The 56251-nt window shown below is 47.3% G+C and carries 53 protein-coding genes, 2 tRNA genes and 1 other RNA gene (1 of these 56 running past the window's edge); 37 read left to right on the forward strand and 19 right to left on the reverse strand.

Translation table 11 applies throughout. The annotated features are described in order from the left end of the window. Together recA and AKN87_RS00270 are read left to right on the forward strand one after the other, a co-directional pair. On the forward strand, nt 1–945 hold the 3' portion of the coding sequence (gene recA, locus AKN87_RS00265; protein WP_053101487.1) for a recombinase RecA. It extends 96 nt beyond the left edge of the window; the window shows 945 of its 1041 coding nt (coding positions 97–1041); its start codon lies beyond the left edge, outside the window; its stop codon occupies nt 943–945. Between the two features lie 84 nt (nt 946–1029). Continuing rightward, complete coding sequence (locus AKN87_RS00270; RefSeq protein WP_053102131.1) at nt 1030–1491, forward strand: regulatory protein RecX; 462 nt, start codon at nt 1030–1032, stop codon at nt 1489–1491. Between the two features lie 10 nt (nt 1492–1501). Here the strand turns inward: AKN87_RS00270 and AKN87_RS00275 are convergent, their stop codons facing one another. Both AKN87_RS00275 and AKN87_RS00280 read right to left on the reverse strand, forming a co-directional pair. Beyond that, nucleotides 1502–1963 (reverse strand): DUF2489 domain-containing protein, encoded by a 462-nt coding sequence (locus AKN87_RS00275; RefSeq protein WP_053102132.1) that lies wholly within the window; start codon nt 1961–1963, stop codon nt 1502–1504. A gap of 9 nt (nt 1964–1972) precedes the next feature. Beyond that, the gene (locus AKN87_RS00280) at nt 1973–2458 is read right to left on the reverse strand and encodes an LEA type 2 family protein (protein WP_053102133.1); all 486 of its coding nucleotides are present in this window, start codon (nt 2456–2458) and stop codon (nt 1973–1975) included. Between the two features lie 118 nt (nt 2459–2576). On the opposite strand from AKN87_RS00280, the gene AKN87_RS00285 reads away from it, so the two are divergent. The 20 genes from AKN87_RS00285 to lpxC all read left to right on the forward strand — a co-directional run bounded on the left by AKN87_RS00285 (nt 2577) and on the right by lpxC (nt 23799). Then, nucleotides 2577–3884, forward strand: a complete 1308-nt coding sequence (locus tag AKN87_RS00285; RefSeq protein ID WP_053101491.1) for a DEAD/DEAH box helicase — start codon at nt 2577–2579, stop codon at nt 3882–3884. Nucleotides 3885–3932: 48 nt separating this feature from the next. Beyond that, the gene (gene tesB / locus AKN87_RS00290; RefSeq protein ID WP_053101492.1) at nt 3933–4820 is read left to right on the forward strand and encodes an acyl-CoA thioesterase II; all 888 of its coding nucleotides are present in this window, start codon (nt 3933–3935) and stop codon (nt 4818–4820) included. A gap of 21 nt (nt 4821–4841) precedes the next feature. Beyond that, entirely contained in the window at nt 4842–5438 is a 597-nt protein-coding gene (locus AKN87_RS00295; protein WP_053102134.1) for an HAD family hydrolase, read from the forward strand. 41 nt (nt 5439–5479) lie between these two features. After that, nucleotides 5480–5829, forward strand: an RNA gene (rnpB, locus tag AKN87_RS12020) — RNase P RNA component class A. 241 nt (nt 5830–6070) lie between these two features. Beyond that, a complete protein-coding gene (mraZ, locus tag AKN87_RS00300) occupies nt 6071–6526 on the forward strand; it encodes a division/cell wall cluster transcriptional repressor MraZ (RefSeq protein ID WP_053101494.1) in 456 nt (151 codons plus the stop codon). A gap of 2 nt (nt 6527–6528) precedes the next feature. Then, the gene (rsmH, locus tag AKN87_RS00305; RefSeq protein ID WP_096334870.1) at nt 6529–7467 is read left to right on the forward strand and encodes a 16S rRNA (cytosine(1402)-N(4))-methyltransferase RsmH; all 939 of its coding nucleotides are present in this window, start codon (nt 6529–6531) and stop codon (nt 7465–7467) included. Continuing rightward, nucleotides 7464–7796: a cell division protein FtsL gene (gene ftsL, locus AKN87_RS00310; protein WP_053101496.1), complete on the forward strand. Its 333-nt coding sequence runs from the start codon at nt 7464–7466 to the stop codon at nt 7794–7796. Before rsmH ends, ftsL begins: the two co-directional genes overlap by 4 nt. Further along, the gene (locus AKN87_RS00315; protein WP_053101497.1) at nt 7796–9511 is read left to right on the forward strand and encodes a peptidoglycan D,D-transpeptidase FtsI family protein; all 1716 of its coding nucleotides are present in this window, start codon (nt 7796–7798) and stop codon (nt 9509–9511) included. The genes ftsL and AKN87_RS00315 overlap by 1 nt, the downstream gene beginning before the upstream one ends. Beyond that, a complete protein-coding gene (locus AKN87_RS00320) occupies nt 9511–10980 on the forward strand; it encodes a UDP-N-acetylmuramoyl-L-alanyl-D-glutamate--2,6-diaminopimelate ligase (RefSeq protein ID WP_053102136.1) in 1470 nt (489 codons plus the stop codon). Before AKN87_RS00315 ends, AKN87_RS00320 begins: the two co-directional genes overlap by 1 nt. Beyond that, complete coding sequence (locus AKN87_RS00325; RefSeq protein ID WP_053102137.1) at nt 10973–12355, forward strand: UDP-N-acetylmuramoyl-tripeptide--D-alanyl-D-alanine ligase; 1383 nt, start codon at nt 10973–10975, stop codon at nt 12353–12355. The genes AKN87_RS00320 and AKN87_RS00325 overlap by 8 nt, the downstream gene beginning before the upstream one ends. Further along, nucleotides 12355–13437, forward strand: a complete 1083-nt coding sequence (gene mraY, locus AKN87_RS00330; protein WP_053101500.1) for a phospho-N-acetylmuramoyl-pentapeptide-transferase — start codon at nt 12355–12357, stop codon at nt 13435–13437. Before AKN87_RS00325 ends, mraY begins: the two co-directional genes overlap by 1 nt. 8 nt (nt 13438–13445) lie before the next feature. Next, nucleotides 13446–14792, forward strand: a complete 1347-nt coding sequence (gene murD / locus AKN87_RS00335; protein WP_053102138.1) for a UDP-N-acetylmuramoyl-L-alanine--D-glutamate ligase — start codon at nt 13446–13448, stop codon at nt 14790–14792. A 50-nt stretch (nt 14793–14842) separates the two neighbouring features. After that, nucleotides 14843–15997 carry a putative lipid II flippase FtsW gene (ftsW, locus tag AKN87_RS00340; RefSeq protein ID WP_080995567.1) on the forward strand — a complete coding sequence of 385 codons (1155 nt, stop codon included), beginning with the start codon at nt 14843–14845 and terminating at the stop codon, nt 15995–15997. Further along, entirely contained in the window at nt 15990–17060 is a 1071-nt protein-coding gene (murG, locus tag AKN87_RS00345; RefSeq protein ID WP_053102140.1) for an undecaprenyldiphospho-muramoylpentapeptide beta-N-acetylglucosaminyltransferase, read from the forward strand. The genes ftsW and murG overlap by 8 nt, the downstream gene beginning before the upstream one ends. Then, the gene (murC, locus tag AKN87_RS00350; RefSeq protein WP_053102141.1) at nt 17053–18501 is read left to right on the forward strand and encodes a UDP-N-acetylmuramate--L-alanine ligase; all 1449 of its coding nucleotides are present in this window, start codon (nt 17053–17055) and stop codon (nt 18499–18501) included. The genes murG and murC overlap by 8 nt, the downstream gene beginning before the upstream one ends. 1 nt (nt 18502) lies before the next feature. Beyond that, nucleotides 18503–19429: a D-alanine--D-alanine ligase gene (locus AKN87_RS00355; protein WP_053102142.1), complete on the forward strand. Its 927-nt coding sequence runs from the start codon at nt 18503–18505 to the stop codon at nt 19427–19429. Between the two features lie 2 nt (nt 19430–19431). Beyond that, entirely contained in the window at nt 19432–20250 is an 819-nt protein-coding gene (locus AKN87_RS00360) for a cell division protein FtsQ/DivIB (RefSeq protein WP_053102143.1), read from the forward strand. A 53-nt stretch (nt 20251–20303) separates the two neighbouring features. Next, complete coding sequence (gene ftsA / locus AKN87_RS00365) at nt 20304–21527, forward strand: cell division protein FtsA (protein ID WP_053103584.1); 1224 nt, start codon at nt 20304–20306, stop codon at nt 21525–21527. Nucleotides 21528–21573: 46 nt separating this feature from the next. Further along, nucleotides 21574–22779 carry a cell division protein FtsZ gene (gene ftsZ, locus AKN87_RS00370; protein ID WP_053101506.1) on the forward strand — a complete coding sequence of 402 codons (1206 nt, stop codon included), beginning with the start codon at nt 21574–21576 and terminating at the stop codon, nt 22777–22779. A 105-nt stretch (nt 22780–22884) separates the two neighbouring features. Further along, nucleotides 22885–23799, forward strand: a complete 915-nt coding sequence (gene lpxC / locus AKN87_RS00375) for a UDP-3-O-acyl-N-acetylglucosamine deacetylase (RefSeq protein ID WP_053101507.1) — start codon at nt 22885–22887, stop codon at nt 23797–23799. A 43-nt stretch (nt 23800–23842) separates the two neighbouring features. Here the strand turns inward: lpxC and AKN87_RS00380 are convergent, their stop codons facing one another. After that, on the reverse strand, nt 23843–24310 hold the full coding sequence (locus tag AKN87_RS00380) for a DciA family protein (protein ID WP_053102144.1): 468 nt from the start codon (nt 24308–24310) through the stop codon (nt 23843–23845). 222 nt (nt 24311–24532) lie between these two features. Between AKN87_RS00380 and secA the strand changes: the two genes are divergently transcribed. The 3 genes from secA (at nt 24533) to AKN87_RS00395 (ending at nt 29626) form a co-directional block, all read left to right on the forward strand. Next, nucleotides 24533–27268 carry a preprotein translocase subunit SecA gene (gene secA, locus AKN87_RS00385; RefSeq protein WP_053102145.1) on the forward strand — a complete coding sequence of 912 codons (2736 nt, stop codon included), beginning with the start codon at nt 24533–24535 and terminating at the stop codon, nt 27266–27268. 118 nt (nt 27269–27386) lie between these two features. Beyond that, nucleotides 27387–28604 carry a bifunctional glutamate N-acetyltransferase/amino-acid acetyltransferase ArgJ gene (gene argJ / locus AKN87_RS00390; RefSeq protein WP_053102146.1) on the forward strand — a complete coding sequence of 406 codons (1218 nt, stop codon included), beginning with the start codon at nt 27387–27389 and terminating at the stop codon, nt 28602–28604. Nucleotides 28605–28675: 71 nt separating this feature from the next. Then, nucleotides 28676–29626 (forward strand): Nudix family hydrolase, encoded by a 951-nt coding sequence (locus AKN87_RS00395; protein WP_053102147.1) that lies wholly within the window; start codon nt 28676–28678, stop codon nt 29624–29626. On the opposite strand, the gene AKN87_RS00400 is transcribed toward AKN87_RS00395, so the two are convergent. Then, complete coding sequence (locus AKN87_RS00400) at nt 29621–30205, reverse strand: cob(I)yrinic acid a,c-diamide adenosyltransferase (RefSeq protein ID WP_053101512.1); 585 nt, start codon at nt 30203–30205, stop codon at nt 29621–29623. The two genes, AKN87_RS00395 and AKN87_RS00400, sit on opposite strands and share 6 nt — an antisense overlap. Nucleotides 30206–30236: 31 nt before the next feature. After that, on the reverse strand, nt 30237–31154 hold the full coding sequence (locus AKN87_RS00405; RefSeq protein WP_064496057.1) for a 2-dehydropantoate 2-reductase: 918 nt from the start codon (nt 31152–31154) through the stop codon (nt 30237–30239). A gap of 135 nt (nt 31155–31289) precedes the next feature. Between AKN87_RS00405 and AKN87_RS00410 the strand changes: the two genes are divergently transcribed. Beyond that, a complete protein-coding gene (locus AKN87_RS00410) occupies nt 31290–31769 on the forward strand; it encodes a YajQ family cyclic di-GMP-binding protein (RefSeq protein WP_053101514.1) in 480 nt (159 codons plus the stop codon). Between the two features lie 327 nt (nt 31770–32096). Here AKN87_RS00410 and AKN87_RS00415 read toward each other — a convergent pair whose 3' ends face one another. Next, nucleotides 32097–33368 carry a GIY-YIG nuclease family protein gene (locus AKN87_RS00415; RefSeq protein WP_053102148.1) on the reverse strand — a complete coding sequence of 424 codons (1272 nt, stop codon included), beginning with the start codon at nt 33366–33368 and terminating at the stop codon, nt 32097–32099. Nucleotides 33369–33632: 264 nt separating this feature from the next. Then, nucleotides 33633–33719 (reverse strand) — tRNA-Leu (locus tag AKN87_RS00420). Between the two features lie 173 nt (nt 33720–33892). Here AKN87_RS00420 and rnr point away from each other — a divergent pair. The 8 genes from rnr (at nt 33893) to AKN87_RS00460 (ending at nt 41905) form a co-directional block, all read left to right on the forward strand. After that, a complete protein-coding gene (gene rnr, locus AKN87_RS00425) occupies nt 33893–36415 on the forward strand; it encodes a ribonuclease R (RefSeq protein WP_053102149.1) in 2523 nt (840 codons plus the stop codon). Between the two features lie 7 nt (nt 36416–36422). After that, nucleotides 36423–37166 carry a 23S rRNA (guanosine(2251)-2'-O)-methyltransferase RlmB gene (gene rlmB, locus AKN87_RS00430; protein WP_053101515.1) on the forward strand — a complete coding sequence of 248 codons (744 nt, stop codon included), beginning with the start codon at nt 36423–36425 and terminating at the stop codon, nt 37164–37166. Between the two features lie 147 nt (nt 37167–37313). Continuing rightward, nucleotides 37314–37739 carry a 30S ribosomal protein S6 gene (gene rpsF, locus AKN87_RS00435; RefSeq protein ID WP_053101516.1) on the forward strand — a complete coding sequence of 142 codons (426 nt, stop codon included), beginning with the start codon at nt 37314–37316 and terminating at the stop codon, nt 37737–37739. Nucleotides 37740–37767: 28 nt separating this feature from the next. Further along, nucleotides 37768–37998, forward strand: coding sequence for a 30S ribosomal protein S18 (rpsR, locus tag AKN87_RS00440; RefSeq protein ID WP_053101517.1), 231 nt, complete (start codon nt 37768–37770; stop codon nt 37996–37998). 28 nt (nt 37999–38026) lie between these two features. Then, a complete protein-coding gene (locus tag AKN87_RS00445; protein ID WP_053102150.1) occupies nt 38027–38887 on the forward strand; it encodes a YybS family protein in 861 nt (286 codons plus the stop codon). A gap of 45 nt (nt 38888–38932) precedes the next feature. Next, nucleotides 38933–39379, forward strand: a complete 447-nt coding sequence (gene rplI / locus AKN87_RS00450) for a 50S ribosomal protein L9 (protein ID WP_053101519.1) — start codon at nt 38933–38935, stop codon at nt 39377–39379. Between the two features lie 152 nt (nt 39380–39531). Then, the gene (gene dnaB, locus AKN87_RS00455) at nt 39532–40920 is read left to right on the forward strand and encodes a replicative DNA helicase (RefSeq protein ID WP_053101520.1); all 1389 of its coding nucleotides are present in this window, start codon (nt 39532–39534) and stop codon (nt 40918–40920) included. A 124-nt stretch (nt 40921–41044) separates the two neighbouring features. Further along, a complete protein-coding gene (locus AKN87_RS00460; protein ID WP_053101521.1) occupies nt 41045–41905 on the forward strand; it encodes a DMT family transporter in 861 nt (286 codons plus the stop codon). 6 nt (nt 41906–41911) lie between these two features. On the opposite strand, the gene AKN87_RS00465 is transcribed toward AKN87_RS00460, so the two are convergent. The 7 genes from AKN87_RS00465 to AKN87_RS00495 all read right to left on the reverse strand — a co-directional run bounded on the left by AKN87_RS00465 (nt 41912) and on the right by AKN87_RS00495 (nt 51117). Beyond that, nucleotides 41912–44278: a response regulator gene (locus AKN87_RS00465; RefSeq protein WP_053102151.1), complete on the reverse strand. Its 2367-nt coding sequence runs from the start codon at nt 44276–44278 to the stop codon at nt 41912–41914. A 126-nt stretch (nt 44279–44404) separates the two neighbouring features. Then, nucleotides 44405–45691, reverse strand: a complete 1287-nt coding sequence (gene purD, locus AKN87_RS00470) for a phosphoribosylamine--glycine ligase (protein WP_053102152.1) — start codon at nt 45689–45691, stop codon at nt 44405–44407. Between the two features lie 16 nt (nt 45692–45707). Then, nucleotides 45708–47315, reverse strand: coding sequence for a bifunctional phosphoribosylaminoimidazolecarboxamide formyltransferase/IMP cyclohydrolase (gene purH / locus AKN87_RS00475; protein ID WP_053102153.1), 1608 nt, complete (start codon nt 47313–47315; stop codon nt 45708–45710). A 62-nt stretch (nt 47316–47377) separates the two neighbouring features. Continuing rightward, on the reverse strand, nt 47378–47689 hold the full coding sequence (fis, locus tag AKN87_RS00480; protein WP_053101525.1) for a DNA-binding transcriptional regulator Fis: 312 nt from the start codon (nt 47687–47689) through the stop codon (nt 47378–47380). After that, nucleotides 47686–48684 (reverse strand): tRNA dihydrouridine synthase DusB, encoded by a 999-nt coding sequence (gene dusB, locus AKN87_RS00485; RefSeq protein ID WP_053101526.1) that lies wholly within the window; start codon nt 48682–48684, stop codon nt 47686–47688. Before dusB ends, fis begins: the two co-directional genes overlap by 4 nt. Before the next feature lie 329 nt (nt 48685–49013). Then, nucleotides 49014–49892 (reverse strand): 50S ribosomal protein L11 methyltransferase, encoded by an 879-nt coding sequence (gene prmA / locus AKN87_RS00490; protein ID WP_053102154.1) that lies wholly within the window; start codon nt 49890–49892, stop codon nt 49014–49016. 4 nt (nt 49893–49896) lie between these two features. Then, nucleotides 49897–51117: a 1-acyl-sn-glycerol-3-phosphate acyltransferase gene (locus AKN87_RS00495; protein ID WP_080995458.1), complete on the reverse strand. Its 1221-nt coding sequence runs from the start codon at nt 51115–51117 to the stop codon at nt 49897–49899. 223 nt (nt 51118–51340) lie between these two features. Here AKN87_RS00495 and AKN87_RS00500 point away from each other — a divergent pair, with 223 nt between their 5' ends. Then, nucleotides 51341–51616, forward strand: a complete 276-nt coding sequence (locus AKN87_RS00500) for a putative signal transducing protein (protein ID WP_053102155.1) — start codon at nt 51341–51343, stop codon at nt 51614–51616. A 31-nt stretch (nt 51617–51647) separates the two neighbouring features. Continuing rightward, nucleotides 51648–52274 carry an SOS response-associated peptidase gene (locus AKN87_RS00505; RefSeq protein WP_053102156.1) on the forward strand — a complete coding sequence of 209 codons (627 nt, stop codon included), beginning with the start codon at nt 51648–51650 and terminating at the stop codon, nt 52272–52274. Between the two features lie 10 nt (nt 52275–52284). Here AKN87_RS00505 and AKN87_RS00510 read toward each other — a convergent pair whose 3' ends face one another. From AKN87_RS00510 to AKN87_RS00530, 5 genes are all read right to left on the reverse strand, one after another. Beyond that, nucleotides 52285–52557 (reverse strand): HPr family phosphocarrier protein, encoded by a 273-nt coding sequence (locus tag AKN87_RS00510; protein WP_053102157.1) that lies wholly within the window; start codon nt 52555–52557, stop codon nt 52285–52287. A 5-nt stretch (nt 52558–52562) separates the two neighbouring features. Continuing rightward, a complete protein-coding gene (gene rapZ, locus AKN87_RS00515; RefSeq protein WP_053102158.1) occupies nt 52563–53429 on the reverse strand; it encodes an RNase adapter RapZ in 867 nt (288 codons plus the stop codon). A 2-nt stretch (nt 53430–53431) separates the two neighbouring features. Beyond that, nucleotides 53432–53902: a PTS IIA-like nitrogen regulatory protein PtsN gene (gene ptsN / locus AKN87_RS00520; RefSeq protein WP_053101532.1), complete on the reverse strand. Its 471-nt coding sequence runs from the start codon at nt 53900–53902 to the stop codon at nt 53432–53434. A gap of 6 nt (nt 53903–53908) precedes the next feature. Next, the gene (gene hpf, locus AKN87_RS00525) at nt 53909–54217 is read right to left on the reverse strand and encodes a ribosome hibernation-promoting factor, HPF/YfiA family (RefSeq protein WP_053101533.1); all 309 of its coding nucleotides are present in this window, start codon (nt 54215–54217) and stop codon (nt 53909–53911) included. A 113-nt stretch (nt 54218–54330) separates the two neighbouring features. Continuing rightward, entirely contained in the window at nt 54331–55806 is a 1476-nt protein-coding gene (locus tag AKN87_RS00530; protein WP_053102159.1) for an RNA polymerase factor sigma-54, read from the reverse strand. A 237-nt stretch (nt 55807–56043) separates the two neighbouring features. Here AKN87_RS00530 and AKN87_RS00535 point away from each other — a divergent pair. Next, a tRNA-Met gene (locus AKN87_RS00535) sits at nt 56044–56120 on the forward strand. Nucleotides 56121–56251: the final 131 nt, after the last annotated feature.

Consider the following 56251-nt stretch of genomic DNA (forward strand, 5'->3'; position numbering starts at 1 on the left):
CGTCAAGCAATTCCTGCGATCTCAACGGGTTCATTAGGGCTGGATATCGCTTTAGGCATTGGTGGTTTACCTAAGGGCCGTATTGTTGAAATTTATGGGCCTGAGTCCTCTGGTAAAACCACGCTCACACTATCGGTCATTGCTGAAGCCCAAAAACAAGGGGCAACCTGTGCCTTCGTTGATGCTGAGCATGCGCTAGATCCTGAGTATGCAGGCAAGTTGGGAGTCAATGTTGATGATCTGTTAGTTTCCCAGCCAGATACTGGTGAGCAAGCACTGGAAATCACCGACATGTTAGTGCGTTCTAACGCCGTTGATGTGATTGTGGTGGACTCAGTTGCCGCGCTAGTACCTAAAGCCGAAATTGAAGGCGAAATGGGGGATACCCACGTCGGACTGCAAGCGCGCTTAATGAGTCAAGCTTTACGTAAAATCACCGGTAACATCAAAAATGCCAATTGCTTGGTGATCTTTATTAACCAAATTCGGATGAAAATCGGGGTTATGTTTGGTAACCCTGAAACCACTACCGGCGGTAATGCACTGAAATTCTACTCTTCGGTGCGTTTAGATATTCGCCGGATTGGCGCAGTTAAAGAGGGTGATGAAATCACCGGTAGCGAAACACGGGTAAAAGTGGTGAAAAACAAGGTGGCGCCACCATTCCGTCAGGCTGAATTCCAGATTATGTATGGTCGTGGAATTTATCGTACCGGCGAAATTATTGATTTGGGTGTACAGCTAGGGTTGCTCGATAAAGCCGGTGCTTGGTATAGCCATCAAGGCACAAAAATTGGTCAAGGTAAGGCCAACTCGGCTCGTTATTTAGAAGAAAACCCAGAGCTATGCGCCAGTTTAGAAAAACAAATTCGTGAGCAACTATTATCGGTAGTGCCACCGGCAGCAGCGACAGAAGAAGAACCAGAACAGTCACCTGAAGAATAGCTAATTAGAGTCCCCTTTAAGCCTTGCTTAGCGTGCTGCTAGCAAGGCTTTTTTGTAGAAGAAAATAGGCATAAGGAGCTAGGCATGGTAGATGAGCAAGCTGTCAGTCAAGCACGTTTTGCAGCGATGAACTTATTGGCAAGAAGAGAGCATAGTGCGGCAGAGCTAGGGCAAAAGCTTGCTCAGCGCGAATTTGCCCCTGCAGTGATTCAGGCTGTAATTGAGCGCTTACAAGCCCAAGGCCTGCAGAGTGATGAGCGTTTTGTTGAAAGTTTTATCCGTGGTCGTGCTTATTCTGGTAAAGGACCGCTTCGACTCCGTGAGGAGTTGCAACATAAAGGCATTTCGCAGGAGCTGATTGCTGAAGGGTTGACCAACTTTGAGGGCGATTGGTCGGCTGTGCTGGAACAGGTGTGGCAGAAAAAATTTGGCCAGTTGCCCCAAGATCAGAAAGAAAAAGCTAAACAATTGCGCTTTCTAGCCTATCGTGGCTTTGCAGCGGCAGCGATTTTTAGTTTGTTTGATCGTTTGGCGGAGCAAGCCTAGTATGCCGAGTCTAAGAAGGGCGCGTTAGACTCTTGAGTAACGCCTCAACGGCAAGGTTCAGTGCGTGTTGGTGTGTGCTTTCTAGTTGACTAAATAGCTGTTCGTACTGTTTTTTCTCGGTTTTAGGTAAGGCTTTCCAAGCATCATGGGTTGGGATGTGCTGGGTGGCTTCGTAGATTTGATGTAGCACGTGAAATTCAGGCTGTTGTGAGTACAGCGGATCGAAGTTATCGAGCAACACTTTAAGCCGAATAGCGCCTTCAATCGTTGGCAACTGATGGGCTTGGTAAGATTTGGCAATAATCACTAAATCATTTTTAATTGACTGTAAGCGCGCTTCAGTTACCTGTTTGGTTGTCGCTTGGTTGTGCCATACCCGCTTCCACAGTATCAGGGCGTAGGCACTTAAGGTGGCAATAATCAGGAGCGCGATAATTAGCCAAAAAATCAAAGAGGTGGAGTGATTAAGCATAAATAACCATTAAAAACTATCGGGAGTCAGGGTGCCGTTACGTTGCACGTTAAACGATTGGCGGAAAAGTCTACCAGTACTTACTTCAGCTTGCAGTGAATACTGCACCGGCTCTGTGGGTTGTTTGATGGCGCTAATTAAAGTTTTTAGGTGTCGCCACAGGTTAGTAAACACAGGCAACTCGAGGTAGGCGTACTGGTGTGCGGGTACGTTCAGGTTAATATTGCGCTGATCGGTAGCCAGAGGAATGTCATTTAAGTTCAATTGATAGTTGATTTGTCGCAGAGATAACGGGCTGTCGTTGGGATTATCAATTCGAAAACGTAATAAAAACTCTTGCTCTAAGAGTTTGGCGCGTACTACTTCGGCGTCGACTAATTGGATCTCGGGAGATTGCAGGGCGGCCGATCGGCTTGCGCAGCCGGTGGCGCTAAGCGTTACAATAAGCGCCATTAACGTCAGTAGGAAGGTACGCGTTGCGGTCAATGCCATCATGAATATTTCCCTGTAACTACGTTGATTAATCTTTGCGCAAGGTAGCTAGGTCACATTAAATAAGCAACAGCCGCTAGCGAAAAGTTTTGGCTGGCTTCACTTTTTAGGAAAAACTTTCATGAATGGCTTTCAATCTTTAGGTATTACTAATCCTTGGTTAGAGCGCTTGGCTGAACTACAGCTTGCACAGCCGACTCAAGTTCAACAGCGCGGGATTCCTGCGCTACTTAAAGGGCAAGATATACTGGCGCTAGCGCCCACTGGCAGTGGTAAAACCTTAGCCTATCTATTACCGCTATTGCAGCGCTGGCAAACTACTGCGAGCAGACGCGAGAGTAATAAAACCAAGGTGCTGATTATGGTGCCGACCCGTGAGTTAGCTGAGCAGGTCTATCAAACTTTAATGAGTCTAAGCTTTGGTCATCCATTATCTGCACTGACTGCTTATGGCGGTGTCAGCATCAACCCGCAAATGTTGGCATTACGCAAAGGGCTCGACTTTCTGATTGGCACGCCTGGACGTTTACTGGACTTAATGCACAAGCGCGCATTGCAGTTAGATGGTGTGCAAACCTTGGTGCTTGATGAAGCGGATCGGATGCTAGATCTTGGTTTTAGCGACGAGGTGAATGCAATTTTGCGGGCGTTGCCTAGACGCAAGCAAGTGTTATGTTTTTCTGCTACCCGCTCGATACGTTTGAATGCTTTAGTTGAGCAGCTATTGCAGCAGCCGCTGACGATTGAGTTGGCCAGTGCGGCGCTTGAGCAAGCGCATATTACCCAGCAAATGCTGGTGGTTGATAAAAAGCAAAAAACTGAATTGCTGCTACAGCTATTGGCTCGACCCGCGCATCAGCGCCAGCAAGCGCTAATTTTTGTGCGCACCCAGCGCATGGCGAATCAGTTACTGGGCGTCTTGCAGGCGCAGGGTTATCATGCCGCGGCCTTACACGGTGAGCGTACTCAGGCACAGCGTTTGGAGGCCTTGCGCCAGTTTCAGGCAGGTGCCGTGCAGTATTTAATTGCCACCGATGTGGCTGCTCGTGGGTTAGATATAGCCGCCTTACCCTTGGTGGTGAATTTTGAGCTGCCAGATCAGGCGGAAGATTATGTGCACCGTATCGGGCGCACAGGTCGCGCCGGATTAATGGGCGTGGCGATTAGTCTGGTGGCGGCTGATGAGGTAGAGAAGCTGCTGGCAATTGAGCGGTTGCAGGGGCGGTTATTTAAGCGCGAAGAAGTGCTTGGCTTTGTCCCTGAGCATCGGGTGCCCGATACCCATTTAAGCCAAGGTGTTTTGAGTAAACAACGGAAAAAGCCCAGTGTGGCTAAGCCAGCAGCGCCGGATATAGTGAAACCCAAGGTTAATAAAGTTCGTCAAGCCCCAAGTTTTTTAACAAAAAAACCGAAACAGGGTAAAATCTAGGCTTTTGCTTGTTAATTGGTTTGGATTTTGAATACGAGAGGAGTTTCCATGAGTGCGGTACTTGATAGCTTAGTTTCTTTGTTGGATATGGAGACCATTGAAGAAAACCTGTTTCGCGGCGCCAGTCAAGATTTGGGCTTTCGCCAACTGTTTGGCGGGCAAGTGCTAGGACAGTCGTTATCGGCAGCGACTAAAACGGTGCAGGTTAGTCGTCAAGCGCACTCGATGCATGGCTACTTTTTACGTCCAGGTGACGCCACTAAACCAGTGGTTTATGAGGTGGAGCGTGTGCGCGATGGTGGTAGCTTTAGTACCCGTCGCGTAACAGCCATTCAAAATGGTAAAACTATTTTTACCTGTAGTGTTTCTTTTCATGATGCCGAAGAAGGTTTTACCCATCAGCCAGTAATGCCTAAGGTGCCAATGCCAGAAGAGTTGGCGCCAGAAACCATTATTGCCGAATACCTAGCTGGTGAGTTGCCTGATGATAAACGCGAAAAAATGCTGCGACCCAAGCCGATTGAGACGCGTCCGGTACAGATTTTAGATCCCTTGGATCCTGCGGCTGGCGAGCCGGTTAAGCAGGTCTGGTTTAAAGCCTGCGCGCCACTGCCGGATAATCCGACTTTGCATAAATACCTGATGGCTTATGCTTCCGACTTTGGTTTGTTAACTACTTCCTTGATTCCCCATGGAGTATCAATTTGGCAGCCCTTTATGCAGGTGGCGAGCTTAGATCACTCGATTTGGTTTCATAATCAAGTGCGCATGGATGATTGGTTATTATACTCCATGGAAAGTCCATGGGCTGGTCATGGTCGTGGTTACTCAAGAGCGCATATTTTTAATCGTGAGGGGGTATTGGTTGCCTCAACTGCGCAAGAAGGCTTGATTCGTATGCGTGAAGATTGGAAAGATCGTAAGAGTATGAGTTAAACAGAGAGGCTAAAAGAGACAATGTCTGAGTTATTACGTGCTCATCAGTATTGGGTGTTTGATATGGATGGTACATTAACGGTTGATGCCCATGACTTTGAGTATGTGCGCCAGCAATTGGGCTTGCCTTCTGGCTCAGATATTTTGGCCGAGTTAGCTAAGCTACCGGCCACTGAAGCGCAGTCTAAGCATCAATGGCTGCAAGCATATGAAGCTGAAGTGGCAGCTAACTCAGTGGCTTCGCCGGGCGTACAAGTGTTATTGCAGCATCTGGTTGAGCAACAAGCACAGATCGCTGTGGTAACGCGTAATACAAAGGCACTAGCACACATAACTTTGGCTGCCATTGGTGTTGAGCACCTATTAGCAGACACAATGATTTTTGGTCGCGAGTGTGCGCCTCCTAAGCCAGATCCTTATTTATTGCATCAGTTAGCCAGGCAGTGGTCGGTGCCTGTCCAGCGTTTAGTGATGGTCGGCGACTTTCATTTTGATCTGCGTTTTGCCAGGGCCGCCAATGCGCGTTCAGTGCTGGTGAATACACCGGATAATTTATGGCCAGAATTAACAGATCATTATTATCCTACCTTGAAGCATTTATTAGCAGCTATCCGCTAAAGAGCTTGCTAACCGGCTGAGCAATCTTTATTCTGTCGCGCTGAGTTGGCTGGACAGTCGCCGCTTAAGGTAACTTAAGGGGAGGAAAGTCCGGGCTCCATAGGGCAAAGTGCCAGGTAACGCCTGGGAGGTGAAAGCCTACGGAGAGTGCCGCAGAAAATAACCGCCTAAGCGCTATGCGCCGGTAAGGGTGAAAAGGTGCGGTAAGAGCGCACCGCATGACTGGTAACAGTTCATGGCTAGGTAAACCCCACTGGGAGCAAGACCAAATAGGAATCCAATAGGTGTGGCCCGCACTGGATTCGGGTAGGTTGCTTGAGGTGATTAGCGATAATCATCCTAGATGAATGACTGTCCACGACAGAACCCGGCTTATAGGCCAACTCATACTTTCTTATCTGATCATTATTTTTCTCAATAGGCTATGGCAAGCAGTCTCAGACTGTGTAGTTGCTGTAGATGATGCCGTGTTTTTTCGGTATCCCTATCAATTCTACAAATAACTTTAAGTTGCCCATTTAACCGCATTTTACTTGACGCTAGGCAGTTGCATTTCTATAGTGTGCAGAAGTGGCTAAAAGTGGTAGAAAGTGGTTTTTAAGGTGATAAAATAGATTGAATAGGGCGTTTCTGTGTTTAGAGGCACTACCTCCAGTAACTTAGATAGCAAAGGCAGGCTGACGATACCGAGTCGATATCGTGATGAGCTTGAGTTGCGGTGTGCTGGAAAAATGGTGGTCTCGATTGATTTTACCGACCCTTGTTTAAGCCTTTACCCATTATCTGAGTGGGAGAAAATCGAAGCTAAGTTGCTTCAGTTACCTTCCTTGAGGGCTGACACTCGACGTTTATCACGTTTGCTAATAGGCAGCGCAGTGGATGTTGAGCTCGATGCTAATTGCCGTATTTTGATCCCCAGTCGATTACGAGAACACGCACAGATCACTAAAGAAGTGACCTTAGTAGGCCAGCTCAACCGCTTTCAGTTATGGAGCGCTGAGTGCTGGGATGCTGTTTGGACTGAAGATTTACAGTCACTGGGTGGTGAAAATGATCTATCCAGTGAGTTATTAGAGTTGGTTTTATAAGCATGAGCGACACCTTTAAACATATCACCGTACTGCTGAACGAAGCAGTGGCAGCGCTTGCTATTAAGCCAGAGGGGATTTATATCGACGGCACTTTTGGTCGTGGCGGCCATAGTCGATTACTGTTGCAGCAGGTCGCTGCAACTGGGCGCTTGATCGGATTTGATAAAGATCCACAAGCGATTCAAACCGGCCTAACCCTTGCTCAAGAAGACCCCCGCTTTACTATTGTGCAGCGCAGTTTTGCTGATTTAGCACAGGAGATCGAATCGCAACAGTTAACGGCTCAAGTCGATGGGATTCTACTCGACTTAGGCGTGTCTTCACCGCAATTAGATGATGCTAGTCGTGGTTTTAGCTTTATGCACGATGGCCCATTAGATATGCGGATGAATCCAGCATCAGGTATCAGTGCTGCAGATTGGATCGCCGAAGTTAGTCAAGAGCAGCTGGCACAGGTATTTAAAACCTACGGCGAAGAGCGTTTTGCTAAGCGTCTAGCTAAAGCAGTGGTTGAGCGCCGTGAGCAACAAGCCTTTACTACCACGGCTGATCTGGCGGCAGTTATTTCTGCTGCACATCCGGCTTGGGAGAAAGGCCGACATCCAGCGACTAAAGCCTTTCAGGCGATTCGAATCTTTATCAATAATGAGTTAGGCGACTTAGAGCAAGGCTTAGAAGCGGCGGTTAAGGTATTAAAGCCTGGTGGCAAACTGGTGGTTATTAGTTTTCACTCACTTGAAGATCGCATTGTTAAGCAGTTTATTCGGCGTATGGAAAAGGGTGAGCAAGATAATTTGCCGCGAGATTTGCCGGTAATCACCCAGCGTTTTGAGCCTATTTTGAAAGCCTGTGGTAAGCCACAGTATGCCAGCGCCGAAGAAGTATTAGCCAATCCTCGCTCGCGGAGCGCGGTGATGCGTGTTGCGGAAAAGCAATGATTAAGCCGAGCCCTCAGTCTAGTCGCGGACCGGCAAATGGCGGTGCCTTATTTACTCGGCGTTTGCCGTTGTTGGCTTTACCGATCTTATTAACCTTTTTATTTGTGATGGGAACTGCGGTCAGTATTGCGCAGAAATCCCATGAGAGTCGTAAATTAGTCAAAGCTTTATATGACGAAATGAAAATCAAGGATGAAGCCCAGGCAGAATGGGGGCGGTTAGTGTTAGAGCAAACAACTTGGACTGCACATAATCGGATTGAGGCTTTAGCTATAACTGATTTAAAGATGCGTACGCCAGAGCCTGGCGAAGTGATTATGGTGAAATAATGAACACCATTAAGACGTTACCTTATTACAAGCGCATGTACTTTGTTTTAGCTTGTATTTTTTTAGTGTTTTTAGGCTTGGCTGTACGTTTAGTTTATTTGCAAGTAGTTGAGCATGATTTTTTACAAGATCATGGTGATCGTCGTAGTTTACGCAACAGCGAGATGGTGGCGCATCGTGGAGTAGTGACTGATCGTCATGGTGAGCCGTTGGCAGTGAGTTCTCCTGTAGTGACTATTTGGGCTGACCCTCGTTTGCTGGTACAGGTGCCAGAGCGCTGGAATGAGTTGGCAAAAGCACTAAAACAAGACCCAGCAACTTTAGCTAATAAAATTAAAGCTAACTCAACTAAAGGCTTTATTTACTTGGCACGACGTTTGACCCCAGAGCAGGGTGAGGCAGTATTAAAGCTAAAAGTCTCTGGCGTGTCGGGTAAAGATGAGTCCCAGCGCTTTTATCCGGCCGGTGAAGTGGCAGCGCATATTATCGGTTTTACTAATATTGACGAGGTCGGACAAGAGGGCGTTGAGCTGGCTTTTGATGACATGTTGTCAGGGATTCCTGGCAAACGCCAATATCTACAAAACCGCAATGGACAGATAATTAAAGATTTAGGCGTGGTGCAAAATCCGCGTCCAGGTAGTCCATTGGCATTATCCATTGATTTGCGCTTGCAATACTTAGCCCATCGCGAACTGCGTAAAACTTTAGAAGAGTTTAAAGCTAAAGCAGGCTCAGTGGTGATTTTGGATGTAAAAACTGGCGAAATTTTGGCTATGGTTAATCATCCAACCTATAACCCTAATAACCGTTCTCGGCTTGAGCCGCAAATGCTACGCAATCGAGCCATGATTGACACCTTTGAGCCAGGTTCCACAGTGAAGCCGTTTTCGATTGCTGCTGCTTTAGAAAGTGGGCGCTGGACTACGCGCTCTACGGTGGATGCGCGTCCAGGCAGTATGCGCATTGGCCGCTTTACGATTCGCGACGTATCACGGGCTGGGGTGTTTGATCTGGCAACAATCTTAATGAAGTCTAGTAACGTGGGTGTGAGTAAAATTGCACTCAATATTGGCGGTGAGGCCCTGTATGAAATGATGCAAGGAGTGGGCTTTGGGCAAGATACTGGACTCAGTTTCCCAGGTGAGCAAATAGGTAGTCTGCATCCACGGCGCAAGTGGCCTGATGTTGAAACCGCTACGTTATCTTATGGATATGGATTATCCATTACTGCCTTGCAGTTAGCTGGCGCCTATGCGGTGCTAGGCAATAATGGGGTCAAGCTGCCGTTGTCATTGGTTAAACGTGATGCCAAAAATATGCCGAGAGGTACGCGGGTAATGTCAGAAAAAACTGCCCGTGAAGTGCAGGACATGTTACGCCAGGTTGTCGAGGTCCCTAACTCGGGGGGGAACCGCGCTAAGGTGCCGGGCTATGTAGTAGGCGGTAAAAGTGGTACCGCGAAGAAAATTTCCGGTCGTGGGGGATATACCCAAAACTCGTATCGTTCTTTTTTTGCTGGTATTGCGCCACTGTCTGATCCACAGATTTCAGTAGTAATTGTGGTCGATGAGCCTGATCCAGCTATTTCTTATTATGGTGGGCGGGTTGCTGCGCCATTATTTGCCAACGTCGCCTCCGGCGCATTACGCCTGCTGAATATTGTACCCGATGATTTGCCAAATACGGCCAGTACCGCTAAGGGGCAACACTAATGCCAATGTTACTGAAACAGTTGCTGCCACAAGCGGGTAGTGACTTACTCATTCGAGAGTTAACACTTGATAGCCGTAAAGTTTTGCCTGGAGACTTATTTCTTGCTGTTCCAGGCTTATTAAGTGATGGGCGAGACTATATCGCCCAAGCGATTAAGCAAGGTGCAGCAGCAGTGGCTTATGAAGCGCTAGATGCACCAAAGATGCAAGACAGTGAAGCGCAGTTAATTGCGGTAGAGAACTTGCAGCCACAACTGTCAGCCTTAGCTGCTACCTTTTATGGTGAGCCAAGCCGTAGTCTAGAAATGGTTGGGGTAACTGGGACTAACGGTAAAAGTACCGTCACTCAGTTACTTGCTCAAGCCACGACTAAGTTAGGTCAGCCCTGTGCGGTGATTGGCACCTTGGGTGTTGGTTTTTTTGGTGACTTGCAAGAATCCACGCACACCACGCCAGACCCTATTGCAGTACAAGCGGGCTTAGCTAAATTAAAAGCACAGGGCGCCCGTGCGGTAGCGATGGAGGTGTCTTCCCATGCATTGGATCAGGGGCGAGTAACTGCTGTTGAATTTGATGTGGCAGTGTTTACTAATCTGACGCGAGATCACTTGGACTACCACGGTGATATGCAAAGTTATGCCGCTGCTAAGGCACAGCTCTTTCATTGGCGGAGTTTGCAGGCCGCAGTAATTAATCAAGACGATGCGTTAGGTCGTCAGTTATTAGCTGAAGTTAAGACTGCTAAGTGCTACAGCTACAGTTGTGAAGACCCTAGCGCGACGGTATTTGCTAAAAATGTGCGCTTTAGCCATTTAGGAATTCAGGCCGAGATTGTAACGCCCCATGGTGAGGGTGTGCTGCGTAGCCCGCTATTGGGTGCATTTAACCTCAGTAATTTATTGGCGGTGATTGCTACCTTGTTGGTTCAAGGCCGCTCATTGTCAGAGATTTTACAGGTGTTGCCTTTATTGCAAGCACCACTTGGGCGGATGCAGCGTTTTGGCGGCGAGCAGCAACCGTTAGTGGTGGTGGATTATGCCCACACGCCCGATGCCCTAGCTCAGGTTCTTAAAGCATTACGGGTGCATGTTAGTCCGCCGCATCAATTGATCTGTGTGGTGGGCTGTGGCGGCAATCGGGATACCGGTAAGCGGCCACTGATGGCACAGACCGCAGCAAAGCTAGCCGATCAAGTTATCATTACCGATGACAATCCACGTTTAGAAGATCCCGCGGTGATTAGACAGCAAATGTTGGCTGGTATAACTGAACTTACTAAGGCACAAGAGGTCTCTCCGCGGGCAAGTGCGATAGCCGCTGCAGTCCAACAGGCCGCTTCAGGTGATGTGGTGTTGATTGCGGGAAAGGGACATGAAAATTATCAGGATATTAACGGCATTAAGCATCCATATTCTGATTTAGAGCAAGCGCAATTACAGCTTGCTGAGTGGGAAGTTAAACATGTTTAAGGGGTATACCTTAGGAAGTCTGGCTACTGTGCTGGGCATTGTACCCGTGGGACCGGTTGAAACACCTGTATTACGGCTGACAACGGATAGTCGCGCGGTGCAGCCAGGCGATGTTTTTGTCGCGTTAAAAGGTGAGCGCTTTGATGCACACCAGTTTTTGCCGGCAGTTGCCAAGCAAGGCGCAATTGCTGCAGTGGTGGAGCAGGTGGATCCTAGTGTTGATTTACCTCAGCTGCAGGTGGCAAATACGCGTCAGGCACTGGCTAAGCTGGCGCAAAATAATCGCCAGCAGTTTCATGGGTTGACCGCTGCGGTAACCGGCTCCAGCGGTAAAACGACAGTTAAAGAGTTGTTGGCCAGTATTTTACGGGCAGCATTGGGTGCCGATGCTGTGTTGGCCACGCGCGGTAACTTAAATAATGAGCTGGGCGTGCCCTTTACCTTATTGGAGTTGAATCAAACTCACCACGCTGCAGTGATTGAGCTAGGCGCTTCACATCTAGGTGAAATTAATTACACCGTACAGTTAGCGGCACCTAGCGTTGCAATCATTACCAATGCTGGCAATGCCCATATTGGCGAATTTGGTGGTTTGGACAATATTGTGCAGGCCAAAGGCGAGATTATTGATGGCTGTGATTCAGTACAGCAGGTGGTGCTGAACTTAGATGATGCTGCCTATGCTAAGTGGCAACAGCGCGCAGGCCAACGGCAGGTGTCGAGCTTTTCATTGCAAGATACAGCAGCGGACTGGTATGCCGCAGATATTGTGCTGGATCCAGTACAGGGCAGCCGTTTTCAATTGTGTTATCAAGGGCAGTCACTCGGTGAGATTCAGCTGCAGTTGCTAGGCCAACATAATATTGCCAATGCATTAGCTGCGGCTGCGGCTGCCAAGGCCCTGGGCATTGAGCAGGCGAGTATTGTGGCGGGACTACAAAGTATTCGTGCAGTGGCAGGGCGCATGCAGCGACATCAGCTAGCTGGTATTACGCTGATTGATGACAGCTATAACGCCAACCCCGTGTCAATGTGTGCGGCGATTGATTTATTAAGCCAAGCGGCGGGCGAGCGAATTTTAGTGTTAGGTGATATGGGCGAGCTCGGCGAGTGGTCGCAAGAGGGGCATGCGGCAGTTGGACGACATGCCAGTGGCCGAGTTGATGCGTTGTATGCCGTCGGTCAGGAAATACAGGCAGCAGTTAATGCCTATCAAGGGCCTAATGCTTACTTTTTTGCCTCGCAGGCAGAATTATTAGCCCACTTACTGCCGCAGTTAAGCGGTGAAAAAACAATTTTAGTCAAGGGTTCGCGAAGCGCTGCAATGGATCACGTGGTTCAAGCCTGTTTAGCGAATGTACAGGAGATCCATTAATGCTGTTGCTATTGGCAAACTATTTAGAGCAATTCTATTCAGGATTTGCGGTGGTGCAGTACCTTACTTTGCGCGCCATTTTTGGGGTGTTAACGGCATTGGTGCTGTCGCTTTGGCTCGGCCCTTGGATGATTCGCACCTTGCGTGGGCTGCAAATTGGTCAATCGGTTCGCACCGATGGCCCACAAAGCCATTTATCTAAATCGGGCACTCCAACCATGGGTGGGGCGTTGATTTTAGCGGCGATTGCAGTCAGCACCTTGCTCTGGGCTAATCTCAGTAATCTTTATGTCTGGGTAGTGCTGCTGGTGACCTTACTATTTGGCGCCATTGGTTGGGTCGATGACTACCGTAAGGTGGTAGAGAAAAGCTCGCGCGGCTTACCTGGACGCTGGAAATATTTTTGGCAGTCGGTATTTGGTTTAGCAGCCGCAGTGGTGTTGTTTATCAACGCCAAATCAAGCGCCGAAACCACCTTGATTTTTCCTTTCCTAAAAGATGTCGCGTTGCCGCTTGGCATTGGCTTTATTGTGCTGACCTATTTTGTGATTGTTGGCTCAAGTAATGCGGTGAACTTGACAGATGGCTTAGATGGGCTAGCTATTTTGCCTACTGTTTTGGTGGGTGGTGCATTGGGCGTCTTCGCTTACCTTTCGGGTAACGTCAATCATGCTGAATACTTATTGATTCCTTATATTCCTAATGCCGGTGAGTTGGTTGTGTTTTGTGCGGCATTAGTCGGCGCTGGTTTAGGCTTTTTATGGTTTAACACATACCCCGCGCAGGTCTTTATGGGCGATGTTGGTGCTTTAGCACTAGGAGCAGCTTTAGGTACGTTAGCGGTCATTGTGCGTCAAGAAATCGTGCTGTTTATTATGGGTGGGGTGTTCGTGGTCGAAACCCTTTCAGTGGTCATTCAGGTCGGTTCTTACAAGTTACGTGGTAAGCGGGTATTTCGTATGGCGCCGATTCATCACCATTTTGAATTGAAAGGCTGGCCAGAGCCGCGGGTTATTGTGCGCTTTTGGATTATCACCTTAATTCTAGTTCTTGTGGGCCTGTCCACACTGAAGTTACGTTAGAGGCGACTATGCCAAGTGCAGGGTTACAGATTGTTATTGGATTGGGCAAAAGCGGATTAGCGCTGGTGCAGTTTCTGCTGGCCAAAGGTTTTAATGTGGCAGTGGCCGATACCCGTGCTCATCCGCCTGGTGCAGAAGTATTAGCCGCTGAGCATCCAGAAGTAGCGACGCATTATGGTGAGTTAAATGAAGCCTTTTTAGCCGCGGCTGAAGTGATTTATGTTAGCCCTGGATTGGCCGTGAGTCATCCTGTATTACAGCGACTGCAGCAACAAGGGATTCGCATCGCGGGTGATATTGATGTGTTTGCCCAATATGCTAAGGCTCCCGTTATTGCTATTACCGGCTCTAATGCTAAAAGTAGTGTGACAACCCTTGTTGGGCAAATGGCTCAAGAAGCGGGTAAACGTGTGGCGGTAGGCGGTAATTTGGGCGTGCCGGTGGTTGAGCTACTGGATCCTGAGGCAGAATTGTATGTGTTGGAGCTATCGAGCTTTCAGCTAGAAACCACAGAGCTGCTAGCGCCCTATGTTGCGACTTGCTTAAATATTAGCGAAGACCATATGGACCGCTATCCTGAGGGGATTGCGAGCTACATTGCGGCTAAACAACGTATTTTTGAGCGTGCGCGCTATGCTGTAGTTAATCGAGATGATGCGCAGGCCTTTGCTCCCGAGCACCCGATAGAAGTGAGCTACTCCTTTACATTAGAAGCGCCAGCGAGTATCAACGAGTTTGGGGTGCGAGCAACCGCAGCAGGCACCTTTATCGCTTTGGGCGAGCAGAACTTATTGCCAGTCAGTGCGTTAAAACTAAAAGGGCGGCACAACCTAGCCAATGCGTTGGCGGCTTTAGCGTTAGCCTCAACAATTGAGCTGCCTTTAGCAAGCACGCTGCAGACTGCGCAAAACTTTGCTGGATTGCCGCATCGTTGCCAGTGGCTAGCTGAGCACGAGCAAGTGACTTGGTATAACGACTCCAAAGGCACCAATGTGGGGGCTACTTTAGCGGCGCTGGCCGGATTGGCGGATACGGTACCGGGGAAAATAGTTTTAATTGCTGGTGGTGATGGTAAGGGCGCAGATTTTTCGCCGTTAAAAAAACCAGTTAAACAAGAGTGCCGTGCGGTGATTTTGCTTGGCAAAGATGCACTACTAATCGAGCAGCAATTAGCGGGTGCTGTGCCTTGTTATCATGTAGCCAGTTTGCCAGAAGCGGTGCAGTTAGCGGCTAAGTTGGCTCAAGCAGATGATCTAGTGCTGCTATCGCCAGCCTGTGCCAGCTTAGACATGTTTACTAGTTTTGAGCATCGCGGTGAAGTGTTCGAGCAGGCGCTAAGGGAGTTAATCGGGTGAACTTAGACTTTTTACGCAAACCGTCGCCGTTACGTAACCAAGCTCGACAAATGGACTTGGATTTTTTGTTTTTACTGGGCTGCTTGGCACTACTGGGATTAGGGCTAGTCATGATTGCCTCGGCTTCTACCGAGGTTAGCTATAAAGAAAATGGGCATACCTATTACTTTATTACCCGGCAGATGATTTATTTTCTGATCGGTGTGGCCGCTTTTTTATTTGCCGTGCAAACCCCTTTAAGTTTTTGGCGCCGTCACGTTGTGATCGTGGCTTTTTTAACTTTAATTGGCTTGGTATTGGTGTTTGTGCCTGGCATTGGTAAAGAGGTGAACGGGGCAAAACGCTGGCTCAACTTTGGGTTGTTTAATATTCAGCCTTCGGAGTTAGCAAAAATTGCCGCCATTATGTTGTTGGCCTCTTATATGGCCAATAACAATAAAGCCTTGCAAGAAAAATACAGCGCAATGCTGGTGCCAGGGGCAGTGTTGGTGATTTTTGCTTTGCCCATTTATCTGGAGCCAGACTTCGGTAGCATGGCGGTGCTCGTGGTGACGTTAGGTTTAATGCTATTTCTTGGCGGCATGCGCTTAAGCTTGGTCATAGGAGCCGGTGTTTTAGTGCTGGCCGCGGGCGTTTATTTAGTTGGAACAGAAAGCTATCGTTTGGATCGGATTCAAAACTTCACCAATCCATGGGCTGATCCTTATGGTAAAGGCTATCAGTTGTCCCAGGCTTTGATTGCGTACGGCCGTGGTGATGTGTTTGGCTTGGGTTTAGGTAATAGTATCCAAAAACAACACTTTTTACCCGAGGCCCATACTGACTTTATTTTTTCGGTGCTGGCTGAGGAGCTAGGCTTAATTGGCACCTTGCTGACCATTGCGCTATTTGGCTTTGTGGTGGCGCGGGCTTTTTTAATTGGCGTCTGGAGCGAGAAAGCACGGCCCAATGATAAGTTTCCTGCTTATATTGCCTATGGCATTGCCAGTATGTGGGCGTGTCAGATAGCGATTAATATTGGGGTTAATATTGGTGTTTTACCTACTAAGGGACTGACATTACCGTTTTTAAGTTATGGCGGTAGCTCTTTGATTGCCTGTTGTCTCTGTATCGGATTATTGCTGCGGATTGAGTGGGAGCATCGAACCGATTTGCGTTATCAAGATATTCAAGTTATACCGACCAAGGAGCCAGCGCATGGCTAAGCCTAGTGTATTAATTATGGCAGCAGGGACAGGCGGGCATGTATTTCCAGCATTGGCTTGCGCTCGCCAATTCCAGCAACAAGGCTATGACGTGCATTGGTTAGGTACACCGACTGGCATTGAGCATGAGTTAACTCAGCATGCTGGAATCAGTATGCATTGTATTCAGATGTCAGGGCTACGAGGTAAAGGCTTAGCTCGTCTGCTTGGCATGCCTTGGCAGCTGTTTAAGGCTATACTGCAGGCGCGGCGGGTCATTAAGAAAGTTCAGCCTGTGTGCGTGGTCGGTTTTGGTGGTTACGTGACCGTACCCGGTGGTGTGGCTGCCAAGCTAGGTGGCGTGCCTTTAGTCATCCATGAGCAAAATGCGATTGCCGGTACGGCTAATAAGTCATTGCTACCCTTTGCTCAGTTGGTCTGCGAGGGGTTTCCTAACACCTTTAAAGCACAACCTAAAGTTTGCTTTACTGGGAACCCCGTACGTGAAGACTTACTGATGCTTAAACGGCAGCTAAGCGCTGGAACAGGCGTTAACTTATTGGTATTAGGCGGCAGTCTAGGTGCCGAGCCACTCAATAAGCTATTACCTGAAGCTGTGCAGTTGCTGGCGGATCCAGCCCAATTAACGATTCGTCATCAGGCCGGTAAACAGCATGCTGCTATTACTCAGCAGCGTTACCAAGCCTTAGGTTTAACGGCAGAGGTACAGCCTTTTATTGGCGATATGGCCGCGGCCTATGCCTGGGCCGACTTAGTTATTTGCCGTGCGGGCGCACTGACCGTCAGTGAGTTAGCCGCGGTGGGCGTGGGGGCTTTCTTAATTCCACTTCCCCATGCAATTGATGATCATCAGAGTAAAAATGCCGCTTTTTTAGCTGAGCAAGGTGCCGCTAAATTATTGCCGCAACGTTCAACGACTGCAGAAGGGTTAGCCGCGCAGTTAACTGAGGTTTTAATGAATAAACACCATTTATTAGAAATGGGACAAATTGCAGCGAGTTTAGCTAAACCCACTGCCACCCAAGAGGTTGTTCGTAAGTGCTTGGAGGTCGCCCATGGCTGATTTGCAACGGTTAACTCCAGCTGAGATGCGTCGTATGCGTAGAATTCGTCGGATCCACTTTGTGGGAATTGGTGGCACGGGGATGTGTGGCATCGCGGAAGTGTTACGTAATCTCGGTTATGAGGTTTCAGGCTCTGATCTTAAAGCCTCCGCGGTAACTGATCGTTTAGCCGCCTTAGGGGTTAAAATTTCGATTGGTCACCGGGCTGATAACATTGAAGGTGCTGATGTTTTAGTGGTATCCAGCGCAATCAATGTGGAAAATCCAGAAGTAGCGCGGGCGCTTGATAACCGCATTCCCGTGGTGCCACGGGCTGAAATGCTGGCTGAGCTAATGCGCTATCGGCACGGAATTGCGGTGGCTGGCACCCATGGTAAGACAACCACCACGAGTTTACTGGCATCGGTATTTGCGGCGGCTGGGCAGGATCCAACCTTTGTGATAGGTGGACGATTAAATGCCGCTGGCAGTAATGCACAGCTCGGTGCAGGTTGTTACTTAATTGCTGAAGCCGATGAAAGTGATGCCAGCTTTTTACACTTGCAGCCGATGGTGTCTGTGGTAACCAATATTGACGCTGACCATATGAGTACGTATGGCGGCGACTTTAATAAACTGAAAAAAACCTTTATTGATTTCTTACATAACTTGCCATTTTATGGTTTGGCAGTGTTGTGCATTGATGATCCATCAGTGCGTGAAATCATGGCTAAAGTTAAGCGCCCAACCATTACTTATGGGTTTTCCGAAGATGCTGACTTACGCGCGATTAACATTGAACAGCGCGGCATGAGTACGCGCTTTACCGTATTGCGCAAAGATCGTGCGCCGCTGGATGTCACGGTTAATATGCCAGGTAAGCATAATGTCTTAAACTCGTTGGCGACCATTGCCATTGCCACCGATGAGGGCATCAGTGATGAGGCGATTATTCAAGGCTTATCGCAATTCGAAGGGGTTGGCCGGCGTTTTCAAGTCTATGGTGACTTACCAGTAGACGATGGCAGTGTGATGCTAGTTGATGACTACGGGCATCATCCCCGGGAAGTTGCGGCAGTTATTAAAGCAGTGCAAGAAGGGTGGCCAGGGCGGCGTTTGGTGATGATTTATCAGCCGCATCGCTACAGCCGAACCCGCGACTTATATGAAGACTTTGTTCAGGTGCTGGGCGAAACCAATGTGCTCTTGTTGTTGGAGGTTTATCCTGCCGGCGAAGAACCTATCCCTGGCGCTGATAGCCGTCAGTTGTGCCATAGCATTCGTCAGCGTGGGCAATTAGATCCGGTACACATTGAGCGCGGTACCGATATTGCGCCGATTTTAAAGCCATTACTGCGTCCAGGCGACATTGTTCTTTGCCAAGGGGCTGGCGATATTGGCAGCATTGCGCCTAATTTAGTTAAACATCCTTTATTTGCTGAAAAGACCTTGGAGGCTTGAAATGGCAACGGTTGATGTAAAGTCCTTCGGTCGAGTTGCGGTACTTTATGGTGGCATAAGTGCCGAACGTGAAGTCTCACTGCGCTCAGGCGCGGCCGTGCTGGCAGCGCTGCAAGCAGCCGGCGTGGATGCCTTTGGCATTGATGTACAGGCAGATATTGTGCAAAGAATCAGCGCCGAAAAAATCGATCGTGCCTTTATTGTCTTGCACGGCCGAGGTGGCGAAGACGGCACGATCCAAGGCTTATTAGAGTGGGCGGGAATTCCTTATACAGGGAGTAAGGTGTTGGCCTCGGCACTGGCAATGGACAAACTGCGGACCAAACAAGTATGGAGCAGTTTGGGGATTCCTACTCCGCAACACAGCGTATTATCTAGCGTTGAAGACTGTGCGGCAGCGGCTGAAAAATTGGGTTTTCCGCTGATTGTCAAACCAGCGCAGGAAGGCTCAAGCATTGGCATGGCAAAAGTTAATAACTTGCAAGAACTAGAACAGGCTTGGCAGGCCGCACGGCATTACGACCGCAATGTATTGGTTGAGCAATGGATTACCGGGCCAGAGTTCACTATTGCAATGTTGGATGGTGAAATTTTGCCGCCGATTCGCTTAGGTACTAACCGCGAATTTTATGACTATGAAGCTAAATATTTAGCTGATGATACTCAGTATCAGATTCCTTGTGGTTTAAGCCCTGAGCGCGAACAGGAGCTAAAAGAGTTGACCCGCCAAGCCTGTGAGACCTTGGGTGTTACTGGTTGGGGGCGGGCCGATGTGATGCAAGATGAACAGGGCAATTTTTGGTTATTAGAAGTAAATACTACGCCAGGCATGACCGACCATAGTTTAGTACCGATGGCGGCTAAAGCCCATGGATTGAACTTTAGCCAACTTGTTTTGACTGTACTAGCTAGCAGTATGAAAGGTTAAGTATGAATCATCGGACTAAAGTTACTGCTAATCGGCGTGGCGCCACGCCGTTATATACGAGTGCGGCACCACCGTCGAAAAAGCTATCGTTTAAGTTGTCCTCCACGGTGGTGGATCTTTTAGTTCGAATATTTAAAACACTGGTAGTGGTAGTGGTACTTCTTGCGCTGTATCAGGGCGCACTTATTTTAAAAGAGAAGTACATTGTGCCCATTCAACATGTACGGGTGCATGGCAATTTAGATTATGTTAGCCAAAAAGCAGTAGAAGAGCGGTTAGCGCCTTACTTATCTTCTAACTTCTTTGAGTTGGATTTACAGGCTATCACTGATGTTATTGATGATATGCCTTGGGTCGAGCGAGCGGTAGTGAGTCGCGTCTGGCCAGATACGGTATTAATTGAAATGCAAGAGCAAGTACCGGTGGCCAGATGGGGTGAAAAAGCCTTGATTAACCATAAAGGACAAACCTTTCAGCCATTAGAGATGGAAAGTTATCAAAAGTTACCTTTATTATCAGGGCCTAATCGTTCTACTAAACAAGTAATGGATAATTACGAGCTAATTAATGGATTGTTAAGTAAAATTAATCAGTCCATTAGCCGTATTGAAATGCGTGAACGCGGCAGCTGGTTTATAGTCACTAATACGGGTTTAGAAATTGAATTAGGGCGTGATCAAACGGAAGAGAAAGTTAAGCGCTTTATTTATTTTTATCAAACTGAGTTAAATGATACCAGTGATGATGTGGCGCGGGTTGATTTGCGATATCTAAAAGGCATTGCAGTCACGAAAAAATCAACTAGCGTAAGCGATATATAAGCCTGCGGGCTAAGTGGAGAACAAGTGTGAGTTCAGGTGAGAGCAGCCAAAAAATGATTGTTGGATTAGACATTGGTACTTCAAAGATAACCGCATTGGTTGGAGAAGTGGGTGCTGATGGAGCCGTTCGCATTGTTGGAATGGGTTCTAAGCCTTGCCGTGGTCTGAAAAAAGGCATGATTGTCAATATTGACTCCACTGTCCAAACCATTAAGCAGGTGATCAGTGAAGCCCAGCAAAGTGCAAGCTGCCATATTCACTCAGCCTATGTGGGATTGGCCGGTAACCACGTGCGTGGTCAGGGCTCTGACGGCTCTGTGGCCATTCGTGATGGAGAAGTCAGCGAAGCAGATATTGAGCGCGTATTAGAGGCAGGGCGGGCAGTTGCTTTGCCAGCCAGCCAGCGAATTTTGCACGTGCTGCCCCAAGAGTACATTATTGATAATCAGGAAGGGGTGCGTAACCCACGTGGTATGTCTGGTGTGCGGCTAGAAACTCGGGTGCATGTAGTGACCTGTGCCGAGAATGCGGCACAAAACGTAGAAAAATGTGTTCAGCGCTGTGAAATCGAAGTCGATGGCTTAGTGCTTGAGCAGCTAGCTGCCGCTGAAGCTGTGCTGACTGAAGACGAGAAAGAACTGGGTGTGTGCTTGATTGATATTGGTGCAGGCACCTCAGATATGGCGATTTTCACCGAAGGCGCCATTCGTCATACGCATGTGCTGGCCATTGCGGGCGATCAGGTAACCAGTGATATTGCCATGGCGCTGAGTACACCCACCCAATATGCGGAAGAAATCAAGCAGCGTTATGCGTGTGCTTTAGCTGAACTGGCACAAGCCGATGAAACCATTAAAGTGCCGAGTGTGGGTGATCGCCCACCCCGTGAAATCTCTCGTATCGCGTTGGCTGAGATTATTGAAATGCGTTACGAAGAGTTGTTTGGGCTGATTTATGACGAACTCAAACGTAGCGGTTATGAAAACTTTATTCCAGCGGGCATTGTATTGACCGGTGGTACAGCACGTATGGAAGGTGCGGTTGAGTTGGCTGAGGCAATTTTCCGCATGCCAGTACGCTTAGCTTACCCGTCAGGGGTGAAGGATATGGAAAGCATTGTGCATAACCCAGCCTATGCCACTGCAGTTGGGCTGCTTTTATACGGCGCTAAGGCCCAGGAAGCAGCTATTGAGAATACTAATCACCAGCCAGATCACTCGAAAAAAGAGCCCTCGCTGGTACAAAAGCTGAAAAGCTATTTTGCGAAAACATTTTAAATTTATCAGTGCGCTCAGCGCATTGCACCAGTAGGTAGGAGAAGGCATGTTTGAGTTTGTTGATAACACTCCGGATATTCCAGTCATCAAAGTGGTAGGTGTCGGCGGCGGCGGCGGTAATGCGGTTAATCACATGCTGGCGAACAATATTGAAGGGATTGAGTTCATCTGTGCCAACACGGATGCTCAAGCCCTACAAAGCATTAAAGCGCGCACGATTTTACAGCTTGGCACATCCGTAACTAAAGGACTGGGTGCTGGCGCTAATCCTGAAGTCGGAAAAAAAGCGGCTGAAGAGGATCGTGAGCGGATTATGGAAGTGCTACGTGGTACCGACATGGTCTTTATCACTACCGGTATGGGAGGAGGTACAGGCACAGGTGCAACGCCAATTATTGCCGAAATCGCGCAAGAGCTTGGTATCTTGACGGTAGCCGTAGTAACGCGTCCATTTATGTTTGAAGGCAATAAGCGGATGCAAATTGCCGATGCGGGTATTCAAGAGCTAGCGCAACACGTTGACTCGCTAATTACGATTCCTAACGAAAAGCTACTGACTATCTTAGGTAAAGATGCAACTTTACTCGATGGCTTTGCCAAAGCGGATGATGTATTAGCTAGCGCGGTGCGCGGTATCTCAGACATTATTAAACGCCCTGGTTTAGTCAACGTCGACTTCGCTGATATTCGCACCATTATGGGCGGTATGGGCATGGCGATGATGGGAACCGGTAAAGCCTCAGGTGCTGATCGTGCCCGTGAAGCCACCGAGCAAGCGATTCAAAACCCTTTATTAGAAGACATTAACTTAAAAGGTGCGAAGGGTATTTTAGTTAATATCACTTCTGGTCCTGACTTAAGTTTGGGTGAATACAATGAAGTAGGCCGCATTGTCTCTGAGTTTGCTGCATCTGATGCTAACGTTAAAGTGGGTAGTGCGATTGATCCTGATATGCGTGATGAACTGCATGTGATCGTGGTAGCCACAGGTTTAGATGAGCACCCAGAGAAAAAAGCGGCGATTGTTGAAGTGCCAACAGCTGAGCATCCTATTACTGAGATGCCGGAAGTAAGTGCACAAGCTTATGGTGAGGATTATTACGATTTACCACCAGCGCTACGCAATAAGCGTCGTAGTGCTGCAGGTGCCGCTAGCAGTGTACGTGCGACTCAAGCTCATCCTGCGGCAGAGAAAGAGCAAAGCTTAGACTTGCTAAACATTCCATCATTTTTACGCCGTCAAGCTGACTAAGTAGAAACCCTAATCTTCTGCTTTAGTTGTCCGTAGCGGCATCTTATCTGTTAAGATGCCGCCACTTTAGAACTACTTGCAACGTTAAATTGCCCGGCTTAGGTCATGATTAAACAACGTACATTACAAAATACTATCCGCGCCACTGGTGTCGGCTTGCACTCAGGTGAAAAGGTTTATCTCACATTAAAACCTGCTCCGATCAATACAGGTATCATTTTTCGCCGTATGGATTTAGATCCAGTGGCAGAAATTCCTGCTTTAGCAAAAAATGTGGGTGAGACCACCATGTCTACCACCTTAGTTAATGGTGACGTTAAGGTGGATACAGTTGAACACTTGCTGTCTGCCATGGCTGGACTAGGCATTGATAATGCTTATGTTGAACTGTCGGCGCCGGAAGTTCCAATCATGGACGGAAGCGCAGGACCTTTTGTGTTTTTAATCCAATCAGCTGGTTTGCAAGAGCAAGAAGCACCAAAGCAGTTTATTCGTATTCTGCGTGAGGTCACGGTGGAAGATAATGGCAAACGCGCTACTTTTTTACCCTTTGAAGGATTTAAAGTTAGCTTTGAAATCGACTTTGATCATCCCGTATTCAAAGATAAAACCCAAGTAGCCAGCGTTGATTTCTCTAGCACTTCGTTTGTAAAAGAAGTGAGTCGTGCGCGTACTTTTGGTTTTATGCGTGATATCGAATTCTTACGTTCACAGAACCTAGCCTTAGGTGGCAGTGTTGATAACGCGATTGTGGTGGATGAGTTCGAAGTACTTAACGAAGATGGTCTGCGTTATGAGGATGAGTTCGTTAAACACAAAATTCTTGATGCAATTGGTGATTTGTACTTACTAGGCAAAAGCTTAATTGGTGAGTTTAAAGGCTATAAGTCGGGACACGCGCTGAACAACGTACTGTTGCGTGAACTGTTAGATCAGCCGGATGCTTGGGAAGTCGTTACCTTTGAGGATGCCAGTCAGGCACCGATCTCTTACTCTAAGCCTAGTAGTGTAGCCGGCTAGATGAGATAGAAGCTGCAACCCATTGCCTAATAGAAAAAGCCATTCATGATGAGTGGCTTTTTTCGTTTTGGCCGATTAAACGTAATAAGGTGGCTTTTAGCTCGGGGTTCTCAGCTTGCTTGGCGGCATTGGCTAGCGTTTGTGAGGCGGAGGCGGGAATTGGCTGCGGTTCGGCTACACTAAGTGGCGCTGATTGTTCATACTGCGGCATGACTTTAAACTGAATCACCTCGAGCTTAGCAAAGGCTTCGGTGGCACGTAATTGGGTGAGTAAGCGTTGCTGTTGATAGCGTAAACGAGTAGCCCACATGCTGTTGTACACGGCAATGGTGAGGGTGTGGCCATTAAAGCTTGAGAGTTTGCAAAACTCACGGGCTGCTGGTTGCAAATATTGCTGAAACACGGCCGCTAATGCAGCTTGATCTTGGCTGACCTGCAGTAATTGGGTGATTTGTTGAGAGTTGGTGAGGAGTTTAATGCCATCTTTTGCATAATGTGGCCGACGTTTCATGGGTATGCTCATTAAGCTGACAATCGGGAGGAACGAGGGTTTCTAGTATAAAGCGTTAGCAGGAAATTGCAGCAGCTCCTTGAAAACAGTCAATCAATCCCCATGTATTGTAGGATGCATCAAGTTACTGCCATTCAGGTTAATTCAGGGTAGAATGGTCTTTTTTGCACGGGTGAAATTAGCCTTTCGTGCCGTCATTCCAACTATGGAAGTGTTGTTTATATGTTTGCGCCTTTATTAAGAAAAGTCTTTGGAAGTAAAAACGATCGCGATGTGAAACGCATGCAAAAAGCCGTGCGTTCAGTAAATGCCCTCGAAGAGCAAATGCAGGCTTTATCGGATGAGCAATTACAAGCAAAAACGATTGAGTTCCGCGAGCGCCTCAGTCAAGGTGAAACGCTAAATAAAATCCTTCCAGAAGCCTTTGCTGTCTGCCGTGAGGCGGGCAAGCGGGTGATGGGAATGCGTCACTTCGATGTGCAGTTGATTGGTGGTATGGCGTTGCATGAAGGCAAGATTGCCGAGATGCGTACCGGTGAAGGTAAAACCTTAGTGGCGACGTTGGCCGTTTATCTGAACGCCTTAGCTGGTAAAGGGGTGCACGTAGTCACGGTAAACGATTACCTAGCTCACCGTGATGCTAACTGGATGCGTCCACTATATGAGTTTTTAGGATTATCTGTTGGGGTGGTACTACCTTTTCAGGATCCACAAGAAAAACGCAGTGCTTATGCCTGTGATATTACTTACGGAACTAACAACGAATTTGGTTTCGACTATTTACGCGACAACATGGCGTTTAGCTTAGAAGAAAAATACCAGCGTGAATTGAATTTTGCGGTGATTGATGAAGTTGACTCGATTCTGATTGATGAAGCGCGCACGCCGTTAATTATTTCTGGTCAGTCAGATGATAGCTCTGTGTTGTATCAGCAGGTGAACGAGCTGATTCCTTTGTTGCAGCGTCACTTAGAGGAAGAGCCAGGAGTTGTCACCCAGGAAGGCCATTACTCGTTAGATGAGAAAACCCGTCAGGTCGAGCTTAATGAGGCAGGCCACTTGTTTATTGAAGATGAGCTGGTGAAACGTGGTTTATTGCCTGAAGGTGAAACACTCTATGCTCCGAGCAATTTGGGGTTATTAGCCCACGTTTATGCTGGTTTACGGGCACACACCCTGTTTCATAAAAACGTTGAGTACATTATTCAAAATGGGCAAATTGTTTTAGTGGATGAGCACACTGGGCGTACTATGCAGGGTCGCCGCTTATCTGAGGGTTTACACCAAGCAATTGAAGCCAAAGAAGGGGTGCAGATTCAGCCCGAAAGCCAGACCATGGCTTCCACCACCTTCCAAAACTATTTCCGCCTCTATAACAAATTATCAGGAATGACGGGGACTGCCGATACTGAAGCCTTTGAGTTCCGTCAGATTTACGGCCTCGATGTTTTGGTGATTCCAACGCACCGTCCGATTGCGCGGATTGATTACAACGACTTAGTCTTTTTAACCCAAGAAGAAAAGTATCAGGCTGTTATTGAAGATATTTTGGCTTGCCAAAAACAAGGTCGTCCGGTACTGGTAGGTACCGCTTCAATTGAAAGCTCTGAACTGGTTTCCAGCGTACTGCAGCGCGAAGGTATTGCACATAAAGTACTTAACGCTAAGCACCACGACTCTGAGGCGGAAATTATTGCCCAAGCAGGTCGCCCAGGCGCGGTCACTATTGCCACCAACATGGCGGGTCGAGGCACCGATATTTTGCTCGGCGGTAACTGGGAAGTAGAAGCGGCTGCTCTTGAAAATCCAACTGAAGCGCAAATCGAAGCGATTAAAGCAGAGTGGCAGGTCCGTCATCAGAAAGTAATTGAAGCCGGTGGCTTGCATGTCATTGCAACCGAGCGCCATGAGTCGCGCCGCATTGATAATCAATTACGTGGTCGTGCCGGTCGTCAAGGTGACCCCGGTTCGAGCCGATTTTACTTATCCTTAGAAGATAACTTAATGCGTATCTTTGCTTCGGATCGAGTGAAAAATTTTATGAAAGCCTTAGGCATGAAGCCAGGTGAGGCGATTGAGCACCGGATGGTGACCAATGCCATTGAAAAAGCGCAGCGTAAAGTCGAGGGCCGTAACTTCGATATTCGTAAGCAATTGCTTGAATACGATGATGTGGCTAATGAGCAGCGTAAAGTGATTTATCATATGCGCAATAGCTTATTAGAGGCTGATACCATTAAAGAGACCGTGGCCGAGTTCGCTGATCAGGTGTTAACTGAAGCGGTGGCTGAGCATATTCCGCCACAATCTTTACCTGAGCAGTGGAATATTGCTGGCCTTGAAGAAGCCTTAAAAACTGATTTTGCCCTTGAGTTGCCGATTCAGCAGTGGCTAGACGAAGATAACAGCCTCTATGAAGAGACCTTAGTTGAACGGATTAAGGCTGAGTTAGTGGCGGTTTATCGTGAAAAAGAACAGCTGGCAGGTGAAGAAGCGCTGCGAGGCTTTGAAAAGCAGATTGTATTACGGGTGCTTGATGATCTGTGGAAAGATCACTTAGCCACCATGGATCATTTGCGTCAGGGAATTCACTTACGTGGTTACGCGCAGAAGAACCCAAAACAAGAGTACAAGCGTGAATCTTTTAACTTGTTCCAGAACTTAATTGAGTCGATCAAGCGTGACTCCGTACGTATTTTAAGTCATGTTAAAGTGCGCATGGAAGATCCTGAAGAAGAGCAAGAACGTTTACGCCAGCAGGCTGCTGCGTTAGCAGAGCAGATGGAATATCAGCATCAAGAGTTAGATGAAGCAGGTAATCCAGTGTCGGCTGAAGAAGAGCAAGCGACTGCAGGTTTGCAGCGGGTTGAGCGTGATGGACCGAAAGTTGGGCGCAATGATGCCTGTCCTTGCGGTTCGGGCAAAAAGTATAAACACTGTTGCGGTAAAATTAGTTAATTAAGCCGTAGCTGTTGATTTTTGACGCCGCACCGAAGTTTTCGAGTGCGGCGTTTTTATCTTAAATTAGTCGTATTTTACACGTAGGCGTTATCCAAAACCTTGAAGGAGGTTGGTCATGGCGGTGGGATTAAAACCTTTAGGCACACTGTATCCGGTGCCAGGATTTGAGTTAGGCGTTGCAAGTGCCGGTATTAAAAAAGTAGGACGTCGTGACCTTGTGGTAATGCGTTGCGCGCCAGGTTCAACGGTAGCTGGGGTGTTTACCCAAAATGCTTTTTGCGCCGCTCCAGTACTGCTGGCAAAACAACGTATGCAGCAGCCGGTGCAGTATCTAGTGACTAATACTGGAAATGCTAACGCGGCTACTGGTGAGCTAGGGTTAGCTGCCGCTAATGCTGTCTGTCAGGCATTAGCTAGTCAAGTAGGCTGTAGTCTAGAGCAGGTGTTGCCATTTTCTACTGGGGTAATTGGTGAGCCATTACCAGTCGACAAGATAGAGCAGGCTTTGCCCGCGGCGATTGCTGATTTAACAGAAGATAATTGGGCGCTGGCTGCTGAAGGAATTCTTACCACCGATACGTTGCCTAAAGGGGCGAGTCTGCAAGTTGAGCATGAAGGTGTCACCCTAACGGTAACCGGCATCAGTAAAGGTGCTGGCATGATTCGGCCAAACATGGCGACTATGCTGGGTTATATTGCGACTGATGCAAAGATTGCACAGACAATTTTGCAAAATATGTTGCTGGATGCTACTAATCAATCGTTTAACCGCATCACCATTGATGGTGATACCTCAACCAATGACTCCTGTATTTTGGTGGCCACAGGGCAAGCAGCGATGCCTACTCTGGAAAAGGCGGAAGGCGCGCTTTATCATAAATTGCGTGAGGCTATTTTTAGCGTAGCCAAGCAACTAGCGCAAGCTATTGTGCGTGATGGCGAGGGAGCTACCAAGTTTGTAACGGTACAAGTGAATGGCGGTGCTACAGCGCAAGAAAGCTTAGATGTAGCTTATGCAGTGGCACACTCGCCTTTGATCAAAACAGCGCTCTTTGCCTCAGACCCTAACTGGGGCCGGATTGTGGCAGCTATTGGCTATGCAGGCTTAGCTAATTTGGATACCAGTCTTGTGCAGGTGTATTTGGGCGAAGTACAGATCGTGCAAGACGGTGGACGAGCAGCTAGTTATCTAGAGGAGCAAGGAGCGGCGGTAATGCAGCAGGCAGAAATCGACATTCGTATTGAGCTGGGACGTGGGAGTTGTGATGAAACTATCTGGACCACTGACTTATCCCATGAGTATGTACGAATTAACGCTGAATATCGCTCCTAAGCGTGAGGCAAAGCATTGAACTTAAGGGCAGCTGAGCTGCCCTTTTTGTTGGATCACTATAGGTAAAGGCAATGGCAAAGCCAGAAGTACAGGTCGCAGTCGGGGTTATTCGTAATGCGCAGCAGCAAGTGTTGTTAGCACTTAGGCCAAGTAATAAGCATCAGGGTGGATTATGGGAGTTTCCGGGCGGTAAGTTGGATCCAGGCGAGGAGGCGATCGATGCACTCAAGCGTGAGTTGTATGAAGAATTATCGATCACTGTGACGCAATGTGAGCCGCTGATTAATTTGCGCTATCACTATCCAGATTTGACCGTAGTGTTAGCGGTCTGGCAGGTAACAGGCTTTACAGGTGAGGCTGTGGGGGCAGAAGGTCAGCCGATTCGCTGGGTAGAACCTAGCCAGCTACAGGATTATTCGTTTCCAGCGGCTAATCAACCGATTCTACGAGCATTACAATTACCGAGGCAGTATTGGATTACCCCTGATCTTCCTGTGGCGCAATTGTTAGAAGGGTTGGCAGTGGCGATTGAGCGGGGCGCGGCTTTAATTCAATTGCGAGCACCGAGCTTGGCAATTGCCGATTATCAGGCATTGGCACAGCAGGTGATTGCGCGCTGGCCAACGGTACAGTGGATGCTAAAGCACCCAGAGCAACTCACCATAGCGCCTTCGGCAAACGTAGGTTTTCATTTAACCGCTACTGAATTGCTGCAATTAACCCCAGCACAGCGTGCGAGTTTAGCGGGAGGATGGCTGGCAGCTTCGTGTCATAACTTAATAGAAGTTGAGCAGGCACAGCAGTTGCAGGTAGATTTTATTACCTTATCACCGGTTGCCCCTACGGCTAGTCATCCTGAGCAAGCGGCCCTTGGCTGGTCGCAGGCCACTCATTTAACTGCTCAAGCGAATTGTCCGGTGTATTGGTTAGGCGGTTTAGCGCCGACTCAACAAGCAGAAGTTTTGATCGCTGGCGGCCAAGGGATTGCGGCTATTCGCGGGTTTTGGCCTAACGCTTTATGACTTATTAGGCGCTGGCGCTGCCTGCCATAGCACCTCGCTAATGGTTTGACGTTTAGCGATCACTCGAGCGGCGACAAATAATAAGTCAGAGAGGCGGTTCAGGTAAATTAATAGCTCACTGCGCAAGGGTTCGAGTTGGTGCAGGGTGATTGCGCGCCGTTCAGCACTACGAGCGGCGCTGCGACATAAATGGGCTTGGGCGATAGCAATAGAGCCACCGGGTAAAATAAAATCAGTCAGTGGACCTACTTCGCTATTCCAGTGATCAATCAACTGCTCAATCCGCTGAATTTCATGGCTGTCTAGCGCCTGATACTCAGGCATGGCCAGTTCGCCGCCGAGATCAAATAATCGATGTTGGCATAGACTTAAATCGGCACTGACTCCAGTAAGTGCTGGGTGAGTGCTGTGGGTTGTCGATAATTCCGCCAACAGCAAACCTAAATGGCAGTTAAGTGTATCTACTTCACCGATTGCCTCTATCCGTGCATGGTTTTTCGCCACGCGGCGTCCATCGGCTAGCCCAGTGTCTCCGTTATCGCCCGTACGCGTATATATTTTACTTAAACGATAGCCCATGGTGTACTCCTAAGGGATAAATAGAGTATAGCTAATATGCCAGTTGCTCAATTAAGGCATGATGTAGTGCGTTGAGGTGGGGTGCGGCAAGCTGTTGGCTGCGGGCATAATGGCAGGCAAAGCCAGTAATAAACTCGGCTTCTGTTGGGCGTTGTTGTTGTACATCTTGCAGCATCGAGGAGGTATTGTTGGCGGTTTGCTCAATTACTTGCCAAATCAACTGGTGCAGTTGATTGGGTTGCAGCGGCACCTCAGCTTGTTTAAGCAGTAGGGTTAGTTCAGGAATCAAGGCGTTCACTTGGCTAGCCTGTTGACGTAGCTCACCATTGCGGCACTGATGTAAAACAGTTAACGGATTAATCGCACAGTTAACTGCTAATTTAAGCCACAGGGCGTGCCAAATTTGGGGATTCCATTGATTATGAATCCCGGCTACTTGCCAAAGCTCAAGCCAGTGTGGGGCTGCTTGCCCTAAGTGGTTTAAATCGCCTAGTTGAGTTAAGCCTTGCCCTGCCCAAGTCACTTGAAAGGGGGCGGTTAGATAAGCGCCATCGGTGGTTGAGGCGGCTATTATGCGCTGCTTGGAATAACGCTGAATGATTGCTTGTTGGCTGCCTAAGCCATTTTGCAGCAAAATAATACAGGCATTTTCCGCTAAGCGTGAAGCAATTGAATCAATTGCAGTTAATGCATCGTACGCTTTGCAGGCCACAATTAAGTGGGTGATAGGCGTTTGGCTTGTATCAGCTAGCTCCGCTGTGAGGGCGAGTGACTGGCAAGTGTGCTGGGTGGTTAATTGCACTTGGCCTGGAAATGCTTGCAGTCGTTCAGCTGAGCGTAAAATAAGATGCACCGACTGCTTTACTTGTGCGAGGCGGGCCGCCCATAAGCAGCCCAAGCTGCCGGCCCCTAAAATATGCCAATGGATGGTGGAAACGCCAGTATTCATAATTAAAGCCAGCTAGTGCTTTGCACCCCTAAAGCCAGAGAGTTGGCTATAATGACGCAAACCTGCACCGCTGTCAGCAGCTCGCTGGAGTGGCTCGGTCAGCACAACGCATTAAAGATGGATTGAGGAGGGGCTATGCCTTCGTTTGATATTGTTTCTGAACTAGATAAACACGAACTACAAAACGCAATGGACAATGCTGCTAAAGAGCTTGAGCGCCGTTACGACCTTAAAGATAAAGCACAAATTGAGTTTAAAGATAAAACCGCCACTCTGACTGCAGATGCCGATTTTATGCTGGATCAACTGGTAGAAATTATTAAGCTGGCGCTAACTAAGCGTAAAATTGATATTGACTGCATGGAAGTCAAAGAAGCCTACGCCTCAGGCAAGGTGATGAAACAAGAAGTCACCATGAAAGAGGGGATTGATAAAGAAATGGCTAAAAAAATTGTGGCGCGGATCAAAGAAGCCAAGCTAAAGGTGCAAGCAGCGATTCAGGGTGAGCAGGTGCGGGTTACAGGTAAAAAGCGCGATGATTTACAAGAAGTGATCGCATTTTTACGTGGCGAGTCCTTTGGTTTGCCGCTGCAATTTAATAATTTTAGAGACTAGTTTGATTCTCGGTTCGTAAGTTGTGTTTATTTTTGGCTTAAAGGTTTACCTAGTGCTTTTAGAGAAAATATAAGTTATGGACTTACTTTCTAGCTTGTTAAATATCTAGGCTGTAAATACAGTAAGAGCTCTGACTAATATTGTATGGGAGCGGACGAAAATCCGCTCCAGCAACTGGAGTAAAAGCTTGTATTTATTGTCAGCAGTATATGAAAATAATCCGCTTTCAAAGAGGGCTGTATTATAACTGAGCAGTTAATTATGGCTGTGTGAAGTTGGCTGAGAGATTGCAGGAGCGATTTAATCTATTCGTAATCTCGTTAAACGCTATGCGGGAGTTAGAGGCGTTAGCAGATCTTTAGCATCCAATAAGATTTTGAAAGTATCTTTATCTAAACTAGGCAGTGGAAGTTGTGCAAGAGTTCGTGCTTCTATGAGTGTGCTAGCGCTTCCCATATAGCGCCACTCTTTCACTACATGTAAGATTGCTTGTTCTGCAATTACTGCTCCTCCAGTAAAAGGCCAATCTAAGTTTGGAAGTTTTGCTAAAGATTTTAGCAGTTGCTGATTAAATTCATTCGCGGCATGAGCACCAATACATGCTCCTTGACAGCGTTTTAGCTGTCGATCAAAGCAAGGGTTACCTAGTTGGCCGCTAGTTAGACCTAGAGTTTGTTGACAGAGACCGGTATTCAATAATGTTTTTTTCAGTGCTTGAGTTGCTTCACGCTTAGTGTTAAATAACCCATAAAAACCAAGAAACGTTGCAGAGTTGTTAGTGGGTGTGTGGCTGACTAGATGTAATTTATAGTAATCGGGTGATGCTTCTAATGCCCAGCTAAATAAGCACTTACTGGAGCGCAGTCTTCGGTTAAGCGTAGGTTTTAAAGCTTTAATTAGGCGAGCTTCGGTCAATAGAGCATCCAACTCTCCTTGGCATTTAATTATTTCTATGCGTTTTGCCTGCAAGCTTAAGGTCATTTCTTTGGCTAGTCGATGATCACTAGAGAAGTGGGCGCGTAAACGTTTTTTAACGTTATTGCTTTTACCGATGTAGATGGGGAGTTGATTAATACCATAAATCAGGTAAACACCAAAACTATCGTACATATTGCTCCAGTCTAAATCCTGTAAAGCAGGAGGAATGCTAGATTGCCTAATCATTACCAGTGAGTCTTCAACTAGTTGATTGGGTAGTGTATTTTGTAATTTTTGCCAGCATTGCAGTAGTGCAAGTGCGCGTTGTTCACAGGTTGCATTAGAGAGTAGCTTGGGTGGGACTTGCTCTAGTTTTCTAAATAATTTAGTAAGGCATAACACGCTAAAGCGACAGTTAAGAGCTAGAGGCTTAAAGCTATTTTTGAGAAAGCTAGATACCCAGCGGCCATGTAGAGATACTACAATATGCTCATCTAAGAAAGCTGCTATTTCTGTTAATTGCTCAGGTTTAGAGTAACTCAGTAACCATAACTGGCTAGTAATTTCTCCATTTGCTAAGCGGTAGGCGGCTACTTCTTGTAGCTCGCACTTTTGTGTATGAGGTCCCGAAGTTTTAATACTAATAAAAACTAATGCTTTACGTAGTTTTGCATAAGTCATAAGCTTTCTCTTCAGCAGTTTGAAAAGATTTCATTGTGTTACGGCAGTAAAAAATAGCTTAAAGTTCAGTAATTGGATGAGGTGGTTGCGCTAGGGGCAGCCTTTCGAAAGGAGACTAAAGTCGCGGTTGAAGTCTTTTAAGATACTTTGGGTGATAGAGCTTAACTCAAACAGGTGTACAGATCGATGGTCTGAGCTTAATGCTTTATTTTGCTTGGCTTTAGCTGTGTGAGGGGTGTGTTGCGTGATGTTGCATTGTTGGAATGGTGCCCAGGAGAAGACTCGAACTTCCACGACCGTAAGGTCACTAGCACCTGAAGCTAGCGTGTCTACCAATTTCACCACCTGGGCTTGTTCATTACTTTAAGTTGTAACTTGAACGGCGCACAATATAATTCTGCAACAGCACTTTGTAAACCCTTTTCTGATAAAAAACTGCAGTAAAGCAATTTATTCAGTTAACTAGGGTCTGATTGTGGCTTAATAACAAAAACATAACGCTTAGCAGGGCTAGGCGCTTTTACATGAAAGGTGAATATAATTTGAAAGCCGATTGGCAAACTCTGGATCCAGAGGCCGCGCGTGAAGCGGAAAAATACGAAAACCCTATTCCTAGTCGGGAATTAATTTTACAGCATCTAGCTGATCGTGGTGCGCCGGCAAACCGTGAACAGTTATGCGCTGAGTTTGGTTTAACCAGTGAAGAAGATATTGAAGCCTTGCGCCGTCGCTTACGTGCGATGGAACGTGATGCGCAAGTGGTCTATACCCGTCGTGGTGCCTATGCGCCGGTAGATAAATTAGATTTAGTGTTGGGCCGAGTGAGTGGCCACCGAGATGGCTTTGGCTTTTTAATCCCCGATGAAGAAGGGGAAGATTTATTTTTAAGCCCTACTCAGATGCGCCTCGTATTTGATGGAGATCGAGCGTTAGCCCGAGTAGTGGGTGTTGATCGTAAAGGTCGCCGAGAAGGGGCGATTGCTGAAGTGGTGCAACGAGCGCATAGTACGTTGGTCGGGCGTTATAACGAAGAGAATGGCATTGGCTTTGTAGTGCCAGACAATAGCCGCATGCAGCAAGAAATTCTGATTAGCCCAGGCCGCAGCAATCAAGCAGAGGTTGGGCAATTAGTTGAGGTGGAAATTACACACTGGCCAACCTCTCGATTCCAAGCTCAAGGAAATGTGACTGAGGTATTAGGCGATTACATGGCGCCAGGCATGGAAATTGAAGTGGCTTTGCGCAATTACGATATTCCACATGAGTGGCCGAAGGCGGTGTTGGCAGAAATTCGTAAGTTTAAAGATCAGGTGAGCGCGCGCGATATCGCCAAGCGTGTGGACTTGCGCCATTTGCCGTTAGTGACAATTGATGGTGAGGATGCCCGAGATTTTGATGATGCAGTGTACTGTGAGGCGCGTGCTGATGATGGACGCGCGGCAGGCGGTGGCTGGACTTTATATGTGGCCATTGCTGATGTCTCGCATTACGTTAAGCTTGACTCGGCGCTAGATAAAGAGGCCCAGGAACGAGGTAACTCGGTCTATTTCCCAGAGCAAGTGATCCCTATGCTGCCAGAGGTATTATCTAATGGCTTATGCTCACTGAACCCCTTGGTGGATCGTTTGGCGATTGTCTGTGAGGTGGCTATTTCACGGGCCGGAAAAATGCTGGATTATCAGTTCTATGAAGCGGTGATTCAGTCTCAGGCCCGCTTGACCTATACCGAAGTGAGTCATTTCTTGGAGCGGCCACGTTCTGCTGAGGCAGCGCAGTTTGTGCAACAGCATGCAGTGGCTGTGGAGCCTGTGACGCAGCTGTATGCACTGTATAAAGCATTGATTAAGCAGCGTCAGGTGCGTGGAGCGATTGACTTTGATACTCGCGAAACACGCATCATTTTTGGTGATGATCGGAAAATTCAACAAATCGTCCCGACCGAGCGTAATCATGCTCACCGCTTGATTGAAGAATGCATGCTGTGTGCGAACGTGGCGATGGCTAACTTTTTACAAGATCATAAGCTGCCTGGCTTATATCGGGTGCATGATAGTCCGCCGGAGGAAAAGCTAGAAAAGCTCCGAGGCTTTTTAGGCACCTTGGGTTTAGAGCTTAATAAAGGTAAAGGGGCACCTACACCTAAAGATTACTTAGCGCTGCTTGAGAAAATTCAAGGCCGTGCGGACTTTCAGTTGATCCAAACTGTGATGTTGCGTTCGCTAAGTCAGGCCGATTATCGCCCCGATTGCTTAGGCCACTTTGGCCTAAATTACGAAGCTTATACCCACTTTACTTCGCCGATTCGGCGCTATGCAGATTTAATTAATCACCGTGCAGTGCGTAGTGTGATCCGCTCGCGGCGAGCCAGTGAGCATGTGCAACGGGTCGGTGCCAGCAGCTTAGTTAAAGCCACCATTTACCCGTACGATGATGCTCAGCTAGACGGTATTGGTGAGCATGTTTCCGCCACTGAGCGGCGCGCCGACGAGGCTACGCGGGACGTGATGAACTGGTTAAAATGCGAATACATGCTGGATCGAGTCGGTGACAGCTTTGCCGGGATTGTAACTGCGGTGACAGGCTTTGGCTTATTTGTTGAGCTGCAAGATATTTACGTAGAAGGATTGGTGCATATCACCGCGTTACCGGGTGATTACTATCAGTTTGATCCCTTGTATCACCGATTAACCGGCGAGCGTACGGGGCGCAGCTTTAGATTAGGTGATGCGATTAATGTGCAGGTAGCACGGGTGGATGTTGATGAGCGCAAGATCGACTTTGAAATGACTGAAGTAACCAGCGCCAGTAAAGCAAAAACTCAGCCTAAGCGTAATACATCGGTGGCCTCAGAGCCTGCACAGCCTAGTGCAAAGGTACGCGCTAAACCTGCGAAGCAAAAAATAGTGGTAAAAGATCGTAAGGCGGTGAAGTCGGAAGTGTTAACGCGTAAGCCGAGCACTAAATCTGGAGCTAAAGAGCAATCAGGTAGTCCGGCTAATGACAAGCGAGGCGTGCGTAAGCGTCCGGTTAAAAAACAGAGTAAGTGATGAATTCATGAGTGATTTAGAAAAGATTTACGGCATCCATGCAGTGGAAGCTTTGTTGCGCCATCACCCTAAGCGGGTCAAGCAGCTGCTGATTGCTGAGGGGCGTAATGAGCAAGGCGTACAAGCGATTTTGCAGCTAGCAAGAAATGAGCGAGTCGCAACGCAGCAGTGCAGCCGTCAAGAGATTGATGAGCAAGCAGGAGATGTGGTGCATCAAGGCGTGATGGCGTGGGTAAGCCCAAGTCAGGTATGGAGTGAGCAAATGCTGGAAACCTTGCTTGAACAGCAAGAAACGCCTGCTTTGCTCTTAGTGTTGGACGGGGTAACTGATCCACATAACCTTGGCGCTTGTATTCGTACTGCTGATGCAGCCGGAGTGCTGGCAGTGATTGTGCCTAAAGATAAGTCGGCAACGTTAAATGCTACGGTGCGTAAAGTGGCCTGCGGCGCGGCAGAAGTGATGCCGCTAGTCAGTGTAACTAATCTTGCACGCACCTTAGAAAAGCTGCGCCAACAAGGTTTTTGGGTGGTGGGTACTGCTGGTGAAGCTGAACAAACTCTCTATCAGCAAGACTTAACAGGCAATAAAGTGCTGGTGATGGGCGCTGAAGGTAAGGGTATGCGCCGCTTAACTCGCGAGCACTGCGACTTTTTAGTTAAACTACCAATGGCTGGCAGCGTCAGTAGTCTTAACGTTTCGGTGGCCACTGGGGTGTGTTTATTTGAAGCTCAGCGCCAACGTCATCAATAGCAAGGCTTGCTTGTTAAGTCGACTGCGCGTATAATTTTGCGCCTTGCAACTTGCTAAAAATGCGTTTTTACAGGTGGCAAATTTAACGAGTTTATCTCTCCTTGCCTGACTGGAGGGTCCAGCAGGCTTCATCCGTAAGGAGCAACTATGCGTCATTACGAAATTGTATTTCTGGTCCACCCAGATCAGAGCGAACAAGTCGGTGGCATGGTAGAGCGTTATACCAAGCTGATCGAAGAAGATGGTGGTAAAGTTCACCGTCTAGAAGACTGGGGTCGTCGTCAACTGGCTTACCCAATCGATGACTTACACAAAGCACACTACATTTTATTAAACGTAGAGTGCAGCGCAGCTGCATTAGCCGAGCTAGAAGATAGCTTCCGCTACAATGATGCTGTATTGCGTAACCTAATTATTCGTCGTGACGAAGCCGTTACAGAGCAATCTGAAATGCTAAAAGCTGAAGAAAGCCGTAATGAGCGTCGTGAGCGCCGTGAGCGTCCTGAAACTGCCGACAACGCTGATGATGAAGATGACAGCGAAGACGACAGCGAAGAAGACGCTGACGAGTAATTCCCGAGTCTATTGAGGAGCCACAGTCATGGCACGTTTTTTCCGTCGTCGCAAGTTCTGCCGTTTTACAGCTGAAGGCGTGACCGAGATCGATTACAAAGATCTAAATACTTTAAAAGCTTATGTATCTGAAACTGGCAAGATTGTTCCTAGCCGTATCACTGGTACTAAAGCAAAATATCAGCGTCAACTAGCAACCGCTATTAAGCGCGCGCGTTACTTGGCTCTGCTGCCCTACACCGACAGCCACGGCCGTTGATACTAGGTTAGATTAGGTAAGGATAAACATGCGCGCTTTTGCAGAACTAGTAATGCGAAGTCGCATGCACGCAATTATTATAATTGTGTTGATGATGGCTGCACCTATGTTGTTTTGGTTAGGTGCAGCTGCTGCAAGTTTAGTGTTAATGCGACGCGGTCTCCAGCAAGCTGCTCAAATAGTGTTATGGGGGGCTTTGCCAGGTGTAGTTTGGGCTAGTGTGGGTGACCCACGGGCTATCGCGGTGTATGTCATCAGCTTATTGATGGCCTATGTGTTGCGACAAACGGTATCGCTAGGCGCCGCATTAGGTGCTGGACTGGTAGCGGGAACAGTAGGCGCGGTGTTGCTTGCAGGGGTTTACCCTGAGCCCATTGAGCAGTTAGCGGCTAAGCTTTCTGAGTTTATGCCACAAATGCTGGGTGGGATGTACGAGCAGCTATCAGCGACTGAGCAGCAACATTTAACTAGCTTAATTATTCCGGTATTAACTGGACTCTTTGCTACGGTAATGTTGTGGGTGTCGGTGCTGTCGTTAACGTTAGCGCGTTATTGGCAAGCTGCACTGTACAATCCGGGTGGATTTGCTGCTGAATTTAGGTCATTTCGATTGTCACCTAAGTTTGCCATTCCATTAGTGCTGGCGATGTTTTTTGCTCCCAATATGGGTGTGGCTGCAGCGATGCTGACGCCACTATGTAGTGTGCCATTAGCCTTTGCAGGTGTGGCCTTGATCCATGGCTGGGTAGCAAAACGTGGCTTAAGTAAGTTTGCTTTAGTGACGTTTTACATCGTGCTGTTTTTGTTTATGCAGTTTGTTTATCCCTTGCTGGTAATTTTAGCCTTGGGCGATAGCCTGTTTGATTTTCGTCGGGTGCGTTCACGTTAGCGCCAGGCGAACGGTGAAAGTTGAAACTAAAGAGGTAAGACTCAAATGGAAGTCATCCTGTTAGAAAAAGTTGCTAATTTGGGCGACCTAGGTGACAAAGTAAATGTTAAGGCTGGTTACGGCCGTAACTTCTTGTTACCACAAGGTAAAGCAACCCCAGCTACCGCTGAAAACGTTGCTGCGTTTGAAGCGCGTCGCGCTGAATTAGAAAAAGCAGCTGCTGAAAAGCGTGCTGCTGCTGAAGCTCGTGCAGCTCAGCTCAATGAGTTAGAAGTTACTATCACTGCGAATACCGGTGAGGAAGGTAAACTATTTGGTTCTATCGGTACTCAAGACATCGCTGATGCATTAACTGCGTCAGGTGTTGAAGTAGTGAAGAGCGAAGTTCGTTTACCAAATGGTACTATCCGTCAGACCGGTGAGTACGACGTTACGTTGAACTTGCACACTGATGTTGAAGCAACCATTAAGTTAATCGTTGTTGCAGGCTAATTAGTTCACTAATTGTTTGCAAGATTAACCGCAAAGGGCACATTTTCTTAGAAAGTGTGCCCTTTGTTGTTTCTACAGATTCTTCGTTACACTAGATGATTTAAAAATAGCTGATGATTTTTAAGTCATTTATGACCTTAGGTAGCCTATTTATGCAGCAAGATACGCTTTCTGTCCCATTGGATTTAGAAACCAGTGCTCTGAAAACCCCACCTCACTCAATTGAAGCCGAGCAAGCCGTGCTTGGTGGTTTGATGCAAAATAATAATGCTTGGGAGCGGGTTTTAGACTTGGTTTCAGCCGGTGATTTTTATCGTTACGATCATCGTTTAATTTTTCGTGCGATTGAGCGACTGGCAGAAAAAAATAGCCCCTTTGATATGGTGACTTTGGCTGATGATTTAGAAGTCAGTGGTGAGCTAGAAAAAATTGGTGGCCTAGCTTATTTGGGCGAGCTTGTTACTAATACCCCCTCGGTTGCTAATATTCGTGCCTACTCAGAGATTATTCGTGAGCGGGCCACGCTGCGCGAACTGATTAAGATCAGTGGTGAGATTGCCGATAGTGCCTACTTGCCTAAAGGGCGGGCCGGTAACGAAATTTTGGATGAAGCTGAGCGTAAAATTTTCCAAATTGCTGAGTCGCGGCCCAAAGTGGGTGGGGCTATTGGCGTTAGCGAACTGTTAAGCAGCACGCTGAATACGATTGATACTTTGCGTCAGTCGAAAGGCGGCTTAACTGGACTGACAACCGGTTTTAATGACCTTAATGATAAAACCAGTGGCCTGCAAAAAGGTGATTTAATTATTGTGGCGGGGCGTCCTTCCATGGGTAAAACCACCTTTGCTATGAATCTAGTCGAAAATGCGTTATTAGAAAGCGACAAAGCAGTGATTGTGTACTCGTTAGAAATGCCGGCTGAATCACTGATGATGCGGATGATTTCCTCGTTAGGAAAAATTAACCAAACTAAAGTCCGTACTGGGCAGCTAGAAGGTGATGAGTGGGATCGTTTAGGAGTAGCAGTAAGTAAAATTCAGAATAAAAAGCTGTTTATCGATGATACAGCAGGTATTAGCCCATCAGAAATGCGTGCCCGTACGCGCCGCTTAGCTCGGGAGCATGGTGAGATAGGCTTGATCATGATTGACTATCTGCAGTTGATGCAAATTGCTGGAAGCAGTGGTGATAACCGGACCAATGAAATCTCAGAGATTTCTCGCTCCTTAAAAGCGTTAGCCAAAGAGTTTGATTGCCCAGTGGTGGCGCTGTCCCAGCTTAACCGCGCCTTAGAGCAGCGGCCTAACAAGCGTCCAGTTAACTCAGACTTGCGTGAGTCAGGGGCGATTGAGCAGGATGCTGACGTGATTATGTTTGTTTATCGCGACGAGGTGTACCACCCTGAAACAGAGCATAAAGGGGTGGCAGAGATTATTATCGGTAAGCAACGAAATGGTCCCATTGGTACGGTGCGTCTAGCATTCTTAGGCCAATACACACGTTTCGAATCACTGGCTAATCATTACCCAGATTACGACTAATGAGTTGTAGCCGCTGACTAGTCAGGGCTGAAAGCTAGCAGCGGCTAAGCGATAGCCTGCAATTTAACAAAGTTTCCGCTATTATAGTTAGCTTGCTAACTAATACACTCAACATGGAATTTTCATGAATAACCCTGTAATAGGCATTTTATTTATTTTGTGCGCGGGTGCCTTGCTGGCGACCCATGATGGTTTTTCTAAGTATTTAACGGCCATTTATCCTTTAGCGCTCGTGGTTTGGCTGCGTTATACGGTCCAGACAGTGCTGATGATTATCTTGTTTGGGCCCAAGATGAAGCTCGATTTAGTGCGTACTAAGCGGCCTTGGCTACAACTGCTGCGTGGCCTGTGCTTGCTGGGTATTAGCGGTTTGTTTATTGGTGGTCTGCGCTATATCCCGCTAGCTGAAGCAACTGCGGTAATGTTTTTAGCGCCTTTGATTGTTACGGTGTTATCGGCAATTTTTTTAAAGGAGCAGATTTCGCTCGGGCAGTGGGTGGCTGTCGTGATTGGTTTGTGCGGTGTGCTCTTGGTGGTAAGGCCAGGTGGGGCATTATTTACTTGGGCTATTTTAATGCCGGTCGCGGCTTCGTTTTGTTTTGGTAGTTATCAGCTGATTGCGAGACGTTTGGCTTCTTTTGATCATACGGTCACTAGTAACTTTTTATCGGGGCTAATTGGCACCATTGCTTTAACCGTGATAATGCCTTTTGTTAGCGTCGAAGTGCAGCCCGCAGGTTGGGATCTGTTGTTTTTACTGATTTTAGGAGCCCTTGGCATGGTCGCGCATATGCTGCTAACCATTGCGCTTAAATATGCGTCAGCGGCAACCTTAGCGCCTTTCACTTACGGGCAGATTATTTTTGCCGCGTTGATTGGTGTATTTGCTTTTGATCAGTCGCCGGACTTATTGGCTTGGGGCGGGGTGGCCATTATCATTGGTAGCGGTATTTTAGTGGCTTGGCTGCAGCGCCGTAATGCTTAATAAGTCTTAGTTTGAGTAGTTACGAATTAACTGAGTTAATTGGTTAAAGTCAACAGGCTTAGCTAGGTGCCCATTCATTCCACTGGCAAGCGCTTGCTCTTTATACTCATCTAAAACATGAGCAGTTAAGGCGATGATAGGTAGCATTTTTAAGTTATGTTTGCGCTCATAGGCACGCCATAACTCGGTCGTTTTAAAGCCATCTAGCGTAGGCATTTGGCAATCCATAAGAACTAAGTCATAGGGTTTACTTTTTAATTGACTAAGCGCTTGCTCGCCGCTACTAGCACTATCACATTTTATATTAAGTTTTTTTAGTAACCCAGAGATAACTTTAGTTGAAATAGCATTATCCTCTACCACAAGTACTCGCATAGCTTCACGGCTTGGTAACTTTTGTTGTAGTGTGCTTTTATAAGATTTTTGGTGAGCAAAAGCATCAGCCAATGTTGCCTTTAGAGTGTAATGGCTAATAGGTTTTAATAAAATATAGTTAATTCCTGCATTGCGAGCATCAATAGTGTTGGGTGAGCTATTGCTTAAGAGTATGAGCCTGCACTCATGTGCTAAGTCTTCTTCTTCTTGTATACGAACAGCTAACTCTAGACCTGTTAAGTCTGTTAGTTCTTTTGTAATTAGCAACACATGAATTTTTTGTTGAAGATTGGCCTGAGTCCGTAAAATAGCTAATGCTTCTAATGCAGTCGCACTACTAAATACATTCATACCCCATTCTTGACAGTGTTGTACTAAAATCTGCCTGCAGACTAAATTAGGCTCAACAATTAAAACTGCTTGATCATTAAGTAGGTCTAGCATTGAGTTTTCACTAATTTTATTAGGTACAAAAAGTAATGGAGCGACAAGTGTAAGTGTGGAGCTTTGTCGATCTTGTGTATAGTTTAGACTGCCTTGCATAAGGCGTGTAAGGTAGCTCGCAATCGCTACTCCTAGATGTTTACGGACTGTATCCTGTGTTAACTGAGGAGTCGCTGACGTGGAGAATTGGTTAAGTAAGTCTTGTTCTTTTTTTCCTAGGGGCTCACCGTAGTTTTGTACACTGACACAGAGAGTGTCATCATTTTTAATAGTGACAGTAACAATTATTTCTGCTTGTTGTGTGCGCCGGAATGCACTATTTAGTAAGCTTAAGATCACTTGACGTAAACGCATAGGATCACCATGGGCAAGGCGCGGAACCTGTGGTTGAATAAAACTTACGAGCTCTACTTGTTGTTCATGGGCTTGATTAGTGAAAGCTTCTAGGCAATCGCTGATTAATGCATTTAGTTCAAATTGGGCTAAATGCAGTTCTATTTGATTGGATTGAGCATGAGAGATATCGAGTACGCCATTAATAAGGGACAGTAGTTCATTGCCTGCACGATTAATGCCTGATACATAATCACGTTGTTTTATAGATAAAGGCGTTTCTAAAAGTAGGCCAGTCATGCCAAGTACTCCATTCATTGGAGTTCTCACTTCATGGCTAATTTGTGCTAATAGATCAGACTGTGCTTTTTTATAGGTTTTTTGCATATCATTCTGTTGTAGCCTTTTATAACGCTTAATAATGATGTTTTCTTCATGGGAGGTGAGCGCTAAACTGAGTAGATAGCCTGTAAAGGGAATACTAATCAGTGAAGTTAAAATTAATATATTTAATGTATTGCTAATCGGCGTACTTAACAGAGGCCAGCTGAGTAGTAGGGGCAGGTTCAGCATCAGCAAGCCGCTTGCTAATAAGAAAGCAGGAGGATAAGGTTTACTCACAGCATGAACTATAAATAAAACTGCTGGATACAGTGTAAAACAGGAAAGCAGTAAAAAGCTAAGTGTGCTAATAAGCGAGTGCTCACTCAAAAGCATTAAAATAGCAAGTGATGCAGTCAATATTAAATGGCTTATCAGGTGTTTGCTAGGCTGGTTAAAGCCTCTTTTGTTATGTGTAATATGTACTGTTAATAGTTGAGATAAAGTAAAAATAATAATTGCAGGAAAGTGGAAGTAATAACTGTATCCCTGCAAGGAGTGGTATTGCCAGAAGGAGAAGGTATCGCTTAAACTCAGTAAGAAAATAATCTGCATGAGCTGAATTAGCAGAAGCCACGTATATTGTAGGTTGCGCGTTATAATTAATCTGGTTAAATTGTAAGCAATTAAAATTGCTCCACTACCTAATAGGAATCCTTTAAGCAAAGGGTTGTTAGAGAGTATTTCTTGAAAAGTGACTGAGTTTAAGCGCTCATCGGGCAGCTCGAAACTACTAATACTATTAAATGTAATTAACTCAGGAGTTAGCAGCAGCAAGTACAATGCACTGCAAAGCAATGTGACCCCATAAAAACCAATGGTGTGACGATGATAAGTCATAGCTAAGCTAACCGGAAAAAGGTAAAAGTTTGACTCAGTACATTTGCTGTAACTAATAACAGAGCTTAATGTGCTTTACTAGATAAAAAAAGAGCCATCTAGAGATGGCTCTTGAGGCTCGGAAGCTTATTGTTGCTCACGCTCAATGGCTCGATAGCCAATATCTTTACGATAGAACGAGTCTGGCCAGTGAATTGTTTCCGCCAGCTTATAAGCATTGGCCTGTGCTTCGGCAACCGTCTCACCAAGTGCGGTGGCACAGAGCACCCGACCACCGTTTACGGTCACCTGCTGATCTACTAACTGAGTGCCGGCATGAAACACCTTGCCTGGCAGTTGTGCTGCTTGCTCTAAGCCCGTGATGACATCACCTTTACGGTAATCCGCAGGATAGCCGCCAGCTGCAATCACCACCCCTAGACTTGGGCGCGGATCCCACTGCGCTTCTACCTTATCTAAGGCTTTGGCCAGTGCCGCTTCAATCAAGAGAATAATACTGGACTCAAGGCGCAGTAAAATAGGTTGGGTTTCAGGATCACCGAAGCGACAGTTGTATTCGATAATTTTTGGAGCACCGGATTGATCAATCATCAAGCCCGCATACAAAAAGCCAGTGTAAACGTTGCCTTCAGCAGCCATGCCGCGCACGGTTGGGTAGATGATTTCATCCATTACCCGCTGATGTACGTCAGCCGTCACTACAGGTGCAGGAGAATAAGCACCCATACCGCCAGTGTTAGGGCCGGTATCGCCATCGCCAACTCGTTTGTGGTCTTGGCTAGTAGCCATTGGCAGTACGTTTTCGCCGTCGACCATGACGATAAAACTGGCTTCTTCACCGTCTAAAAAGTCTTCAATTACCACGCGCGAGCCGGCATCACCAAAGGCATTGCCGGAGAGCATATCGGTAATGGCGTCTTCTGCTTCTTGCAGGGTCATGGCGACGATTACGCCTTTACCAGCAGCCAAACCGTCGGCTTTCACTACAATCGGCGCGCCTTTTTTGCGGACATAGGTCAGTGCTTCATCGACTTGGGTGAAGTTAGCATAATCTGCAGTAGGGATATTGTGACGAGCTAAAAAGTCTTTGGTGAACGCTTTGGAGCCTTCCAACTGAGCAGCTTTAGCCGTTGGGCCGTAGATTGGCAGATTGCGTTCGCGGAATAAATCCACCACACCTGCTACCAAGGGGGCTTCCGGGCCAACAATGGTTAAGGCCACTTGGTTAGCTGCAGCAAAGTCAGCCAGCTGTTCAATGGCTAACACATCAATTGCTACGTTTTCGCACTTAGGCTCAGTGGCGGTACCGGCGTTACCGGGAGCTACGAATACTTTAGTCACGCGTTGATCTTGCGCGGCTTTCCAAGCGAGTGCATGTTCGCGCCCGCCATTACCAATAATTAGAATATTCATCAATTAAACTCCAAAATTAATGGCGGAAGTGGCGCATGCCAGTAAAGACCATAGCGATGCCGGCTTCATCAGCAGCAGCAATCACTTCCTCGTCACGCATTGAGCCACCTGGCTGAATGACTGCTCGAATACCTGCTTTAGCGGCATTATCAATGCCATCCCGGAACGGGAAGAACGCATCGGAGGCCATCACAGCGCCTGGCACTTCAAGGCCGGCGTGTTCAGCTTTAATTCCAGCGATACGCGCGGAGTTGACACGGCTCATTTGGCCTGCGCCAACGCCGATGGTTTGGCGGTTTTTAGCATAGACAATGGCGTTAGATTTAACGAACTTGGCCACTTTCCAAGCAAAAATCAGGTCATGGATTTCAGCTTCGCTGGGCGCGCGCTGGGTAACGATTTTTAAGTCGTCGACGGTAATCATGCCGATGTCACGGCTTTGGACTAATAAGCCGCCGTTAACTCGTTTGAAGTCCCAGCCAGCTGCACGTTCTGCTGGCCATTCACCGCACTCAAGCAGACGCACGTTAGCTTTAGCGGCTACCACTGCGCGCGCTGCAGCTGAAATTTTTGGAGCGATAATCACTTCCACAAACTGACGCTCGACAATGGCCTGGGCAGTATCGCCATCTAGTTCGCGGTTAAAGGCAATAATCCCGCCAAAGGCTGACTCGCTATCAGTGGCATAGGCGAGATCATAGGCTTTACGGATACCGCCATCAGCCTCTGGAACAACTGCTACACCGCATGGGTTAGCGTGCTTAACAATGACGCAAGCCGGTTTAGTAAAGCTTTTGACGCACTCTAACGCTGCATCCGTATCGGCAACGTTATTGAAGGACAGCGCTTTACCTTGTAATTGTTTGGCACTAGCGACCGATGCTTCAATGGAGTTGGCTTCAACATAGAAAGCCGCCTGCTGGTGCGGGTTTTCGCCGTAACGCATGTCCTGGGCTTTAATAAACTGGGTATTAAAGGTGTTAGGGAAGTCGCTGCGCTGCTCGGTGCTGAGTTGCTCGGCGCTTTGATCAATGGTGCCAAGGTAGTTGGCAATCATGCCGTCGTAACTGGCAGTGTGCTCAAAGGCCTGTAGGGCTAAGTTAAAGCGCTCGGCGTAGGTTAATCCGCCTTGTTTAAGGCTATCGATAATCCCCGCGTAGTTGGCTGCATTGACCACAATGGCTACGTCCTTGTGGTTTTTAGCTGCACTGCGAACCATGGTTGGGCCGCCAATATCAATATTTTCAATGGCATTGGCTAGATCGCAATCGGGGTTAGCTACGGTGGCAGCAAACGGATAAAGGTTAACGGCAACTAAATCAATTGGGGTAATGCCATGCTCAGCCATAACCGCTGTGTCTTTATCGCGACGCCCTAAAATACCCCCATGAATTTTTGGGTGCAGTGTTTTAACCCGGCCATCCATCATTTCTGGGAAGCCGGTGTAGTCTGCCACTTCAATTGCTGGCACCTGATTATCTTTAAGCAATTTGTAGGTGCCGCCAGTGGAAAGAATTTCTACGCCAAGGGCGCTGAGTTGCTGGGCAAACTCAACGATACCTGTTTTATCAGACACGCTGATCAGGGCGCGACGTACAGGTAGACGAGTGGTTTGGTCTGTCATGGATAGTCCTAATAGTTACGCTGCTTCAGAGCAGTAAAAGAAAAAGATGCACTTAACAAGACTTACAGTAAGTTATGTTGCTTAAGTTTTTTACGCAGCGTGCCGCGGTTTAACCCCAGCACTTCCGAGGCTTTGGTTTGGTTGCCAGCAACATATTCCATTACGGTGGCTAACAGCGGCGCCTCTACTTCGTTGAGTACCAAGTTGTATACATCTGTTACGTCGGCGCCTTCTAAATGCATAAAGTAGTCGCGCATAGTGCTTTCAACGCACTCACGTAAGGTGATGTTATTGGAAACGGTGTGAGGGGCAGTGGAAATTGTATCGGTCACCGAAGTTGTCTCGCTATCAAAGTTCGTGTTGTGTAATGTCATGCCGCTACCTTTAAACCTTGAGCATAAAGCGTTTGAAAGAAGTCTTGCACCTGCGCAGATTGCGCCTGCGGGCACTCCAGCTGATTAAAGTGGGATCTAAAGGCTTTAGCTTCGGGGTAGTCAGCTAAGTACCATTGCACATGTTTACGGGCAATGCGTAATCCTAAGTGCTCACCGTAAAACTGATGCAATTCGGTGAGGTGTTGTAAAACCGTTTGTTCTACCTTAGATAAAGCTAAGGCAGGGGCCAGCTGGCCAGTGCGTAAATAGTGATTAATCTGCTGAAATAACCAAGGTTTACCTTGGGCTGCTCGACCAATCAGTAAGCCATCAGCTTGGGTGTAAGCTAAAACATAGTGTGCTTTTTCTGGGCTATCAATATCACCATTCGCCAATATCGGAATTTTTCGCTGCTGTTTCACTAAGGCAATAGTGTCGTATTCAGCACAGCCTTTGTACAGCTGATTACGGGTACGGCCATGGATGGCTAATGCACTGATCCCCGCGTCTTCGGCGATTTTGGCGATTTGAGGAGCATTTTTATGGTTTTCGTCCCAGCCGGTTCTGATTTTTAATGTGACCGGTACTGTTACGGCGTTGACCACCGCAGTTAAAATATCTGCCACTAATAACTCATCTTGCATTAAGGCAGAGCCGGCGGCTTTATTACACACCTTTTTTGCAGGGCAACCCATATTGATATCAATAATTTGCGCACCGATTGCTACACATTGCTGCGCGGCATGGGCCATCATTGCCGGATCATTGCCGGCAATTTGGACTGCGCGTGGCTCGGGGTCATCAGGGCGAATCAAGCGTAGACTCGATTTTCGACTATCCCACAAAGAGGTATCACTGGTAAGCATTTCGGCCACCACCATTCCTGCTCCCCACTGGCGGCACAGCTGGCGAAAAGGTCGATCGCTGACACCTGCCATAGGCGCTAAAATTAAGCGGCTAGCCAACATATAGGGACCAATATGTAGCTTTGACATTTAATAAGCCTATGTAATCGGGGGAGTAAAGGGGGGTACTGGGTAAAAAGAGACGGCATCATACCCGTTTTGTCGGCTTTTATAAAGTCAGTTTGGCTGAAAAATGAGCAGTTTGTTTAGGCTTAATAAAAGCTTATCTGCTACTACATGGCCTCTTGCTCTATATAAAGCAGTTTTATCGCAGTATGTACTAGGGGGGTGCTAGGCATACCGCTGGCATCTGCCGATTCGGATGGTGTGAGCGCGGCTAAGAGCATTCTTGTGATCGAGCATGGTCGTTTTTAGAGGGAGTCCCCGTCCTTTAGGACAGGGAGGATTGCGATCTATTATTAGACTTTGCGTGTACCTGAAATTAGCACCCAGCCCTCTTGTTCGATGGTGGGATCCAGCTCAAATAGCTCGGCGTACGCCGCGCGCACTTCTGCGGCTTGTTCGGCCAAAATACCAGATAAGGCCAAGCGGCTGCCAGGGCGGGTATAGCTGCTGATCACCGGCGCTAAACTGACTAAAGGGCCGGCTAGAATATTAGCCACGACGGTATCAAAGTGTCGTGTTGGCATGGCTTCTGGCAAGTAGAGTTCAAAGGCGCTATCAGCAATTTGGTTGCGCTTGGCATTATCACGGCTAGCTTCAAGGGCTTGGCTATCAATATCGGTGCCCACTGCTTGTGTGGCGCCGAGCAATAAGCCAGCAATTGCTAAAATTCCAGAGCCACAGCCAAAGTCCAATATTTGTTGGCCGGTTAACGGCTCACCATCTAACCATTGTAAACACAAGGAGGTGGTAGGGTGGGTGCCAGTACCAAAGGCCAGCCCTGGGTCTAATAAAATATTAACTGCGCTTGGGTCAGGGGCTTCATGCCAGCTAGGAACGATCCATAAGCGCTGGCCAAACTGCATCGGATGAAACTCATCCATCCAGCTGCGCTCCCAGTCTTGATCTTCAATTTCTTCAAAGGCTAGGGTTGGGACAGTCTCACCATATAAAGCTAATAAAGCTGTCACTTGTTGCTCGGTAGCCGGTTGTTCGAACAGTGCTAATAAGTGTGTATGTTGCCAGAGAGGGGTAGTGCCAAGATCAGGCTCATAGATGGGTTGATCAGCGCCGTCAATAAAGGTCACTGAAACAGCACCTACTTCGAGCAGGCGATCTTCCCATTTAGTGGCTAATTCAGGGGTAATAGAAAGGCGAACTTGGAGCCAGGACATAGGATTACTCATGCTCAGAGGTGGATTCAGGCGCTGAACTGGCGTCAGCTGTTGTGGCTGCGCTGGCTAGCTGTTGCTGTAACTGATAAAGGTTTTGCACAGGATAAGCGTATTGCTGGATTAAAAAAGGTTGATGCTCTACGGGACAATTGGCTAAGCGTTCAGCCCAAATGCTTTTTGCTTTGGCGATTTCTTCAGTACTAAAGAGTTGCTCAGCGCTTGGTACTATCAGTTGCTGGTCGCGAGCTTGCCACTGGTGCCAAGCGAAATAGTGCACGGGAAATAAACGGTAGTGACTAATGATTTCTTGGTCAATATATTTAGCAAGGGCTTTGGTGTCAGTAAAAGGCTGAGTAATTGGATCACTAAAGTGGATGTGTACACGGCCTTTATAGCCAGTAATGCCAAGGGCGATACTCTGGTCATCTTCACCGGGTTGCTTGGTGTACTCGCCGGTGGTGGCTAAAATGTACAGTTCCCGAGCTTTGGCTAAATCACAAGGATCATATTCATAACTAATAGCGATTGGAATTAAACTCAGTGATTGCACCACCTCGCTAAAGGCTTCATCTTTACGGCTAATGTGCAGCATTTTTAAAATGGCAGAGTCGGTACGGTCGTTACCATCTTTAGCGCGTCCTTCAGCTTGGGCAATCCACACCGATTGTCGGTCTTTGGTGATGGAGTGGTTGATGTAGGCTGAAAGCTGTTGAAAAGCCTCAAGCTTCTCTTTGCGGCCAGTCACTGAGCGGCGCACAATAAAACTTTTATTTAGGCGCATTAAGTCGCTGACAAAGGGGCGCTGCAGCAGGTTATCGCCAATCGCAATCCGTGGCGTATCTAGCTGATATTGAAACATAGCATAGGTCGCTAGAGCTGGATCCATCACAATATCGCGGTGATTTGAAATATATAGGTGGGCGGTATCAGCAGTTAATTGCTCCATGCCGCTGAGGGTGATGCCGTCAGTGACTTGTTCAATACTTTTTTCTATATAGTCCTCAATTAAACGCTGCAGCTGTTCAATAGAGTGAATTACGCGGGATTTCTCTTTTAACTGCCAAGAAATAATAGGCCGAATGAGCCAGCCGGCTACCTTTGCCAATTTTGGGAAGCGGTAGTTAGCAATAGCTTGTAGAAACTCGGGATCATGCAGCAGACGAGTGAGCACCGTAGACAATTCAGAGTTGTCATAGGGGCGAATATCATCAAATTGGCCCATCATTCTCTCTTTCAAAGTTGTGTTAAGCAGCCGATTGACTTGGCTGACTGCCGGTAGCCGGCAGTGTAAAGTTGGAGGATAACAGCATATAAAAAAGTGCTCTATGTTACGCTGTTCAGCAACTATTGTGTACGTCTGACGCATTTTTATGCGTTGCTGCTCAAGTAATAGGCCTCGGTTAAGGCCAAAATTTAGCTATGAGCGAGTGATAAAATGAGGGCTATAAATGCAGTGCGTGTATGAGCCAGTTGACTTATTTCAGGCCGAGTTACTGTTAGGCATGTTGCGTAATGAAGGCATAAGTGCGCATTTAGTGGGGGCTGATTTAGTGGGAGGAATGGGAGAATTACCCGCTTTAGGCTTGCTGCGCTTAATGGTTCCAGATCAGCAGGCTGAAAAGGCGCAACAAATGATTGAACATTATTTATCTGCCACACCTTGTATTGATGACGAGCTGGATGAGCAGTTAGCTAGTAGTCAGCCAGGCAGCTTGTTATGTTAATCCTAGGAAGAATAAGTATTGGGAGTTTACTGTGAGTCAACGCTTTGGCTTATTTCGCTGGGATGAGCAATTGGCGGCGCTGCCAGGTTTTCCTGAGCATCTGCGGGCGCACTGGAACTTAACCCCGAAAAAACAGATTTTGATTGTAAGACAGGCGGCTGAGCAAGTAATAGCTGAGCGTGCGTATTGGGGCTTTACCCCTAGCTGGATGCAAGATTTGTCACGGGCCAGTGCCCATGCACGTTCTGAAACAGTGGCTTCGCAGCCCTTATTTAAGCAGGCATTTGCCAAGCAGCGCTGTGTGATTCCAGCCAATGGTTTTTTTGAGTGGCGCGGTAAAGGCAAGCAAAGCAAGCCTTTTTGGTTGCAGCAACAGGCAGCCGAGCTGATGTACTTTGCTGGGGTCTATACTATATTTCAGGTGCAAGAGGTTAGCTATCCTAGCGTGGCAATGCTGACTCAAGCAGCGGCTTATCTGCGGCGTCCGGTTATTTTAACTGAGCAGCAAGCTCGGGAGTGGATTGATCCACAGGCTGATTTAGCAGAGCTGCAAGCACTGCTGTCGCTGCCGTCGTCAATTACGTTATTTGAGCGCCGTGTGACTCCGCTAGTGACCGATCCTGAGTATGATGGGATTCGTTGTTTGGCTGAAGCTTAGCCGGTAAGCGTTATTGCTCTTCGTAAAAACCTGCCTCGACCAGTTCGGTGAGAGCGGCAATCGCCTCTTGCTGCGCTTCACCTTTAGCGGTAATAACGATTTGTTGTCCTTTAGCAGCTGCCAGTAGCATCAAAGATAAAATGTTTTTACCGTCTACCAGTTGCTCTAGCGAAGTGCCTGCTTGTATCTCGCAGGGAAAGCGGCGAGCTAATTCAACAAACTTCATGGAGGCGCGTCCATGTAAGCCGCGTTGATTAACAATAGTGAGCTGGGTTGTGAGCATAGGAATTAGTGCTTTGCATGCAGATCGCGATGTCTAATTTGTAAGTTGGGTAGCTTACCATCCAGCGCTTTAGCTAATTGATCGACTAAATAAACTGAACGGTGGCGGCCACCTGTACAGCCAATGGCGACCGTGACATAGGCGCGATTACTATCGGCGATGCGGGGTAACCATTTGCTTAAGTAAGCGTAGAGATCGGTGTACATTTCACCTACTTCAGGCTGCTGGGCAAAGTATTCTTGTACTGGTGAGTCTTGGCCGCTATAGGCGCGCAATTCTGGTTCCCAGTAAGGGTTAGGCAAACAGCGCACATCAAATACTAAGTCCGCATCAATCGGTAAGCCTCGTTTAAAGCCAAAAGACTCTAATAAAATCGAGGTGGTCGGTTCAGGTTTATCTAGTAACCGCAATTTAATGCAGTCGGCTAGTTGGTATAGATTAAGCTGGGTGGTATCAATGGTTAGATCAGCCAGCTGCGCGATAGGCGCTAGCATTTGCTTTTCTGCCTCAATCGCTTCAGCTAACGACAGTGAGCCTTTAGTTAGCGGATGACGGCGACGCGTTTCAGAAAAACGTTTAAGTAAGCTGGCATTGCTCGCATCCAAGTACAGCACATCGCAATCAATATTACGTTGTTTGATTTGTGCCAGGAGTTGCGGCAGTTGCTCTAACTGATGCGGTAAGTTTCGCGCGTCAATTGACACTGCAACCTGTTGGGTGGCAGGGTCATTGGCCAGTAGGGTATTTTCTACCAGATTAAGCAGTAGCTCGGCGGGTAGATTGTCAATGCAGTAAAAGTTGTTGTCTTCTAGTACCGCTAGCGCTGTACTTTTTCCTGAGCCCGATCGACCACTGACAATAACCAGCTGCATAGCTATACCTCAAGTAAGGATTGAGCATTAATAACTGCTTGATAGAGTGCCTGACTGCTGGAAGCGGAGCGCAGTTGTTCGCAGACTTCGGGCTGATTTAATAGCTGAGCAACTTGACGTAAGAGCTCAAGGTGTTGATCAGTCGCATCATCAGGAACCAGTAAGACAAAAAATAAGTCCACCGGTTCACCGTCAATTGCGTCAAAGTCGACTGCTGTTTCTAGTTGCAGTAGGGCGCTGATTGGAGTGCTGCAGCCTTCCATGCGGCAGTGGGGGATAGCAATGCCATCGCCAAAGCCGGTAGAGCCTAGGCGCTCTCTGGCAATTAAGTTTTCGTAGAGGGTGTCTTCATCAAGTTGAGGACAGTCGCTTACGATTAAGGCAGCAATTTGTTCAAGGACACGTTTTTTGCTGCCACCCAGCGCGTTGACTTGGCAACGGCTGGGGGTCAGGATTTGTTCTAATCGGATCATGTGAGGTTAGTGCTCAACTGCACCTTTATTGCGATCAAGTAACTTTTCTTTGTGCTTAATCAGTTGACGGTCTAGCTTATCGACCAAGAGATCGATAGCTGCATACATATCCTCGTGTTCTGAGTTAGCAACCACTTCGCCGCCGGCAATTAAAATAGTGGCGTCGATTTTTTGCTTTAGTTTTTCAACACTCATAACAACACGAGCGCTGGTGATTTTATCAGAGTGTCGCTCAAGCTTGGCAAATTTATCGTTTACATAGTTTTTCATCGCTTCGGTTACGTCTAACTGATGACCAGAAATATTAACTTGCATAGGACTCTCCTTTTTGCTCTTAGAAAGAGGTCTAGAGGCTAGACCTCGTAGTTATTACACTCTTTTTAATTTCTATCTTGCTTTACTGTACTCTAAATTAACCTTTGGTGGTGTTAAAAGCGTTGCTTTCGGTCACTAGACGAAGGGATGTCTAGGCTTTCGCGATATTTAGCCACAGTACGACGTGCGACATTAATTCCTTCAGCTTCTAGAAGGCTTGCTAACTTGCTGTCACTTAAGGGTTTTTTGGGATCTTCTTGCTTAATCAGTGCTTGAATTTTGGCTTTGATTGCAATTGAGGAAGAGTCTTCTCCATCAAGGTTGTTTACATGGCTGGAGAAAAAGTACTTCAACTCATAAACTCCAAATGGAGTATGCATATATTTTTGTGCGGTGGCACGGGAAATGGTGGATTCGTGCATCTCTAGCACGTCGGCCACATCGGCTAATACCAGAGGCTTCATATATTGCGCGCCACGCTCAAAAAAATCATATTGAAACTCTAAAATCGCGTTGGCTACTTTAAGAAGCGTTTCGCCACGGTTTTGTAAACTGCGGATAAACCAGCGGGCCTCTTGCAATTGCTGATTAACAAAACCTTGTCCTGTGTTGCCTGGCGCTAGACTTGAAGGTTGACTCAGCCGAATCCGCGGTAAGCTATTGGGGTTTAGTTCAACTTGCCAGCGATCTTGTACTTTGCTCAAAATCAAATCAGGTACGATATATTCAGTGCTAGCGGTTTCATACTGCAAGCCTGGTTTAGGATCGAGCGTTTTTAGCAGATTAACGATCTGACTGAGCTGCTCTTGATTAATACGCATGCGCCGAAGCAGAGGAGATAAGTCTTTTTCGCCTAGATAGTTTAGGTACTTACTACAGAGTAACTGGGCTTGAGCAAGCCACGGAGTGGTTTCGGGAAGCTGAGCTAACTGCAAGCTCAGACACTCGCCTAAACTTCGCGCAAATACCCCTACAGGTTCAAACAGCTGCAGCTGTTGCAATAATGATTCGGCTTCACTCTGACTAAGGTCAGTCAGTTGGTGCTGAAGTTGTTGCAGTAACTGCTCCCAGCTATCAATAAAGTAACCCGCTTCGTTAAGGTTATCGATTAAGGCGAGGGCGGCTACTTGCTGCTTATTGGAAAGCTTAAGCAAATTTAGCTGCCACAGTAAATGGTCTTTTAAGCTGGTGTCAGAGGCTGTATTAGCCCCATAGTCCCAGTCTTCATCGCTCGTACTTGGTAAATGGCTGGCGCTGGTTTGATAGACATCTTCCCAGCTGGTATCAAGGGCTAATTCGGTTGGGATTTTTTCCTCCCACTCTTGGGCCTCTGAGTGATCAGCATGAAGGCTATCTATTTTTTGTTGGTCAGTAGCTTTCTCTAGGGCTGTGGGAGTGTTTAAGGCCTGCTCTTGAAAAGAGAACTCTTCATGTTCATCCACCGACTCGAGTAGGGCATTGCTTTCTAGCGCATCTTGAATCTCTTGCTGCAAATCCAGTGAGGACATTTGCAATAAACGGATCGCTTGTTGCAACTGGGGCGTGAGCGCTAGTTGTTGAGAAGTAGAAAGAGTGAGCGAAGCTTTCATGAGTACAGAGTCCGATTAAAGTAGCCATTAGCTTAAGCAAGATACATGCCTAAACAATACTACCTTTAGCGCTTTTAAAGCAAAGCGCCGGTTATAAGCTGTGGGCTAGTTTTATTGCCTTGTTTTTTGTGTTTGGCAATTCAGAGTAAAATACCTATTTTCCCGCTTAAGTATTTGATAGTTAAGGTAATTTAAAATAAAGTTTGCGTTAGTGATTTACCTGTGTATAATGGCTCTCGCGGGATGGAGCAGCTTGGTAGCTCGTCGGGCTCATAACCCGAAGGTCGTCAGTTCAAATCTGGCTCCCGCAACCAGATACTAAAGCCCTAACTTTCAATAAGTTAGGGCTTTTTTTATGCCTGCGATTTCTGCCTTAAAAACCGCCTAAAAAGCCTCTGTGCCCAAACCGTGCCCTGCGCGAGCCCATTTTTAAATTCCCAGTTTC

The sequence above is a fragment of the Thiopseudomonas alkaliphila genome (assembly GCF_001267175.1).
Classification (GTDB): domain Bacteria; phylum Pseudomonadota; class Gammaproteobacteria; order Pseudomonadales; family Pseudomonadaceae; genus Oblitimonas; species Oblitimonas alkaliphila.

What these genes read in the sequence shown, in the direction of transcription:
- AKN87_RS00270 (WP_053102131.1), top strand. Translation starts at nt 1,030, where the DNA reads ATGGTAGATGAGCAAGCTGTCAGTCAAGCACGTTTTGCAGCGATGAAC.
- AKN87_RS00275 (WP_053102132.1), bottom strand. Translation starts at nt 1,963, where the DNA reads ATGCTTAATCACTCCACCTCTTTGATTTTTTGGCTAATTATCGCGCTC.
- AKN87_RS00280 (WP_053102133.1), bottom strand. Translation starts at nt 2,458, where the DNA reads ATGATGGCATTGACCGCAACGCGTACCTTCCTACTGACGTTAATGGCG.
- AKN87_RS00285 (WP_053101491.1), top strand. Translation starts at nt 2,577, where the DNA reads ATGAATGGCTTTCAATCTTTAGGTATTACTAATCCTTGGTTAGAGCGC.
- tesB (WP_053101492.1), top strand. Translation starts at nt 3,933, where the DNA reads ATGAGTGCGGTACTTGATAGCTTAGTTTCTTTGTTGGATATGGAGACC.
- AKN87_RS00295 (WP_053102134.1), top strand. Translation starts at nt 4,842, where the DNA reads ATGTCTGAGTTATTACGTGCTCATCAGTATTGGGTGTTTGATATGGAT.
- rsmH (WP_096334870.1), top strand. Translation starts at nt 6,529, where the DNA reads ATGAGCGACACCTTTAAACATATCACCGTACTGCTGAACGAAGCAGTG.
- ftsL (WP_053101496.1), top strand. Translation starts at nt 7,464, where the DNA reads ATGATTAAGCCGAGCCCTCAGTCTAGTCGCGGACCGGCAAATGGCGGT.
- AKN87_RS00315 (WP_053101497.1), top strand. Translation starts at nt 7,796, where the DNA reads ATGAACACCATTAAGACGTTACCTTATTACAAGCGCATGTACTTTGTT.
- AKN87_RS00320 (WP_053102136.1), top strand. Translation starts at nt 9,511, where the DNA reads ATGCCAATGTTACTGAAACAGTTGCTGCCACAAGCGGGTAGTGACTTA.
- AKN87_RS00325 (WP_053102137.1), top strand. Translation starts at nt 10,973, where the DNA reads ATGTTTAAGGGGTATACCTTAGGAAGTCTGGCTACTGTGCTGGGCATT.
- mraY (WP_053101500.1), top strand. Translation starts at nt 12,355, where the DNA reads ATGCTGTTGCTATTGGCAAACTATTTAGAGCAATTCTATTCAGGATTT.
- murD (WP_053102138.1), top strand. Translation starts at nt 13,446, where the DNA reads ATGCCAAGTGCAGGGTTACAGATTGTTATTGGATTGGGCAAAAGCGGA.
- ftsW (WP_080995567.1), top strand. Translation starts at nt 14,843, where the DNA reads ATGGACTTGGATTTTTTGTTTTTACTGGGCTGCTTGGCACTACTGGGA.
- murG (WP_053102140.1), top strand. Translation starts at nt 15,990, where the DNA reads ATGGCTAAGCCTAGTGTATTAATTATGGCAGCAGGGACAGGCGGGCAT.
- murC (WP_053102141.1), top strand. Translation starts at nt 17,053, where the DNA reads ATGGCTGATTTGCAACGGTTAACTCCAGCTGAGATGCGTCGTATGCGT.
- AKN87_RS00355 (WP_053102142.1), top strand. Translation starts at nt 18,503, where the DNA reads ATGGCAACGGTTGATGTAAAGTCCTTCGGTCGAGTTGCGGTACTTTAT.
- AKN87_RS00360 (WP_053102143.1), top strand. Translation starts at nt 19,432, where the DNA reads ATGAATCATCGGACTAAAGTTACTGCTAATCGGCGTGGCGCCACGCCG.
- ftsA (WP_053103584.1), top strand. Translation starts at nt 20,304, where the DNA reads ATGATTGTTGGATTAGACATTGGTACTTCAAAGATAACCGCATTGGTT.
- ftsZ (WP_053101506.1), top strand. Translation starts at nt 21,574, where the DNA reads ATGTTTGAGTTTGTTGATAACACTCCGGATATTCCAGTCATCAAAGTG.
- lpxC (WP_053101507.1), top strand. Translation starts at nt 22,885, where the DNA reads ATGATTAAACAACGTACATTACAAAATACTATCCGCGCCACTGGTGTC.
- AKN87_RS00380 (WP_053102144.1), bottom strand. Translation starts at nt 24,310, where the DNA reads ATGAAACGTCGGCCACATTATGCAAAAGATGGCATTAAACTCCTCACC.
- secA (WP_053102145.1), top strand. Translation starts at nt 24,533, where the DNA reads ATGTTTGCGCCTTTATTAAGAAAAGTCTTTGGAAGTAAAAACGATCGC.
- argJ (WP_053102146.1), top strand. Translation starts at nt 27,387, where the DNA reads ATGGCGGTGGGATTAAAACCTTTAGGCACACTGTATCCGGTGCCAGGA.
- AKN87_RS00395 (WP_053102147.1), top strand. Translation starts at nt 28,676, where the DNA reads ATGGCAAAGCCAGAAGTACAGGTCGCAGTCGGGGTTATTCGTAATGCG.
- AKN87_RS00400 (WP_053101512.1), bottom strand. Translation starts at nt 30,205, where the DNA reads ATGGGCTATCGTTTAAGTAAAATATATACGCGTACGGGCGATAACGGA.
- AKN87_RS00405 (WP_064496057.1), bottom strand. Translation starts at nt 31,154, where the DNA reads ATGAATACTGGCGTTTCCACCATCCATTGGCATATTTTAGGGGCCGGC.
- AKN87_RS00410 (WP_053101514.1), top strand. Translation starts at nt 31,290, where the DNA reads ATGCCTTCGTTTGATATTGTTTCTGAACTAGATAAACACGAACTACAA.
- AKN87_RS00415 (WP_053102148.1), bottom strand. Translation starts at nt 33,368, where the DNA reads ATGACTTATGCAAAACTACGTAAAGCATTAGTTTTTATTAGTATTAAA.
- rnr (WP_053102149.1), top strand. Translation starts at nt 33,893, where the DNA reads ATGAAAGGTGAATATAATTTGAAAGCCGATTGGCAAACTCTGGATCCA.
- rlmB (WP_053101515.1), top strand. Translation starts at nt 36,423, where the DNA reads ATGAGTGATTTAGAAAAGATTTACGGCATCCATGCAGTGGAAGCTTTG.
- rpsF (WP_053101516.1), top strand. Translation starts at nt 37,314, where the DNA reads ATGCGTCATTACGAAATTGTATTTCTGGTCCACCCAGATCAGAGCGAA.
- rpsR (WP_053101517.1), top strand. Translation starts at nt 37,768, where the DNA reads ATGGCACGTTTTTTCCGTCGTCGCAAGTTCTGCCGTTTTACAGCTGAA.
- AKN87_RS00445 (WP_053102150.1), top strand. Translation starts at nt 38,027, where the DNA reads ATGCGCGCTTTTGCAGAACTAGTAATGCGAAGTCGCATGCACGCAATT.
- rplI (WP_053101519.1), top strand. Translation starts at nt 38,933, where the DNA reads ATGGAAGTCATCCTGTTAGAAAAAGTTGCTAATTTGGGCGACCTAGGT.
- dnaB (WP_053101520.1), top strand. Translation starts at nt 39,532, where the DNA reads ATGCAGCAAGATACGCTTTCTGTCCCATTGGATTTAGAAACCAGTGCT.
- AKN87_RS00460 (WP_053101521.1), top strand. Translation starts at nt 41,045, where the DNA reads ATGAATAACCCTGTAATAGGCATTTTATTTATTTTGTGCGCGGGTGCC.
- AKN87_RS00465 (WP_053102151.1), bottom strand. Translation starts at nt 44,278, where the DNA reads ATGACTTATCATCGTCACACCATTGGTTTTTATGGGGTCACATTGCTT.
- purD (WP_053102152.1), bottom strand. Translation starts at nt 45,691, where the DNA reads ATGAATATTCTAATTATTGGTAATGGCGGGCGCGAACATGCACTCGCT.
- purH (WP_053102153.1), bottom strand. Translation starts at nt 47,315, where the DNA reads ATGACAGACCAAACCACTCGTCTACCTGTACGTCGCGCCCTGATCAGC.
- fis (WP_053101525.1), bottom strand. Translation starts at nt 47,689, where the DNA reads ATGACATTACACAACACGAACTTTGATAGCGAGACAACTTCGGTGACC.
- dusB (WP_053101526.1), bottom strand. Translation starts at nt 48,684, where the DNA reads ATGTCAAAGCTACATATTGGTCCCTATATGTTGGCTAGCCGCTTAATT.
- prmA (WP_053102154.1), bottom strand. Translation starts at nt 49,892, where the DNA reads ATGTCCTGGCTCCAAGTTCGCCTTTCTATTACCCCTGAATTAGCCACT.
- AKN87_RS00495 (WP_080995458.1), bottom strand. Translation starts at nt 51,117, where the DNA reads ATGATGGGCCAATTTGATGATATTCGCCCCTATGACAACTCTGAATTG.
- AKN87_RS00500 (WP_053102155.1), top strand. Translation starts at nt 51,341, where the DNA reads ATGCAGTGCGTGTATGAGCCAGTTGACTTATTTCAGGCCGAGTTACTG.
- AKN87_RS00510 (WP_053102157.1), bottom strand. Translation starts at nt 52,557, where the DNA reads ATGCTCACAACCCAGCTCACTATTGTTAATCAACGCGGCTTACATGGA.
- rapZ (WP_053102158.1), bottom strand. Translation starts at nt 53,429, where the DNA reads ATGCAGCTGGTTATTGTCAGTGGTCGATCGGGCTCAGGAAAAAGTACA.
- ptsN (WP_053101532.1), bottom strand. Translation starts at nt 53,902, where the DNA reads ATGATCCGATTAGAACAAATCCTGACCCCCAGCCGTTGCCAAGTCAAC.
- hpf (WP_053101533.1), bottom strand. Translation starts at nt 54,217, where the DNA reads ATGCAAGTTAATATTTCTGGTCATCAGTTAGACGTAACCGAAGCGATG.
- AKN87_RS00530 (WP_053102159.1), bottom strand. Translation starts at nt 55,806, where the DNA reads ATGAAAGCTTCGCTCACTCTTTCTACTTCTCAACAACTAGCGCTCACG.